Consider the following 57671-nt stretch of genomic DNA (forward strand, 5'->3'; position numbering starts at 1 on the left):
TGCAGGCGGCTCTTCAAGTCGGTTATAAAATCTCTTGGCTTAACTAAGAGGGACTGACCGATACTGTTGGGCTGGAGAGTAGCAGAGGGAGATGGAATTCCCGGTGTAGTGGTGATATGCGTAGATATCGGGAGGAACACCAGTGGCGAAGGCGGTCTCCTAGGCTGTTCCTGACGCTGAGGCCTGAAAGCGTGGGGAGCAAACCGGATTAGATACCCGGGTAGTCCACGCCCTAAACGGTGAGCACTAGGTATGGGGGGTATCGACCCTCTCTGTGCCGCAGCTAACGCTTTAAGTGCTCCGCCTGGGGACTACGGTCGCAAGACTAACACTCAAAGGAATTGACGGGGGCCCGCACAAGCGGTGGAGCATGCTGTTCAATTCGACGCGACGCGAAGAACCTTACCTGGGCTAGACAACGGCGGACCGCCTGAGAAATCAGGCTTTCCCTTCGGGGACTGCCGGTTCAGGTGTTGCATGGCTGTCGTCAGCTCGTGTCGTGAGATGTTGGGTTAAGTCCCGCAACGAGCGCAACCCCTGCCCTTAGTTGCCACCAGGTAATGCTGAGCACTCTAGGGGGACTGCACGGGTCAACCGTGAGGAAGGCGGGGACGACGTCAAGTCATCATGGCCCTTATGTCCAGGGCTACAAGCGTGCTACAATGGGCTACACAAAGGGTTGCAAACTCGCGAGAGCCAGCTAATCCCAAAAAGTAGTCCTCAGTTCGGATCGGAGTCTGCAACTCGACTCCGTGAAGTTGGAATCGCTAGTAATCGCGGATCAGAACGCCGCGGTGAATACGTTCTCGGGCCTTGTACACACCGCCCGTCACGCCATGGAAGTCTGCTGTACCGGAAGTCGGTGCACCAACCCGCAAGGGAGGTAGCCGCCTATGGTATGGCCGGTGACTGGGGCGAAGTCGTAACAAGGTAGCCGTAGGGGAACCTGCGGCTGGATCACCTCCTTTCAACGAGTGATGCTGCTGCTCTTCGGAGTGGCGGCCATTCGAGGTCAATCGCCGGGTAACACCGGTCGGTTTCGACCGTGGCAGCAAGTCGCTTCCACCCCCGCTCGCACTACTATTCGGTTTTGAGAGGCCAGCCCTTTGGGGTTGTTCTTTGACAAGATTTCGGATCAATAATCGATACTGGATTTCGAGGCTGCGCATGGCCGGCCGACGCTCACAATTTCAGGGGGCCTATAGCTCAGCTGGCTAGAGCGTGCCCCTGATAAGGGCAAGGTCGGTAGTTCGACTCTACCTAGGCCCACCACTTAGCCACTTGATCAAAGGCGGTGCCGGCTCGAAAGGTTAACAGGGCTTGGGGGCGGTAGCTCAATTGGGAGAGCATCGGCTTTGCAAGCCGGGGGTTGCCGGTTCAATCCCGGTCCGCTCCACCAGTATCAGGATGACCGGACGCGAATGCGCGTCCGAGGCAATTTTTGGCTCCGCGCCGAGTCGCAAGATAGGGCGTGGATGCCGATCCGGTCTTTGACAACTGAATAGTAGGGTATCTTCAAGTGTAGTTAGTAGAGCCTTGTATGTGACTCGAGACCTTAAGTGGTCAAGCTACTAAGGGCACACGGTGGATGCCTTGGCGCAAGCAAGCGAAGAAGGACGTGGCTGGCTGCGAAAAGCTCCGGGGAGCCGCCTAGCAGGCTTTGATCCGGAGATGTCCGAATGGGGCAACCCGGCATCCTTAATCGGATGTCATCGCGCGCTGAATACATAGGCGCGCAGAAGCGAACGCAGGGAAGTGAAACATCTCAGTACCTGCAGGAAGAGAAAACAAATCAGAGATTCCCTCAGTAGCGGCGAGCGAACGGGGAACAGCCCAAACCTCACCTAGTGATAGGTGTGGGGTTGTGGGGCTGCTTCAGGGTTTACCCGGGAAGTTACAAAGGCGATTGATAGTCAAAGGCCCCTGGAAAGGGCAACCATAGAGGGTGATAGTCCCGTAGGCGAAATCGATTGCTCTTCCTGGAAGCAGTTCCCGAGTACCGCGGAACACGTGCAATTCCGTGGGAAGCTGGCAGGACCATCTGCCAAGGCTAAATATGAGCTTGCGACCGATAGCGTACCAGTACCGTGAGGGAAAGGCGAAAAGAACCCCGGTGAGGGGAGTGAAATAGAACCTGAAACCGTGTGCCTACAAGCAGTGGAAGCCAGGTGAGCCCGGAAGCAATTCCGGTCTCCGGGTGACCGCGTGCCTTTTGCTTAATGAGTCTGCGACTTACTAGGCGTGGCAAGGTTAAGCCGTAAAGAGGTGTAGCCGTAGCGAAAGCGAGTTCGAATAGAGCGTCAAGTCGCGTTTAGTAGACCCGAAGCGGGATGATCTACCCATGGTCAGGGTAAAGCGGCAGTAAAATGCCGTGGCGGCCCGAACCGGTGAAGATTGAAAACTTCTCGGATGAACTGTGGGTAGGGGTGAAAGGCTAATCAAATTCCGTGATAGCTGGTTCTCCTCGAAATATATTGAGGTATAGCCTCAGGTGATGGCTGGTGGAGGTAGAGCACTGGATGGGCTAGGGTCCCTACCAGGATACCAAACCTAACCAAACTCCGAATGCCACCAAGCTTAACCTGGGAGTCAGACTACGGGCGATAAGGTCCGTGGTCAAAAGGGAAACAGCCCAGACCGCCGGCTAAGGCCCCAAAGTCGATGCTAAGTGGGAAAGGATGTGGGAGCGCCCAGACAACCAGGAGGTTGGCTTAGAAGCAGCCATCCTTTAAAGAAAGCGTAACAGCTCACTGGTCAAGCGAACCTGCGCCGAAAATGTAACGGGGCTTAAGCATCGCGCCGAAGCCGCGGGCTTCGCCAGTTCGCTGGCGGAGCGGTAGAGGAGCATTCTGGTTGCCAATGAAGTACGACCGGCAAGGACGTATGGAGGTCCCAGAAGTGATTATGCAGACACGAGTAGCGATAAAGAGGGTTAGAAACCCTCTCGCCGTGAGTCCAAGGTTTCCTGGGTAAAGATAATCTTCTCAGGGTTAGTCGGTGCCTAAGCCGAGGCTGAAAAGCGTAGGCGATGGAAAGCAGGTTAATATTCCTGCACCAGCAGTTTGTCGTTTGAGTGATGGGGTGACGGAGGAGGGTAGGTTATCCGGGTGTTGGATGTCCCGGTTCAAGCCCGTAGGCGGAAGCGGTAGGTAAATCCGCTGCTTCATTAACGCCGAGAGGTGATGTCGAGCGATTCCGTCAGGTCTCGCGAAGTAACTGATCCCATGCTCCCGAGAAAAACCTCTAAACGAGACAAACTGGTGACCGTACCACAAACCGACTCAGGTGGACGGGTAGAGCATACCAAGGCGCTTGTGAGAACTGTGGTTAAGGAACTCAGCAAATTGACACCGTAACTTCGGAAGAAGGTGTGCCTGCTGATGTGATGGGCTTCGCGCCCAAGAGCATCGGCGGGTCGCAGAGAGCAGTGGGTAGCGACTGTTTAGCAAAAACACAGGACTATGCTAAGCCGCAAGGCGATGTATATGGTCTGACGCCTGCCCGGTGCCGGAAGGTTAAGGGGACCCGTTAGCCCGCAAGGGCGAGGCGGGGAACCGAAGCCCCGGTAAACGGCGGCCGTAACTATAACGGTCCTAAGGTAGCGAAATTCCTTGTCGGGTAAGTTCCGACCTGCACGAATGGCGTAACGATTTCCCAGCTGTCTCGACCACAGACACAGCGAAACTGCACTCTCGGTGAAGATACCGAGTACCCGCGGCAGGACGGAAAGACCCTGTGCACCTTTACTATAACTTTGCAGTGAATCTAGGGATTTCATGTGTAGGATAGGTGGGAGGCTATGAAGTGAGGGCGCTAGCTCTCATGGAGCCAACCTTGAAATACCACCCTTGTGATTCTTGGCTTCTAACCATCACTCTTACCGGGTGTGGGACACTGCATGGTGGGTAGTTTGACTGGGGCGGTCGCCTCCCAAAAGATAACGGAGGCGCGCGAAGGTTCTCTCAGGCTGAGTGGAAACCAGCCGTTGAGTGTAATGGCATAAGAGAGCTTAACTGCGAGAGCGACGGCTCGAGCAGGTGCGAAAGCAGGTCATAGTGATCCGGTGGTCCCGTATGGAAGGGCCATCGCTAATCGGACAAAAGGTACGCCGGGGATAACAGGCTTATCTCCCCCAATAGTTCACATAGACGGGGAGGTTTGGCACCTCGATGTCGGCTCGTCACATCCTGGGGGTGGAGTAGCTCCCAAGGGTTCGGCTGTTCGCCGATTAAAGTGGCACGCGAGCTGGGTTCAGAACGTCGTGAGACAGTTCGGTCCCTATCCGCCGTGGGCGAAGGATACTTGAGAGGAGCTGTCCTTAGTACGAGAGGACCGGGACGGACGTACCTCTGGTGTACCGGTTGTGGCGCCAGCCGCATCGCCGGGTAGCCATGTACGGACGGGATAACCGCTGAAAGCATATAAGCGGGAAGCCCACCTCAAGATTAGGTATCCCGATCGTAAGATCCTAAAGGCCCCTTCTAGACCAGGAGGTTGATAGGCCAGAGGTGGAAGCGCTGTAAGGCGTGGAGCTGACTGGTACTAATCGGCCGTGAGGCTTGACCACTAACTATCTGCTTGCTTGCAAGCCGGTAGTCGCCGGAACCTATCCGAGTTCCAATCGCTAATCGGATAGGACGGCAAAGGTCGAGTCACAAACAGGACTTGAAAGCGCATTTGAAGACCCTACATTCAGTTAGTCGGAGCTTGAGCACCGACGCCAGCGACCTAACACGTCGCGGCGCAGGTTCGACAGGTTTCCGGTCGCCATGGCGAAGGGGAAACACCCGTTCCCATCCCGAACACGGCAGTTAAGCCCTTCAGCGCCGATGGTACTGTGACCGTAGGCGTCACGGGAGAGTAGGACGCGGCCGGGGAATCACGAGGGCGGAATCGAAAGGTTCCGCCCTTTTTTATAGTCTACGATGCCCGCTTCACGATGACGCTCATCCGACCAGATTCACTTCACGATCACGCTTAGCGTGAAAATCTTCGCGGGCGGCTTGTCCGTTTCCCATGGACGCGAGTAGCCAAGCTCAAGCGCACCGGTTCCAGCGGATTTCGCAGTGAAGCGCGTGATTTCGTTCCACGTCGCACGGGGCATCGCGCTGCCAGTTTGTTCATAGGTCGGATCACCGGCCTGCTCGATGATGCTGCTATCGATTTTCGACACCTTCCAGGTGTAGCCGGTGCCCGAAGTAGCCTTGAGCGATACGGCGAGGTCGTCGCCGTGCGCGAGCACCACTCCGCCGCCGTTGTCCTGCTCGGTCACTGTGACGGTTCGAGCTAGTGCCGTGGACCCGACCATCAAAATCACGCCGAGCATCGCGAACAGTAGCACCGATGCTCGATGCGACTGAGGTTATGGTGCTTGGGACGCGCAAGATGGCCAGCGCGTAGCTAGTCCTTTTCGTAGTGCCTGATTTCGATCAGGTGCTTGTTCGGATCGAACAGATAGAGCGCCTTGCCCATCCCTTCGGCGCCGCCCTCCTCGCCCGGTCCACGCATGTTGTTCGCCGCGTGAAACGAGTCGCCGTACTCGAGGCCGGCCGCGCGGATTCGCTCGAATGCGCTCTCGAACTCGGACCGCGTCATCGAAAACGCGAGATGTTCGTTGCCTTTGGTTCCCCACGGCGCCAATTGCAGCACCAAGCTTGGCGTGACGCGAATCACCGAGAACGGTTCGCGCTCGCCGTCGTAGGTGAGTCCGATGATTCGCGTGTAAAAATCGATGCTCTTCTCGCGATCGTTGATCGCGAGTATCAGATGGTCGAGCTGCGGCGGCATAGCGCGATACCTCCTGTTGCCAGGATTTCTTGTACGCGCCGTTCACGATACGTGCAATCGAAGAGGTATCGGCGGTAGTGCTTCCAGTCCGGACGGCGCTCGCTCAAATCTCGCCGCGGACCCCCTGGGTAGCCGAGAGCACGCGCACTTTCACGTGATGCTCCGATTGCGCGAGCGATCCCCAGTGCATCGCGAAATTCTCGAGCTGTACGTCGGGCTGGAATCGCTCCGAGACGCCCATCACGACCTCGTCGGCGCCCAGCAGATACGCGATTCGCGCGATCGCGTGAATCTGATCGTTCGAGACCGCGACCAGTTGCGAAACCGCGCGCCCGTGGTCCTCGCAAGTTTTGACCACTCGGCTGAAGAGTTTCTGTTCGGTATCGGTGAAGAGCTGGACGCCGTCGCTCGAGGCGAGACCTTTTTCCATGCGCACGGTCAGCGCAATCAATTCCGCATGGTCCGGTTCAGATAGATAGCGATGCAGATGCGACAGATTGCCCGGGTCGCGAATCGCAATGATTTTCTTCACCTGTCCGTCGAAGCCGAGCAGCTTCGGATGCAGCCCCGACTCGTCGATAAATTCGAGGTTGAATTTCTCGGGCTCCTCGCCGTACGCGTGCTCGACGTGGCCGTTGACCTTCTGGGAAATTTCGAAAATTAGGAACGGCGCCGCGGTGAAGCCGATTCCTGCGACCGTCGCGACCTGCTTGGTCAGCAGATTGATCAACGCCGTGGCGAACAGGACGAGGAACGTCAGAATCAATCCGAGCGGAAAATCCTGGCCGCCGGGCCGGAACCATTTCAGATTCAGCGGCACCTGCCAGATGCGCGGCGCAGTCTGCCGATAGCGCAGTACCACGACCGACAAGGTCTTGAAGACGAAGCTCCAGATGACGCCGAAGGCATACGCCTCGCCGAGCAAGAACATATCGCCGCGCGACAGCACGATCGTTCCGATCTGCATTAGCGCGACCAGATTGACGATTCGATGATTGGTGCCGTAGCGCCGGTGCGGATGGCGAAACCAGTCGAGCAAGACGCCGTCTTCGGCGACGCGCGTCAGCACGCCGGTCGAACCGACGATCGAGGTATTCACCGCGCCGGCAAGGATGAGAAAGCCGACGAACACCACGAAAGCGCGGAGCGCGATCCGAATCCACAGTGGGCCGACGACGAACATCGCGAGGCCGCCGATCAGGTTGTCGCCGTACTTCGACATCCGCACGGCGTCGGGGACGATCATCACGGCGAAAAACGAAATCAGCGAGGTCAGCAACATGCTGTAGAGAAAAATGATCAGGCCGGTGCGCAGCAGATTTTTCAGCTTGGGCGCTTCGATTTCGCGATTGATTTGCGCGAGCGATTCCTCGCCCGACATCGCGAGAATCGAGTGCCCGAACGCGATCATGATGCCGAGCGCGCCGATCGTGCGCGCCGCCGGCAGATGCTTCAGCCAACCGAGCGATTCGCTGGTGAACTTCAACTCGAGCGGTGGCAGATGCGCGCCGCGTACATACAGCGTGATTCCGCACCAGACGATCATCATGACGGCCATCACCGTGGTGACCTGCATGATGCGCATCGCTTTGCCGCTCGACTCCTCGATCCCGAGGATGTTCTGCCACCAGAAATAAACCGTGACGCCGATCGCGAACACGGCCGCGCTTAGATTTTGCGGCAAGACCAAATGCACGCCGCCCAGCTTGAACAATTCGTTCATCAAGCCGGTGAGATACTGGCCCGCCGAGACGCCGCTGATCGGTCCGGTCAGGATGTAATCGAACATCAACGCGGAGACGGAGATCTTCGCGAGCGTGGAACCCATCGCTTCTTTCACGACGCGGTAAACTCCGCCGCGTGTGAACATCGAACACGATTCGACATACACGGCGCGCACCGCGTACGAGAAGAGCATCACGGCCAGGATGAAATATGGAGAGGAGCGGCCGACCGCGGTCTCGACGATGCCGCCGATGTAATACACGGTCGACGCGAGATCGCATAGCACGACCGCCGACGCGCGCCAGAACGAGATGAACGCGAGCATCCCGGTGGTGACGACGATGGTGCGGGTGTTTCTGCCGAACAGCGGCGGGGAATTTGTTTGTTCCGGTAGTGTGACTCTGGGCGAAGCTGCCAAGTTGAGGTACCCCGTGATGAAGAGACCGCATTCACCAACGGAGCAATTACCGGTCCGAAAAATCTTTCAGCATTGGCGCAGGATGCAGGGATTGCATCGCGCAACGGCCACGCGCAAATCGCATCCTGCATTTTGCACTGCCGCCGATAGCAGCCTCGCGTGTCGCGGGATATGACTTTGGCGATGGCAACTAAGCCGATTCGCAAAGCGATACGCGAACCGATGCGCACGTCGTCGCGGCCGCGCGCACGGGCGCTCGGTATTCCATTCGACGGCGAACCGGGGCCGCTCAACGCGATCACCGACGTCGCGGGCGTCGAGGTCGGCCACGCAACGATCATTCGCGGCAACGGCAAGCTGATCGTCGGACGCGGACCCGTGCGCACCGGAGTAACCGCGATTCTGCCCCGCGGAAAACGCAACTTCGCGCCGGCCTTCGCCGGATATTTTGCACTGAACGGCAACGGTGAGATGACTGGAACCGCATGGGTCGAAGAGTCGGGCTTGCTCACCACTCCAATCATGATCACCAACACCCATAGCGTCGGCGTGGTGCGCGACGCCGTCATCCAGTGGCAGGTGAAGCGCCGGCAAATGCCACAGCCGTGGTCGTTGCCGGTGGTGGCCGAGACCTGGGACGGACGCCTCAACGACACCGACGGATTCCACGTGAAGCCGCGTCATGCATGGGAGGCGCTCGATACGGCACGCACCGGGCGCGTCGCCGAAGGTTGCGTTGGCGGCGGCACCGGAATGATCGGCTACGGATGGAAGGGTGGAATCGGCACCGCGTCGCGGCGGCTCGAACGCAAAGCCGGCGGCTATACGCTCGGCGTGCTGGTCCAGTTGAATTGCGGGCGTGGGAAGGAACTAACGATTGCCGGGATACCGGTTGGCCGGAAGTTGCGAGCCGAGTCAGAAACCGCCGCGCAGCCCGACTTGGGATCGATCATAATCGTCGCGGCGACCGACGCACCGCTGCTGCCTCATCAACTGAAGCGAATCGCGCGGCGCCTCACGATGGGACTCGCGCGCACCGGCAGTGTCTCCGGCAACGGCTCGGGCGATTTGTTCCTCGCGTTTTCGACCGCGGCTGCCGGCGAATCGAGCGACGATGTTGCGAGCGTGAAGATGCTTGCAAACTCGCGAATGGATCCGCTGTTCACCGCCGCGGTGCAGGCGACGGAAGAAGCGATCGTCAATGCCCTGGTCGCGGCGGAAACGATGACTGGAATCAACGGCGAGCGCGTCGAGGCGATCCCGCACGATCGATTGATCGAGCTGATGCGTCGTTACGCGCGCCGATCAGAAAGTGCTTCCTGAAAAAAGAGAAAGGCGGCTATCGTAAGCCGCCTCGCGAAATCGTTTCTTCACCCAGAATCAGTGCTTGGTCTCGATCCGTCGTCCGTAGGTCACTTCGCCCTTGTCAACCCGCAGGCTGAAGCCACAATCCGGATTGGTGCAGACCCACGCCTTGAACATGACTGACGCACCTTCCTGACCGTAATCCGATAGGGGAATCAAGGTGCCATTATTGCACTTCTGGCACTTCGGCCACTCCATCACCCAGCGCCTCCTTGCAGCCGACCCAAACCGCGTCGTCCTGTGGAGAAATTATCCGACCCTCAAATCTAAAGCAACGAGCAAGGTCAGCAGTCGGGCTTGCGGAGTCGAGGTGATCGCCGGGGATCCGAGAGTCGGCGGACGGTTCGAGATTGTCCGCGCCCCGACGGCCCGCCTTGCGACCGCCTACTTCAGCGAGCGCACCGAGAAGCCGCGATCGTTGCTGCAGAGCAGCGAGCGCTTGCCTTCGAGCACGGTCTCGAGCACGACTTCGCGGCCCCACAGGCGCTGCAAGTAGGCGAGGCTCTTCTCCGCGTACTCGAGATGCAAGTCGCGGCCGTCGTGATAATGCTTCACGTAGAGCGTGCGATTCTGACCGAAGTCCGCGTCCTCGATCTTCAGCACCGGAATCGAGTTGGTGCCGACGTTCTTGATCAGCGTTTCCTTGACCTCGCGCCATCCCGCGTCGTCCGCGACCTTGCTGACGACCAGTTCCTCGCCGCGCGCTTCATACTCAAAGATATCCATCTCGCGCATCAAATCTTCGGTCAGGAAGCGCCGCAGGAACGACGAATCGCGCTCGACCTCGCGCACCTCGAACAGTTTTTCGAGTCCAGATTTAGCCGGCGGACCGTCGCGCTTGATCTCCTCGGCCGTAGGATTCGTGTAGCGCCGATAGATGTCTTCCCAGACCTTCAGCCCGAGATGGTACGGATTGATCTGCCCGGGAATCGGCCGCACCACCTGGTTGTGGCGCACGATGAATTCGAGATACAGCCCCTGCTCGAGGCCCAGCGATTCGAGAATCCGCTTGTGCCAGTAGCTCGCCCATCCCTCGTTCATGATCTTGGTTTCCATGAGCGAGATGAAGTACTTGGCTTCATGGGCCACGATCGTCAGCAGATCTTTTTCCCAGTCGGCGAGGAACGGATTGTGGTCGCGGATGAACAGCAGCAGGTCTTCATCGGGCTCGATTGGCACCTTGTGCAAATCGGGCTCTTCAACCACGCGGCGCGCATGAATTTTCTGGAACGGATCGGGATGGCCCTGGGTCGTCTGGATTGCGCGATCGATCTGTTCCTGCGGCGTCAGCTTCTTGATCGCGAAATTGCGGCGGCACTGCCAGTTCAGCGCGTGCGCCGCGTCGAGTACGCGCTCGACCTTCTCGATCCCGATCGATGGATCCTCGACGTAACGCCGCACGCGCATCGCGGCGGCCTTGTAATTTTCGATCGTCAGTTCGGCGCGCGTCGCCGACGTGAAGGTGAAATTGTTCCTGAAGAAATCGTTGTGGCCGTACACGTGCGCCATCGTGAGGATCTGCAGCAGCAGCGAGTTGTCGCGCATCAGGTACGCGATCGCCGGATTCGAGTTGATCACCATCTCGTACGGCAATCCGCTGACGCCGTGATCGTAAAGCGTCTTCAGCTTTTCGTACGATTTGCCGTAGGACCAGTGCGGATAATGCGACGGCATCCCGTTGTAGGCCATGTAGCCCAGCATCCCGGTGTGATCGCACAGTTCAAATTCCTGCGGGTAGTAGCTGAGTCCGAACTCGTCGATCTTCGCGCGGATCCGCTCGTCCCATCTGACCAGGTCGTCGAGGCTCCACGTGGTGTCGCGAGCATTGGCCCCCGCGCTGACGCTCGATGCGCTCATTCCTTTACCCGGTCCTTGGCCAGGAACGCCTTGAACGATGGCCAGATGTCTTCCTTGCGCTCGATCAGCACGGTGTGAAAATTCGGCGCCTGGATGCGGCGGAATACGTTCAGCATCGACGACTCGTAGTAGCGCGAACCGAGCGGCTTGATCTCGCCGTAGCCGAACAGATTGCAGATGCTCGCCAGCTCCTCGGCGGACTTCAGCGCCGCCGGATTGTCGGAATCGAAATTGTCGCCGTCCGAGCAGTGAAACGCGTACAAGTTCCACAACGACGGATGATAGCGCGCGGCGACGATCTCAAGCGCCTTGTTGTAGCCCGACGAAATAAACGTGCCGCCCGATTCGCCCTTGTGAAAAAACTCTTCCTCGGTGACCTCGGTCGCTTCCGTGTGATGCCCGATAAAAACGATCTCGACGTTGCGATAACGCGTCGAAATAAACTGGTAGAGCAGAAAGAAGAAGCTGCGCGCGAGATACTTCTTCATCGTGTCCATCGAGCCCGACGTATCCATGATGCAGATCACCGCGGCGTTCGACTCCTCCTTGGTGTCCACCTCGACATGCTTGTAGCGAAGATCGTCGGTGTGAAACGGGAAGCGGCGCTTGACGCGTTGCAGCGTTGCGATCGAACCGGGGGCGAACGATTCTTCCTCGGCGGCCAGCGATCCGTCGGACTCGGCGTCGTCGATCGTCAAGTCGGCGGCGGCTTCCAAATCCGAGTTTGGATCGTCCAGCGACGCATCCGCGGCTGCCTTCGTCGCAGCGATGGCCTCTGCCCGCGCGTCAGCATCGTGGCGTTTTTCGGAGGCCAGCATGCGCATCACGCGCCGCTTCGCGGTGCGGCGCTTGTCCAGGCGAATCCGGATGCCGACCTTGCGATAGCCTTTTCGCTGCGAGGAAAACTCGGACAGGATTTCGCGCAATGCTCGACGCTCGAGGTTGGGTAATTCGAGGTCCTCGAACATGATCTCGATCAATTCCTCGAGCGTGACGTCGGTCTCGTAGTAGTCGACGCCGGGACGATCGCCGGCTTGGTCGCCCTTGCCGGGTCCTTCCTTGCCGGTCTTGCCGACGACCTGGCCGGGGCGCGAATCGCCGTCGCCCTGCGATGCGCCGCCCGAGTTATCGCCGTAAACGAAGCGGTATTCCTTGATTCCGCGCAGCGGAACCTTGATTATGCGATCCTTGTCTTTGCCGATGATCGATTCTTCGGCGATGATGTCGGCGATATTCTCGCGGATCGACTCACGCACTTTCTGCCGATGCCGCAAGCGGTCGCCGGCCGAGCGATCCGAGCGCTCAGCGTCCGACACGCGGTATTCGCGAAAGATCGTATCGCCAGCCATAGTCACCTCAGCCCCGCGTCGCTGCCTTCACATTCGCAATAACAGCGCCGCAAGCGTCCGCGCTCACTGTTCTGATCTTAAGCCTGTGAGTTCTTTTTGTCATTCTGAGCGAAGCGAAGAATTCGGCTCTACTTTTTCGATTTATCATCTTTTCGCTTCGATCAGATCCACGATCCTTTGACCCGAGATTCTTCGCTCCGCAGACTCCGCTCTGAATGACAAAAGGACCGATTCCAGCATTTGCCAGGCGACGCTCCCCATTTGTCATTCTGAGCGAAGCGAAGAATCCCGGATCTTTCTTCCTCCGATGTCCAATCGCCTCCTGTCGCGCTCAATCCTTCCAGAGATTGTTGGCCGCGTATTTCAGCACGACGTCCACGCACGACTCGCAGTAGCCGTTTTCGAGCAGGTTCTTTACCATCGAGCCGTACTTCTCGCCTTGCTCCTCGTCGCGGGTGCGCGCCTTGGTGATGATGCGCGAGATGTCGCGCACCGACGTCATCAGCTTTTTCTCGATCGCTTCCTTCAGCGGCTCGTAGCTCTTGTAGCTGATCTTTTCGCCGCGCCGCGAAGTCGCCCACAGGTACGCGATCACTTCCTGGCGGAAGCCGTCCGCCGCCGATCCAATGATCGCGATCTGCTCCTCGATCGACTTGAGGAAGCCCTCATCCGGCGCCAGCTCTTCTTTGGTATTGCGATCGCGCACGCGCGTCTTGTTCACGTACGCCTCGGCGTGATCGAGATAATTCTGGAACAGCGATTCCGCCTGCTCCTGGTACGAATACACGAACGCGCGCGTGATCTCTTTCTCCAGCAGGTCGAGATATTCCTTGTGTAGCGTGTCCTGCAGGAACTCCAAGTACTGCTTCCGCGTATCGTCGGGCAGGTCGCCTTCCTTGGTCATCGCGATCAGCGACTCGCGCACGTTGATCGGATTGATGCAGTTGCCGGTGACGTTGTCCGACAGCGCGTTGTCCAGCGCCTTCATGATGAACCGCGTCGAAATCCCCGACATCCCTTCGCGCTTGGTGTCTTCCTTCAGTTCCTGCACGTCGATCTTCTTGGTGCGGCCCTTCTCGACCACTTCCTCGCCGTTGTAGAGGCGCAGCTTGGTCATCAGGTCGCACTTCGAGGTCGGCTCGAGCCGCGAGAGAATCGCGTACATCGAGGCCAGCTCGAGCGTATGAGGCGCGACATGCGCGCGGAAATCGGAGTTGCGGATGATCTTCTGGTAGATCTTCACTTCCTCCGACAGGCGCAGGTTGTACGGCACCTTCACCACCACGATTCGATCGAGGATCGCTTCGTTGGTGTGATCGGCCTTGAACTTCTGCCATTCGGCTTCGTTCGAGTGCGCAACGATACACGTATCGACGTACACCATCCCGTGGCGGCCGGGCGCCGGGATCACCTTCTCCTGCGTCGCCGTGATCATCGCGTGCAGGTACTCGGTTTCGTTCTTGAATACCTCGATGAACTCGACGATTCCGCGATTGCCGACGTTCAGCGCGCCGTTCAGTTCCAGCACGCGCGGGTCGCCCTCGGAATACTGGTCGAGCTTCGAGATGTCTTCCGATCCAATCAGCACCGACGTGTCCTGGTTGTTCGGATCGACTGGCGGCACCACGCCGACGCCGACACGGTTGCGCTTCGAGAAGTTTCGCGCCGCGACCGGGAATTCCTCGTACCGATTGCCGAACTCGCTCTTCAACCGGTAACGGCAGACGGGGCACAGGTCGCCCTCGATATGAACGCCGAGCATCTTCTCGAACTCGCGCCGCAGATGGCGCGGGATCAGATGCAGTGGCTCTTCATTCATCGGGCATCCTTCGATCGCGTAGATCAGCCCGACCTGCTCGAGCCCGCGCTGAATCCGCTCGACCAGCGAACTTTTGCCCGAGCCGACCGGACCCATCAGGTAGAGCACCTGGCGGCTTTCCTCGCCCTTCAGCGACGCGGAATGGAAATAGCGCACGATCTGCGAGATCGTCCGCTCGATCCCGAAGAATTCCTCGGCGAAGAAGTTGTAAACCTTGAGCGGTTCGTCCTTGTAGAGCCGCTTGGTGCGCGAGTCGTCGGTGTCGTGCAGGGCGCGAGTGCCGAGCGAAATGATCAGGTCATAGATCCGCGCGTGCGCGAGCTTGGTGATTGTCGGATCGGACTTGAGGACTTCCAGGTATTCGAGGAGGTTGCCCCGCCATGCCTTCGATTCGCGCGCGGCGCGGTCTTCTTTAATCACTCGCTCGAAGTGGTTGAGATCCGCCATCGGCTATCTCCTTCGGTTAAGAGTATGTGGGGCCAGTAAGCTTACAGGGAAAGCTGCAGTGGAAGTTACAAACGGTCGGGCCGTGCTATTTGGATAGCCCATCCTGATTGTCAGTATAACGGAGCAAATCACCTCCAACAAGCAAGAAGGTGTGCCAACGGACACATCCATGCACCCCAGTCACGCCGTGGCGCACCGGGATGACGAATCACGCCCGACGGACTGACTTCGCGACAAACAGCCTAAGCTTCTGCCGCGTAAGAGACGGGCACTCGATCGGTAATTTCGAAACGACCGTGTTCCTTTCTCACGCGAGCGGCAAAAATCGAGTCATCATGCGCAAAAGATAGCCAGCACTTGCTGCCCGATGCCTGTTCCAGATACCGCGCCTTTTCTTCCATCGACCGCAACGCATCGAGGTCGTATGCCTGGTTCCACGGCCCGCGCATATGCGATCGCGTCGGCACGATATCCGCCAGATGCACGAAACTGTCGGCCCCGTCCTGAACCGCGGCGATCTGATGGTCCGCGGTATGCCCGCCGGTGCGGACGGCCATCACGCCCGGCACGATCTCGGTATCGCCGTCGATTGCCTCGAATTGCCGCTCCGCGATCGCCACGATCTCGCCGGCGGCCTTGTATGCGGCGCGGAGCCGTTCGTTTCGCGGATTCTTCGCGATCGCAAGTTCGCCCTTCTGCACGAAGATGCGCGCGTTGGGAAATGACGATTCTAGCACGCCCGACTCGCGCCTCCTGACGATTCCGCCGCAGTGATCGAAATGCAGATGCGACACGATTAGATGCGTCACGTCGCCCGCTTCCATCCCGAGCGCGCGCAGATGGTCCAGCAGCCACCCCTCGCCATGATCGAAAATCTTACCTTCGACCGCGCCGAGCCGATTGCCGATTCCAGTATCAACCAGCACCGCATCTCTGCCCTTGATGATCAGCGGGCAAGTGAGATTCAGCCGGATGCGATTCTGCTCGTCGGGCGGATGTTCCCGCTTCCACAGCTCCCGCGGCACCACGCCGAACATGCATCCGCCGTCGTTGCGCCAGAGGCCATCGGTGAGGAACGCAACGGTGAACGATCCGATCGCGATTTTGGGCGGCGTATGATGCATCGTAATGTCCTAGCTCCCAACCAACCACAATCCGAGAATCATCGCGATACCGCCCATCGAGAGAATTGCGATATGCACGCGCAGCATGGTGCGCATCGCACGCGGCGCCGCGCCTTCGATTCCGCGTCCCAATTCAAAACGCATCGCGGGGATTGCGCGCATCGCGACGCCGAGCGTCATCAGCATCGCGATGTACAGCACGATCTTTACGCCGAGCACGTAGAGAAACGCATGCGAGAGCGATCCCGCGCGCAGTTGGAATACGCGGCCCAGGTTCAGCATCCCGGTGATCACCAGCAGCACCGCCGCGAGCATCGCGCACGCGTTGATTCGCCCCGCGCCTCGCTCGACGAAACTGCGCTGCTCCTCGCTGCCGGCTACGAGTGCGAGGCCCGCGATCGTAAAACTTGCCGACGCCCCCAGCCAGAGCGCGCCCGCGATCGCATGGGTCCATAAAATCGCCGTTCCGAACAATCGCCAGTCCCATTCCTGTCCAGTTCAGTGCGAAATTTTACCGTTCGATGAATCTCATTTCGCGAGTCTCGATTTACACCGCTCGATTGTTTGGTGCCACCGCCACTTTTGGGTTAAGTAACCAATTCGGCGAAGCACTGAATCGAATCTGTTAATCGCTTAATCGCAGAGCGCGGTTTCATCAGCACGCGAGCCGCGGAGGTACCGACGATGCTCAATCCATATATCGAAGCCCACGAATTGCGCGAGATGGTCATGAAAAAAGACCTCCGCCCGCGCGAGGTGGCGCAGTTTTTCATCGAACGCGCGCAGAAGCTCAATCCTAAGCTCGGCGCATTCATGACGCTCACGCCCGAGCGCGCGCTCGCCGACGCCGATCGAATCGAAAAAATGACCGAAGCCGAGCAGCGCCGCGCACTCATGTTCGGCGTGCCGTACTCGATCAAGGATCTCAACTGGACCAAGGACATCCGCACTTCGATGGGCTCGAAGAACTACGAGAACTTCATGCCGCCCACCGACGACGAAGTCGTGACGCGCATGCGCAACGCCGGCGGAATCCTGCTCGGCAAGACCACGACGCCCGAATTTGGCGGACGCCCGACCACCGAAGGCGGACTCTGCCCGCCGGCGCGCAATCCGTGGAACCTCGAGCATACAGCCGGCGGTTCGAGCGGAGGCGCGGGCAGCGCGCTCGCGGCAGGACTCGGCTCGCTCGCGCAGGGCAGCGATGGCGGCGGCTCGATTCGCATCCCGGCCGCATGCTGCGGCGTCGTCGGCATCAAGCCGTCGCGCGGACGCATCTCGATGTCGCCGGTCGCCGGCGAAGCGTGGGCGGGCTTCGCGACCTTCGGCCCGATGGCGCGATCGGTGCGCGACGTCGCCACGATGCTCGACGTTTTGCACGGCCCCGTCGTCGGCGATCCATACTGGGCGCCCGAGCCAATAACGTCGTTTCGAGCCGCGTGCGACATTTCTCCGCGCCATCTGAAAATCGGGATGATCTCAACGACCTCGCTGTCGGCGGTCGATCCGGAAACGATCGCGGCGCTCGAATCCGCCGCCAAAGCTCTCGAGGACATGGGCCATCACGTCGAGCCAATCACCTGCGATCCCGGTGGCCGGATGGCCGATATCGTGATGCCACTGATTTGCGCGGGCATCGGCTCGGTGCCGGTTAATGACATCACCCTGGTCGATCCGGTGGTTCGCGAATTGTGGGAAGCCGGCCAGAAGATGACCGCCTCGCAGTACATCCTGAACGTCACCCAGATGCACAACATGGCGCGCGAGGTGGTGCAGGAACTGGCGCCCTACGATTGCGTGATCTCGCCGGTGACCAGCAGTCCCGCGGTTAGGCTCGGCACCTTGCCATCGCATCCGGGCAAATACCTGATGGAGCTGACCGCGTGGATTCCATTCACGTTTGCATTCAACGCAACCGGCCAGCCCGCGTTTTCGGTGCCCAACGGATTCAGCAAAGCGGGCCTGCCGCTCGCGATGCAAATCGTTGGGCGTCCCGCGGACGAGGTGACGATTATCGGGCTCGCCGCTCAGTTCGAAAAGGCGCGTCCGTGGAACAACAAACATCCGCAACTCGACTGACGAGCCGCGTCGGCGCCGCAAATTAAGCGAGGATCAACGATGCTCGATCCATTCATTGAAGCGACCGTGCTCCGCGCGATGGTGCTGAAGAAGGAAGTTCGCCCGCGCGAAGTTGCCGAATTTTTCCTCGAACGCGTCGCGCACCTGAACCCGCGCCTCGGCGCGTTCATCACCGTCACCGCCGAGCGCGCGCTCGCCGACGCGGACCGCCTCGAGAAAATCAGCGCCACCGACGCGTCGAAGCTGCCGCTCTTTGGCGTCCCTTACTCGCTGAAGGATTTGCTCTGGACCAAGGATATCCGCACCACGTTCGGTTCGAAGAATTTTGAGAATTGGCACGCGCCCGTCGATGCGGAATTGGCCGTCCGACTTGCGCACTCCGGCGGAATCCTGCTCGGCAAAACGACCACGCCCGAGTTCGGTCTCCGCCCGACGACGGAGGGCGGGCTCTGTCCCGCGGCGCGCAATCCCTGGAATCTCGAGCATACCGCCGGAGGTTCCAGCGGCGGTTCGGCGGCGGCGGTCGCCGGCGGATTGCATCCAATTGCGCAGGGCAGCGACGGCGGCGGATCGATCCGGATTCCGGCGGCGTGCTGCGGCCTCGTCGGCATCAAGCCGTCGCGCGGTCGCGTCACGATGGCGCCGCAGGCCGGCGAAGGATGGGGCGGGCTTTCGACCACCGGCCCGATCGCGCGCACCGTCCGCGACGCCGCCCTGATGCTCGACGCGATGGCCGGCCAGGTCCCCGGCGATCCCTACGCCGCGTGGCCGCCTGCGCGACCGTTCTTCGAATCGGCGTCGATCCGCCCGAAGAAACTTGGCCTCGCGCTGATCACCGAGTCCTCGCTCGGCACAGTCGATCCCGAAACGCTCGCCGGCCTCGATTCCGCCTGCGCGATTTTTCGCCAACTCGGCCACACCGTCGAGCCAATCGCGATCGACCCGGGCGCGCGCCTCAACAAATTTGCGCGCGTGATCGTCGGCTCGTCGGTCGCCGCGCTCGACATCCCGAATCCCGACCTGCTCGATCCGGTCGTGCGCGGCAGCTACGACTGGGGCAGCCGGATCTCCGCCGCCGACTATGTTCGCGCGATCGCCGGGATGCACAATACCTCGCGCGAGATCGTGCAGGCACTGATGCCCTACGACGCGCTGCTCGCGCCGACGCTGACGCAGCCCGCAGTGCGAATCGGTTCGATGCCTGCCAAACTCGAAACCGGCGCAGACGAGATCTACGCCTGGATCGCATTCACGTTCCCGTTCAATTCGACCGGCCAGCCGGCGATCTCGATGCCGAACGGCTTCTCTCAGGCGGGACTACCGCTCGCGATCCAGATCATCGGCCGTCCCGGCGACGAAGGAGGGATCATCGCGCTCGCCGCGCAGTTCGAGGAAGCGCGCCCGTGGCACGGTCGGCGTCCGACGCTCTGACCGGCTGACTGCCGATCAAAAATCTGCTTCGTCAAATTTGACTCGCGACTATCACAATTGCGCGGCGTCGTGATCGACGTTGACTGCCTTGGAAGAGCGTTCGTACCATTTTGACACTGGCTGACCGGCATCATCGCGCGATTCGCGCCTGGATGCTCGCGCTGGTTCAGCGAGCGGAACGAAAGGGGGATCGCCATGAGAATATTATCATGGCTCACGCGCACGATTGCGGCAGGTCTGCTCGTGCTCGAGCTGTCAGCGACGCTGGCATACGGACAAGCGGTCTGCGATCAGCAGGCAAGATTCAACCGCCCCATTCTGCTCGGCACGTCAGGCGGTAACATTAAGTCGTTCCAGCGCAACAAGAAAAAAATCTACTGCTTCGGCGGGACGCTCGGCTCGCTCGTGCAGGATTCGGCGGGGCAATACATCCTCAGCAACAATCACGTGCTCGCGCGCACCAACCGGGCCAAGGCGGGCGAATCCATCGTGCAACCCGGCCTGATTGAGACTCAATGCAAGGCTGTCGGCGGCAATCGCGTGGCCACCCTCAGCCGCACCGTCAAGCTGACCTTCAGCCGAGTCCGGCAAAATACCGTTGACGCGGCGATCGCCCGGATCAGCGCAGGCGACGTGGATGCCGACATCAGGAACATCGGCGCGATCGCGAATTCGACCGCAGCCGCCGCGCCCGGCCTCGAAGTGCAGAAGATGGGCCGCACCACTTGCCTGACGCTCGGCATGGTTAGCGCTGTCGCGGTCAATGCAACCGTCGGCTACGACGATTTTCATCCCGAGCGCAAGCACGCAAATTTCGTGAATCAAATTCTGATCACCGGCATGAACTTCTCTGCCGCCGGCGATTCGGGCTCGCTGATCGTGACGCAGGATCCGTGTCCGCAAGCGGTCGGTCTGCTCTTCGCGGGCTCCGCTGACGGCTCCTCGACGCTCGCCAATCCGATCGGCAACGTGCTCCGCGCCTTCTCCGTCAAGATGGTGGGATCGTGTGTCGCTCCCGCCGCCTCGGCCTCCGCCGCCACCGAACTTGCTCAATCCGGAAACGTTGGCGTAACCAGCGAAGCCGTCGCATCGGCGGCGGCTATCCGCACCAATCGCAATGCCGAGTTGATGCGAATCCCCGGCGCGGTCGGCACCGGCATCGCTATCGGCGATCGCGCCGGCCAGGCCGCGATCGAAGTGTACGTCACCAAGCTTACGCCGGAGATCCAGGCCGCGGCGCCAACCAGCCTCGACGGCGTGACAGTCCGCCTGATCGAGACGCACGGCTTCGTCGCGTACTGATAGCTCGGTCGCGCCGCTGCCGATTCCTACAGCTTCGCCGCAGGCTCGATCCAATCCTGCGCGATTTTCTCGAGATCCTTCACCAGTTCTTCTTCGGCGCGCGGCGGTCTCAGATTCACCAGCACGACTTCCTCGACGCCCGCGTCGCGATAGCGCTTCAGGTCATCCTTGGTGATCTGCTTGGTGTAGGGCGATACCGCGAGCTCGACGTCCGAGAGCTTGCGGCCGTTGGCTTTGAGCAACTGCTCGAGCCGTTTGATCTTCGCCGCCGCCTCGGCCGGCGTGAGATTGAAGCCGACCCACCCGTTGCCGTATTCCGCGACACGCCGCAGCGCCGGACCGCTCTCGCCACCAAAAAATATCGGCAGCTTCTCCCCTTGCACCGGTTTCGGATTCGAACGCACGCCTTCAAAATTGACGAACTCGCCGCGATAGCTGCTCAGATCGTCGCCCCACAGCCGGCGCATCGCGTCGATACATTCGCGGGTCCGATGCGCGCGCCGTTCCCACGGAATTCCGATCGCCTGGAACTCCTCTTCGAGCCATCCGATTCCGACGCCGAGAATCGCGCGGCCGCCGCTCAGAAAATCCAGCGTCGCGATCACCTTCGCCAGCACCACCGGATTGTGCTCCGGCACGAGGCAGATTCCCGTCGCGAGCCGAATCTTCTTCGTCGCCGCCGCCATCCACGTCAGCGACAGAAAAGGATCGAAAATCGGCGCGTTGGTCGGCGCCGGCAGAACTCCATCCTGCGAGTACGGATATTTCGACGAGTACTTGTCGATCAGCACCACGTGCTCCGGCACCCACAACGTCGATGCGCCCAGGCGCTCCGCGTTCGACGCAAGGCAGCTTAGCAGCGCGCCGCCGATCATCTTGCCGGTGCTCATCGCGAATATTCCGATTTTCATTTTTTCAGCTCCTGAAGAGAATCGCGTGGCCGATTGATTAGGGCCGTGCTTCGAGGATCAAATTAAACGGTGTCGCCGTCGCAAGTCTGACGCGCGAAAAGCCGCCCGCGTTCAGCACTTCGCGGATGCGCGCTTCGCCCGCCTGCGCCCCAAGACCGAGTCCGACTTCCTGCGATAGCGATCCGGGCACACAAATCGTGGTCGAAGCGGCATAGAAGATCCGCCCGATCGGATTGAAATTATCTTCAGTTCGATCGCCCGCGAATGGCTCGACCACCATCCAGGTCCCGCCAGGCTTGAGCGCCTGTTTGACGTGAGCGCCGGCCCCGACCGGATCGCCCATATCGTGCAAACAATCAAAGAAGGCGACCAGATCGTAGCTGCCCGGAAAGTCCTTAGCCGATGCGCGTTCGAATTTGACCCGATCGGCGACCTCTGCCTCGCGCGCACGTTCTCGTGCAGCCAGGATCGACGGCTCGTGATAGTCGAAGCCACAGAACTGCGATTTCGGAAAGGCCTGCGCCATCAAAATCAGAGAAGCGCCGTGACCGCATCCGACGTCTGCGACGGTCGCGCCGCGTTCCAGTTTTTCCTTGACTCCTTCGAGCGCGGGGATCCATTCGGAGACGAGATGCGCCGCGTAGCTGGGACGAAAAAATCTCTCGGTGCCGCGAAACAGGCAAGCGTCATGCTCGTGCCATCCGACCCCGCCGCCACTACGGAACGCGTCGGCGACTTTGGGTTCATCGCGCACGGCGGCAGCCGCGATTTCATACATGGCGGGAAAAAACGCCGGGCCGTTTTCGTCGGCCAGCAACAGCGCCTGTTCCGGCGACATCGAGTAGCGCGCGGACGCCGGATCGTAATTGATGTAGCCGGCGGCGGCTTGCCCGGCGGCCCATTCGCGCACATAGCGTTCGGCGGTGCCCGTGCGCGACGCAAGCTCCGCCGAGGAGAGCGGTCCCGCCGATGCGAGCGTTTTGTACAGCCCGAGTTTGTCGCCCAGCAATACCAGCGCGGCGCCCATCGCAGCGCCAACGTCGCCGAGCATCTTGCCGATCATTTCCTGGAGTTTTTTTTCGTCGACCTGCATGATGATTTCTCCTGCGCAAGCCTGCGTCGCGCTCTGAGAAGGAAAGCGTAAGTGATGTATCGAGCGTTCGTCAAATGAACGCGTGGCTGCGAGTTTTGCTACTTTAACGAATCCAGAAAATCGACAATCTGTGCGATCGCATGCTCGAGGTTCTGCTTTTCGGTGCGGCCGGATCGCGCGCGCGGCTTGAACGAATGATCGCCGTCCTCGATCCATTCAACCCGGATCGTGCGCGACAGTTTGTACCCTTCGACTTCTTCCGGACTGCCGAACGAATCGCGCGTGCCCTGCAGTATTAAAGCGCGCGTGCGCAGCTTTTGCAGATGCGCGATGCGCGGCACATCAGGTCTCCCGGGCGCATGAAACGGATAGCCGAGACAGACGAGTCCGCGCACTCCCGCGTCGTCCGCAATCATGCTCGCCATCCGTCCGCCCATCGATTTGCCGCCGATCACCATCGTGTCGGCGTTTCCCAGTTCCGCGATCACCGCGCGCCACGATTCGAGGAGCACCGGCGCGAGATCTGGCGCCGAGCGCCGGCCCGTCGCGCGTGTCTTTTGCATATAGGGAAATTCGAAGCGCGCGACTCGCGTATCCGCGCGCGAATCCGCGACGCCTTCCGCGACGATGTTCATGAATCTGGAATCCATCGGCGCACCAGCCCCGTGCGCGAGCACCAAGGTCAGCGCCGCTTTTTTCGGCCCGTTGATCAGCAGCGATGGCGCGTCGTGCGATTCACTCATTTTCGATTCCCGCCGATTTTTTTTGCGCTCGGCCTACTTGACCGGCGGAATCGGCGTGCCGCCTTCCGCGCTCGATTCGTAACACGCCTCGACGATTGCCATCGTCTTGAGCGCATCATCGACGCCCGAAATCAGCGTCGCATCTTCGCCCGCCGCGTAGCGCTGCAGATTCGACATCGGTCCTTCGAACGCCTCGAGAAACCACGAACCCCGCAGCGGAACCGCCGACCAATCTGAATCGGTTGCCGCGATCTCGAGCGTATCTGACTCGCCGGCCGGGTAATTGAGATTCACTCCCATCTGCGCGATCGCCGCCGCGCGCGTGCCTTCGATCTTAAGCTGCGACATCGCGTATCGGCCGCCAAATCGATGCGCATGATTCATCGTGAGGCTGCATCGAATCGTGTCGCCATAATCAAGAATGATGCTGGTGCGAGTGTCGGCGTATTCGCGCATCTCCGGATGCCGCACGCCGCGGCAATAAACGCCGCGCGGTTGACCGAGAATCGATCGAATCAGATCGATGTAGTGAATCGAGTGCATCAGCACTTCGAGCCGCGGAACATTTTTTAGAAACGCCCAATAGTTCCACGGCGTGTGCAGATTGATGCGCACTTCGACGTCGAGAATATCGCCGAACAGTCCGCGCGCGAGCGCGTCCCTGATCGCGAGCATGTTCGGCGCGAAGCGCAACTGAAAATTGACCTTTGCAACCAGGCGGCGCTCGCGGCAAATTTTCGCGATCCGCCGCGCATCGGCAAGGTCGCGGCCCATCGGCTTTTGAATCAGCACCGCCGCTCCGACCGGCAGATGTTCGAGCACGCCCGCGACGTTTGCCGGCGGAATCGCGATGTCGAATACCGCTTCCGATACCGCAGCGGCCTCCGCGAGATTCGTGAATACGCGCGGCAGCGAAAATTCCTTGGCGCGTTCGCGCGCGATGTCCGCATTCAGATCGAAAATGCCGGCGACCGGAAATTCAAGGCGCCCATAGATCGGCAGGTGAGCGTCGCGCACGATACTGCCCGCGCCGATCACGACGATCGGTTTGGGCGCGGTCGGCCGCGGCCATGACTGCGTCAGCTTCGTGAATTGCTCTGCGATTTCAGTCGTCATCGCGGCTCGCCTTCGGCGCAGTAATCATCCGCGACGACGCGCACGATAGCGGCGGATCAATGTATTGGTCGAACTGTCGTGCGTCAGCGCAGGCTCGGCGCTCGCTTCCAACTCCGGAATAATTTTTTGCGCGAGCACCTTGCCCAACTCGACACCCCACTGATCGAATGAATCGATGCCCCAGATCGCGCCCTGCGTGAACACGCTGTGCTCGTAGAGCGCGACCAGTTTGCCCAGCGTCGCCGGCGTCAGTTCATCGGCGAGAATCGTCGTCGTCGGACGATTGCCCTCGAACACTCGATGCGGCACTAGCCAGTCCGGCGTGCCCTCGGCCTTCACTTGTTCGGGTGTCTTGCCGAATGCGAGCGCTTCCGCCTGTGCGAACACGTTCGACAGCAACAAATCGTGATGTCGCCCGACCACATTCAGCGGCCGGCAAAATCCGATGAAGTCGCACGGAATCAATTTCGTCCCTTGATGAATCAACTGGTAGAACGAATGCTGTCCGTTGGTGCCCGGCTCGCCCCAGAAAATCGGTCCCGTCTGATAATCCACCGCCGCGCCGTCGAGCGTGACGTGTTTGCCGTTCGATTCCATCGTGAGTTGCTGCAGATAGGCGGGAAACCGCTTCAGGTATTGTTCGTACGGCAGCACCGCGACGGTTTGCGCGTCGAAAAAGTCGTTGTACCAGAGACTAAGCAATCCCATCAGGACCGGCAGGTTGCGCTCGAACGGCGCGCTGCGAAAATGCTCGTCCATCGCGTGAAACCCGGCGAGCATCGCGCGAAAATTGTCCGCCCCGATCGCGATCATCGTCGAGAGACCGATCGCCGAGTCCATCGAATACCGGCCGCCGACCCAATCCCAGAAGCCGAACATGTTCTTCGTGTCGATGCCGAATTTCGTCACCTCGGCCGCGTTGGTCGAGACCGCGACGAACTGTTTCGCCACCGCCGCTTCATCGCCGAGCTTGCCTATCGACCACTGCCGCGCCGTATGCGCATTGGTCATCGTCTCGAGCGTCGTGAAAGTTTTCGACGAAATGATGAAGAGCGTTTCCGCGGCGTCGAGATCGCGCGTCGCCTCGGCGAAATCAGTGCCGTCGACGTTCGACACGAATCGCATCGTGAGTTTGCGATCGCTGTAATGCCGCAGCGCCTCGTATGCCATCACCGGCCCGAGGTCCGACCCGCCGATTCCGATATTGATGATGTTGCGAATCGGCTTGCCGGTGTGGCCCTTCCACGATCCGTCGCGAATCCGCGCCGCAAAATCCGCCATCCGATCGAGCACCGCGTGCACTTCCGGCACCACGTCCTTGCCATCGACCATGATCGATTCGTCGCGCGGTGCCCGCAGCGCGACGTGCAGCACTGCGCGCTGCTCGGTGACATTGATCTTGTCGCCGCGGAACATCGCGTCGATGCGCGCGCGCAGTCCGCCCTCCTCGGCCAGCGCGATCAGCAATCGGATCGTCTCGTCGGTCACGCGATGCTTCGAGTAGTCGAAGTAAAGCTCGACTGCCTCGACGTTCATGCGCTCGCCGCGCTTTGGATCGTCGGCGAACAAGGTCCGCAGATGGCGGTCGCAAATTTGATTGTAGTGCGCCTGCAACGCCTGCCATGAGGAACGATCGCGGAGCTTTGTCGTCGAAGCCATCTTGTTGCCTCCTGTTTGAAAATCAGCCGGCGATCGAATTCGCCGCGGTCACGCCGTCTTTTGCGTTCCCGATGCGTGAACGCGCCATCGACATTCCTTGCGGCTGAAGTAGCTGGAGCAAAATTAGCGCCGCGGGTATCACAAAAAACATCGAGCCCGGCACCCACATGATCGCGCCCGCCACTACCTGGTCCTCGAGCGGAGAAATTCCGCCGACGCGGGGCGCGTTCGCATATAAAGGATAGAGCAGATGATTCGAGAAGGTGAACAACGCCGCCAGCGCTGAGTTTTGCGCGTCGGCGAGCAGCAGGTACGGAATCATCGTCCAGCGCGGGCCTCGCCGCAGCGCTGGCCACGGTTGAACTACTGGCCACCAAAACATCAGCGCCGTCGCGAAAAAGCATCCGTGCTCGACCGCGTGCCACGCCTCCGATCTGAGCGCGAGTTGGAAAAAAACCGGCGCATGCCAAATCCACGTCGCGGCCGCGAATGCAATCCACGCGACCGGCGGCGACGTCAGCCAAATGAAAAGCGCGCGCACTCGGCGCGATCGAAGTATCGGGCCGAGCACCGCTTTGCCGAGCCTCGGCGGCAGTCCGCGCAGCATCGGAATCGCCGGCCAGCCAGCGAGAATCAGCACCGGCGCCGCCAGCATCAGCATCAGATGCTGAATCATGTGAACCTGCAGCAACAAGTCGTCGAGCGCCGCCATCGGCGACGCGATCGCGATCAGCAGTATCGCGATACCGCCCAGGAACGCGGCCAGCCGCGCCAGCGTAAATCGCGTCGGCATCTGCGCATGCAACTTGCCGAAACCGCGCGCGTAAATCACGGCGATGATCAGCAGCGTCGCGACGGTGCCGCGCGGGATAGTCCATGAATCCAGCGCCGATTTCAGGATTGGGTTCACGCGCTACTCATGACGATCGGTCACGATCGATCGACGGCAATCGATTACCGCGACGATAAAGGCGCCGCGGGTTGCGCCGAATCGCGCGCCGGAATCTCATGCGCCGGATGCATCGTCGCGAGAAACGCCACGATCGCATTGACTTCGGCCGGACTCAAATTTTTTCCATAAGCCGGCATGTTGCCGCCGCCCTGCACGATCTGCCGGATAATTTCGTCGCGCGTGAGCCGCGACGCGGTGTCGTCCAGCGCCGGTCCGCGCAGTCCGCCCTGGCCGCCGAGCGAATGACAGTTGCGGCACTGCTTGTATTGAATCAGCAGCGCACCCTGAAGTTCGAGTGGCGTGCGCCCTTTGACGTAGTCAGTTGGAACCGGCGCTTGCGTCCACGCTTCCATCAGCGGCGACCATGGCGAGTAAGTGCCGAGCCACGTCAGCGTGCCGATCGCCAGGAAGATCAACGTTACGATGACGATCGCGAAGGGGCGGCGCCGCCAGCTTTTCTCTCCGGTGCCCGAAATGAAGGGAACGGCGAACAGCAAACCGATCGCGATCGGCGGTCCCACCAGCATCAGGAAGGTTTCCGTCCATGGCGGCAACAGCGCGAAAACTGAGAATAGCCACAAGAAGAAAAAATCGGGGCGCGGCACAGTCTGGATTATAGTCGGATCGGGCTGGCCGTTTGGTCCAATCGGTCCCATCACCGCCGCCACCACCAATAAACTTAAAATAATCAGTCCCGCAAAAACCAAATCCTTTTGCGCGGCGAACGGAAAGAACGGTTCTCCATCCTTGTGTAATAACTCCGCATACTGCTCGCGATACTTGTCTCGAGTGACTATTCGACCAGGCATCGGCCATTCGTTGATTCCGAGCCTCAGCACCAAAAACAGATGCAGTCCCACGAAGCCGAACAACAGCCCCGGAATCACGAATACGTGCAGTGCGAAAAATCGCGACAACGTCTCGCCCGCGATGATCGGGCCGCCGAGGATCAAATCGACGAGTTTAGGCCCAATTATCGGCGATCGGCCCGCGATCGATGCGCCGATTCCGAGTCCCCAGTATGCGTCCTGATCGAAGCGCAGCACCTGCCCGGTGAACGCCATGCCGAGCGTGCATAGCATCAGCACGATGCCGGCGATCCACGTCAGCTCGCGTGGATACTTGTGCGCGCCGAACAAAAATACCTGCACCATATGTATCAGCATCAGCGCGACCATGAAGTTCGAGCCCCAGCCGTGCAGCGCGCGAATATACCATCCGAGCGGTTGATGGTAGTTCAAATATATTAAACTTTCCCATGCACCGTTCGCCGCGGGTGTATACACAGTCGCTAAACATATTCCCGTGACGATCTGCATAATGAGTACTACTAATGTCGCGCTGCCGAATATGTACCACCAGCTCGCGGAACTGCGCGGCACCGGATGCTCAGCGACTTCGGCAATAGTAGATCCGAGGCCGAGCCGCTCGTCGAGCCAGGCGCCGACTGACTTGATTCGATGCATCAGCGGCATCTGAGGTTTCCCGCCCTGCAATTCATGCGGTGGGTTGGCCGAGCGTGGGCATCTCGCCCGCGCGCACCCATAACTGGCCGGCTTCGATTTTGTGCTGATACTGATAGAGCGGACGCGGCGGCGGCCCCGACGCGTGCCGGCCGTCGGAATAAAATGCGCCGCCGTGACATGGACACATGAACAGTTCCGATTCGGCGAACCATCGCACGGGGCATCCGAGATGCGTGCAGTTGATCGCAAACACCTGGAAATCGTCGCCGGAGGTGCGCCGCACCCAGCACGGGATGTTCGACGTTTCGCCGTCCCACGGCTTTCGAAACGGGTTCACATATTCGGCGAGTCGCGTTTGATTCTCGGGAAAGTTCGTCAGCGGCCCCAGCGAGATCCATTTGAGCCAGATGAATTTGCGCGCCGGTGAAAGTACGTAGCCCAGAATCGGAATCGCGAACAGCGCCACTGCGATCGCGTTGATCGCGACTCCGAGCCGCAGTAGAAACGTCCGCCGCGAAGTCAGTTCGGTCGAATCCGCAGAATTCTTTTCGTCGTTTTCCGCCATCTGATGCGATTCGTTCCTCTTTAATGGATTGCCGCGTTCGAGGCGCTGAGCTGCGACGCCGGCCGTTTCGACGCCATCCACGCCACCACGTCCGACACCTGCTGCGAGTTGAGCGCTTGCCCCGCTGGATAGCCCTTCCAATCCGGATGCCCCAAGTCGGGCCTCCCCGCGATTATCGTTGCGCGCAAATTCTGATCGCTGACCAATGCGAGGAACGACGCATCGATAATCGATCCGGCCGCCGCGCCTTTGCCGTCGGGCCCGTGGCACGATTGACAATTCGCCGCGTACACACGCGCTCCGCGATTTGGATCGCCGGCCGCATTGCTCGCGTAGGGCGGGGTGCCCGCTCCGGCATTGCTGTCGCCGCTCCATTTTTTGCGTATTCCCGCGACCAGCAAATCTATTTGCTGATCGGTGAGCGTACCGCCCTGCGCGCGCAGAAACGGCGGCATCGCAGTGCCCGCAGTTCCATTGGCGATCACACGACGCATCGACGCGTCATCCACGATCGCCAAATAAACAGGATTGTTGAGCGCGATCGCCGGCCCGAGTTTGCCGTCCGCGCCATGACATCCCACGCAATTCTCGCCGTACAGTTGTCCGAAGTCGGTAATCGCTGACGGCCTGAGCGGCATCTCAGCCTCGGTCGGACGTCCCGGCATCCAATCGCATCCCGCCAGCAACGCGATCGTCATCGACACGCACGCGATCGCGCCGCGACGAATGCGACCCCGCGCGATCACTTCTCCGGCTCCCGCTCAATTCGCTCGCGCATGATTCCCGGCGATTCGATTCCGCTTCGCACCGCGAACGGCAGATGCTGCAGCGTGCGCACCTTCTCCGTTCGATCGACCACGTAGCCGGCGACCGCGCCGAATGCGATCTGGCACAGGATAAACCAGCGCCATTCGATGCGCGCGTCGAGCACCGGATTGATCACCGAGAGCGACGCCCACAAAAGGCCGGTCCATAGCAGCGGCGCAACGATCGCGGCGAAGAATGCCGGATAGCGCGGCGCCATCGGCAGCAGCACGCCATACAGCAGTCCAATCAGGATGGACGCGACTCCATGAATCACCAGCGCGACGATGAAGGCCGATGGAATGAACGACGAAAGTGTCGCGGCGTTCGCGTTCGCGAGGTCCGCCATTCCCGTCGCGGCGAGAATGTTAATCGTGTACCAGGGACTTCCGTGCAGAATCATTCCGTGCACGACGGCCAGCGCCGCCATCACGACTCCGCCCGCGATTCCGCCCTTGATTCCGGCGCGGTACGGATAGATCTCGAGCGGCAGAACCGCGCGATGGCCCATCTCGCCGACTTCGAGATACGCGACTGCGACTTTCGCGCGCGGGACCTCGAGCGCCGGCGTCACGGCGATCGATTCGGTATGCTCGACCGGCAGCACCTCGCCGAACCACCCGACGATTCCCACGATTGTGAACACGATTCCGACAATCGTGACCGCGACGCTGGTGACGAGTCCGGCGAAGCTCAGTGTCAGACCCACCGCCATGAGCATCGGCCACGCCGTCGGCGCCGGCATTTCGATTACAGTCTGCTCGTGCCCGCGATTTCTCTCGTCATCCATTTGTCTAATGCGACTGGCTATTCGATATAGCCACTTCTGCTCATCTTCCGACTACATACACAGTAATGAATACGACTACCCACACCGCATCCACGAAATGCCAGTACCATGACAGGACGTCAGTTCGCTCGGCGTGCCGGCGATTCATATAGCCCATCATCGTGAAAATCATCACCAGCAGAATGAGTATCAGTCCAATAGTCACATGCAATGCATGTAAACCTACCAGTGTGTAGTAAGTCGTGCCGAACAGATTAGTTCGAATAGTCAGATGGTCAATATATATCAGCCGGCGCCACTCCATTGCCGTACCGATCATGAATTCGATACCCAAGGCGAGCGTCGCGAGCCACCAGATCCCGAACGCGCGAATCGATCCTGCTTGCAGCGCCCGCATCGCGAGCACGATCGTGATGCTGCTCGAGAGCAGGCAGATCGTGTTCACGATCGGCGGCGCGAGCACGTCCTTCGGCAGCGGCCCACTCAGATTTTTACCGATGTAAAAGACGTAGGCGGCGACGAAAATCGAAAAGAACACCGACTCGGTCAGAATCAGCACCAGGATGCCGACGCGGCCGCGCGATGGCAGTGTCGTCGTCTCGACCGGGCCCGCGCTATACGCTGAGGCGCCGCTGATTGCTGCTCCTGCGCTCATTCGTACTTCCAGTCCGGATCCTCAGGATGCTTCAAGTCCCACAGCGGCCGGCGGCTTCGCACCACCGGCAACTCAGCAAAGTTGTACTCGGGTGGCGGCGAACTGGTGGACCACTCGAGCGTCCACGCATCCCACGGGTCGTCGCCGGCCGGTTTTCCCGAGCGCAATGATCGAATCACATTGATCAGGAACATCAGGATGCCCGCCGCCTGGAAGATCACTCCGATCGAGGCAATCAAATTGATCGTGTCGAGGCCGCGCCCCGGCTGGTACGTATAGATGCGCCGCGGCATCCCGCGCAGACCCGCGAAATGTAGCGTGTCGAAGGTCATGTGGAAGCCGATCAGGAATAGCCAGAAATGCCATTTGCCGAGCCGCTCGCCCAGCATCTTTCCGGTGGCCTTGGGAAACCAATAGTAAATCGCCGCGAAGATCATGAATACTATCGCGCCGATCAATACATAGTGGAAATGTGCGACTACGAAGTAGGTATCGGTGAGTTGCCAATCGAAGGGCGCGACCGCCAGCATGATGCCCGTCAATCCCGCGATCAGAAACTGCGCCAGGAAACCGACGCTGAACATCATCGGTATTCTGAAACGGATCTTGCCGCCCCACATCGTGCCGATCCAGTTGAAGATCTTGATTCCAGTAGGAATCGATACCAGCATCGTTGACGCCGCGAAAAACGCGTTGCCCGCCGGCGCCATCCCGACCGAGAACATGTGATGAGCCCATACGCCGAGACTGATGAACGCGAGCGCGCACGACGCCGCGACCATCACCGAGTAGCCGAAAATAACCTTGCGCGAGAACACCGGGATGATCTCGTTGGCGAACGCGAAGGCCGGCAGCACCAGCACGTAAACCTCGGGATGCCCGAAGATCCAGAAGAAGTGCTGCCATAGAATCGCGGAACCGCCCGCCTGGGTATCGAAAAAATGAGCGCCGAGAAAGCGATCGAGCAACAGCATCGCTTGCGCGGCGGAGAGCGGCGGCAGCACGACGCACATCAGAAAAGACACTACCGCGGCGAGCCACACCAGCACCGGCATCTTGCGCAGCGTCATCCCTTCGCATCGCATGCAGAATATCGAAGTTAGTAAATTGATCGCGGTCGCAGTCGAACCGACACTAGTCAGTAGAATACTCAGTATCCAATAGTCAGTACTGTTGCCGCGCGAGAACGCCCGCTCCGTCAAGGGCGCGTACGCGAACCATCCGACGTCGGGCGCGCTGCCGGCGCCGTAGAGTCCATCGCCACCGATGTAGCTGAAGTAGAGCAGCAGGCTGCCGAATAGCCAGAGCCAGAAGCCGAATGCATTGAGGCGCGGAAACGCGAGGTCGCGCGCGCCGATCATCAACGGCACCAGGTAGTTCAGGAATCCCGTCAGGATCGGCATCCCGACCAGGAACACCATCGCGGTGCCGTGAACCGTCAGCAGGCGATTGAATACCTGCGGCGCGATGATTCCCGCGTTGGGAATCGCAAGCTGCAAGCGCATCGTGGCGGCCTGCAATCCCGCGATCAGAAAAAATACCAGTCCGCCTCCGATATACATCAGCCCGAGGCGTTTGTGATCGACCGTGACTACCCATTCATGCGCCCTGCCCAGGATCGGCAACGACGCGTGATCGGATTCCGCACTGAGCGCGATCCGATGTTCGATACTGCCTGCCATGCCGTTTCAGCTCGCCTTGCTCATCGAAGCGTCGCCAGGTACGCCACCAGTCCGTCGAGATCCTTCGGTTCGAGATTCATCGCCGGCATCAGCGCGCCCGGCTTCATCTCCGCAGGATCGTGCACCCAGATTTTCAGATGCTCCGGCGTATTGATCGCCACGCCCGCGCCGAGCGTCTCGCGGCTCATCAGATGCGTGAGATCGGGCCCGAATGTCCCGTTGGCCGCGGTGCCGCGAATCGCGTGACAGTTCACGCACGCGGTCGATTCGAACACCGCGCGGCCGCGCGCCACCGACGCATCCTGCACCGGCGCCTGCTTCTCCGCCTCGGCCCAGCGCTGAAAATCGCCGCGCGGCTCGACGATCACTCTGAGCAGCATCATCGCGTGCTCGGTACCGCAGAATTCAGCGCATTGCCCGAGAAACGTCCCCACTTCATGCGGATCGATCCACATCGTGTTGCGATGATTCGGGATCGCGTCGGTCTTGCCCGCCAGACGCGGCACCCAGAAGCTATGCGCGACGTCGGCCGACTCGAGCACGATGAAAGTCGGCGTCGGATTCGCCGGATCGCTCTGCGGCACGTGCAGTTCGTTGGCCGTCACGATTCCCAGATCCGGATACTGGAACTCCCACCACCACTGATGCCCGATCACGCGCACGTTGATCGCACCCGGTGGCCGCGGCGCCGCCTGCACCGTATAGATCGTCCGCGCCGTGATCAGAATCAGCACGAACACGATGATCGCGGGCACTGTCGTCCACGCGAACTCGATCGGATTGCTGCCGTAAACTTGCGGCGGCTCGCGGCCGTCATCGTCGCTGCGCGCGCGGAATCGGACCACACTGTAAACGATCAGGCTGCCGACGATCAGAAAGATCGTGCCGGTGATCGCAAGCGTGAAGAACGCCAGTGTGTTGATATCGCTAGCCGGCGTCGATACTGGACTGAAAATGCTGCTCGGCGGGATTTTGGAGTTCGCGTCCCCCATCCCCCAATCGTTCGCAAATGCCCGCGAGGCTGCGGCGAGCATCGCAGCAATCCCCAGCAACCAGCGCTTCATCATCATCGACGAGCTTCTTTTCAGGGCCGCACGACCTCGGGTCATTCAGCGGCATTCGAGCGCGCGACTCACGCTCGGCCCCGAGCATCACTATCACAAAAGAATTTTGATTCCTAAAGGAACCGTTGCGGGAAGGTTGCGGGATCGAAGCTAATTGGCGCTGCTGATCAGATTTTGCTGATCGCCGTGCGGCAGAATCATCACCTCGGACATTCGCGTCTCGGTGTCGAGCCGCACGATATAAGCCGGCAGGCCCGACTGCGTCACGCTGACGTCGGTATGCGCATCGCAGCCGCATCGCGCCGCAAACGCGTCGTTGATGATCGCGAGCTTGTCGAGATTGAGCGCCGCCAGCTTGAGGCCCGCGCTATCGATCGATAATTTCAGCCGCGACTTCTTGAGCTCGAGATTCGACGCGAGCGGTGTCCCCGAACCCTTCGCCGTCCGCTCGATCCAATTGCGAAACTCCGCGTCGTTCATGTGCCGGACGTCGGGATAGGTCTTGCGAAGTTCCGAAATCGCCGCGTTGAGATTGCGCTTGCTCGGATGCGAATCGCTGAGCGTCTGCTCGTCCGCCAGATCCCAGATGTCCTTCGACCACTCCGCGAGCACCGCCGGATCGGCGCCGGGCACGCTGCGATAGTCCATCGCCGCGCGCTCCGCTCCGGCGAGATCGCGATCGGCCAGCGCCGCCTGCACCTGCTGCGTATCGATTTGCCTGCTCTGTTCATTCAACTGCGCCATGATCGCGCCGCTCTGACTCCCCGCCTCGCTCATCGCGGCGGCGCACGTTCGTCGCTGCTCCGCCAGCGAGACCGTCGGACGGCCAACCATGAAATCCGCGAGACAGAGGTCGTCGTTGGTTTCGCGGCGCTCGCTGGGAGTGAGGTCCTTGCGCGAGGACAGCGCGATTAATTCCTGCCGCGCCGCCATAAAATTGCCAGCCGATATATGGCTTCGAGCCGAGCTTAGCAACGACGGCGCGCACCCCGGCAACGCCGCGAGTACGGCCAGCAGGATCGGCAATGCGAGCGCAGTTCGGCGCCTCAGAACCCGGCTGCCGATTACGTCGCACCTGCAGAACATAAGTCAATTATGCGACATCCAGATGCACTTTGAATAGGGTTGCGACGTATCTTTCGACGCCATCCTGGAGGCTCCCTGAACCGTCGCGCCGACGCGGTTCGCGATTGTGTCGCAGCTTCTGACGGCGCCATCTTGCTAGCTGAGATACCCGCGGAACTGTCGATGGCACGAGTGGTGCTTTTCAACGTCCGCGACTCCTCGGCTAACTCCGAGGCCAGTGCCAAACCACTCGAGGTTTACGCCCATTAACGCCCACCAATCGAAAAGACGGTCGCCGACGCCGCCGACCGCGAGCATCGCGGCGCGACGCGAACACGGCCAGACCATCCTGATGTTCGCCATATTGCTGCCGATCCTGCTCGGCGTGCTGGCCTTCGGCGTCGATCTCTCGGTGTTCTACTTCACCTGGTCAAGAATGCAGTCCGCCGCTGACGCCGCGGTGCTCGCCGCGGCCTCTGCGCTGCCGGCTGACGCCGCAAAGGCCAAAACCGTCGCCACGAGTTACGCCGTCACCAACGGAGCGCTCGTGAGCGAAATCGCAACCCCGGTCGTCGCCGCCGACGGCCTCTGGGTATCGATCACTTTGACGCGGCAGGCGCCGTTATATCTGGCTCGGGTGCTCGGGCTGAATACCGCGCCGATTACCGTCAGCGCCAAGGCCGCGCTGCAGAATACCGGCTCGGCGACGGGTGCTTTGCCGCTCGGCTTATCCAGCCAGACCACCTACGCACTCGGACAAACCATCGCAATTCACAAGTCCAATGATGTCGGTCCCGGCAACTGGGATTCCTTGGCCCTCGGATGCACTGGCGCGTCGTGCCTCGCCAATAACCTGGCCAACGGATACTCGGGAACTCTCACCGTCGGACAAGTGGTGAGCAGCGAACCGGGCGGTGCCGTAGGGCCTTACAATTCGGCTATCAACGCGCGCATCGCAGCCGGCGCCAGCAGCGATCCCGGCGGCACCTGGAGCTCTCACACTCTCGACGACCAACGCTTGGCGATCGTGCCCGTGATGGATTGGACCGGATGCGAAGGTCGATGTCCTCTTACCGTGCAAGGATTCGCCGCAGTCTGGCTGGTCAGCCCGACCAGCCTCATCTTCATCGGCTCGGTCGTCCCTGGCTCGACTCCCAGCACCACCGCTGCCGCTTATGGATCCTATCGAGCGGTGCTCGTCCAGTAACTGTTGAACAACCACACGATACACAACGCTCGGTCTCAATCGATCTGGTGACCATTAGTGAACCACGCGATGTCCCGCGGAGATACGGCGATTGATGCAATTTGGGTCACTGCGCCGAATCGTCTTCACGTATTCACGGCCGTTCCAGTCCGTCCGCGTCTGGTACGGCAGGTGCACGAATGGTCCTCAGGAACGAGCCACGCAAAACGCTCGAAAGAGCCAGAGGGAACGAAAGAATGAACTACCTGACCAAACTGTTTGTCGCTGTCCGCGCGCAGCGAAACGGCCAGACGATGACCGAGTATGTGCTCATCCTCGCCGCCGTCGCCGTCGCCGGAATGACCGCTTACACGCTGCTCGGCGGCAAGATCACCAGCGAGATCGCGACCGTAACCGCAGCATTCTAGCCAACCGCGCAGTGCGGCGGGGATTCGACGACCCCCGTCGTCACTTGCGCCTGCGGCGCGCGCACAAGGTCATCCGATGCTCACGCGATCGAAAGACAGGAGCCCCGCACCGCGGCCGACTCGAGCGGCGAGCCGGCCCGCGCGCGGCGAACGCGGCCAGGCGATGGCCGAGTTTGCACTGATGGCGCCGCTGTTTCTTTTCATCGTTTTCCTCGGGATCACCTTCGCCGTGATCGGCCAGTCGGCGCTCGCGGTCAGCCAGCTCGCTTTCAACGGCGCACGTTATGCCGCGGTCAATCCCAATCTCACGTCGGCGGAAGTCCAGACTTACATCACGTCGGGCGCGATCGGCTCGCCTTCGATCACCAGCGGCGGCCATCTTACGGTCACGGTCGTGCAGGCGACTTTTGGCAACCCGGTGACGGTCACCGTCAGCTACGACATCTCGAGCAACCCGCTGGTTTCGTCGATGGCAACTTTGTTCAGCGGCCTGGGCTTTGGCCAAACCTTACCGACGACCCTTAGCGCCACGGAAGTCGTGATGAGTGAATGACGCCGCCGGCGAGTTGACTGTCCTGAATCGATCGGCAAGCGGCGAGGCGTGGAAACAGGGGAATCCGAATGCGACGAACTATGGCATTCATGTCGCTGGCCGCATTGGGCGCATTGCTGGCGGCCGCGGTGGTCTTCTCCGCGCTCAAGAAGCGCGAAGCCGAGGTCCAGCGGGCGCTGGCGCATACCGCGCAAGTAGTCGTCGCCGCCCATTCGATTCCGCTTGGCGCCAAGCTTCATCCCGCCGATCTCAAGCTCGCGCGATGGGCCCGCGACAGCCTGCCCGAGGGCTACTTCACCGACCCGCAGGCCGCGGTCGGCGCGTTTGCCCGCAGCCAGTTCTCCGCCAATGAACCGATCGTGAACGCGCGGCTGCTGATCGGCGACAAGGTCGGCGGCGTGATGCCGTTTCTGATCCCGCCCGGGATGCGCGCGATCTCCGTCGCCGTGGACGAAGTCGCCGATATCTCCGGCTTCGTGCAACCGCACACCCGGGTGGACGTCCTGCTCGCGGTCTCCGGCAACGGCCCGGGCGAATCGTCCTTCGCCCGCGTGATCGCGCAGAACATCGAGGTCCTCGCCGTCGCGCAGGAGATCGAGCGGGTCAAGGACGAACCCGAGGTCGTCAAGGAGGTCACCCTCCTCGTAACGCCCGTCGAAGCCGAAAAACTTACGCTCGCCACCCGCGAAGGAACCATCCGGCTCGCGATGCGCAGTTACGCCGACAACAAGATCGTCGCGACCAGCGGAATCGCGATCGACGATCTGATGCGTCACGCGCGCACCGACGTTCCCCTGATGGAAAAACAGCCCGTCGCACCGCCCGGACCGCGACCCGTCGCGCGGCGAGCTCACGGCCCGGCGCCGCTCCATATCGAAATCCTGCGCGACGGCAAATCTTCCGAAGCATTTTCCTTTATCAATTCAGCCGTGGTCGGACATTCGGGCGGCGCCGATCGCGATTCGCCGCCGGCTTATGCGCCGCCTCCGCCAGCCCTCTCGCCCGACGACGCGCCATCCGCCGCGCCCGCCGCAATGCGCTCCGCGACGTTTACCGGCGCGCCGAATCCGGCGCTCGCCGCGATGCTCGATCCCGCTCGCGCGGACTCGCCGCCGAAGCCCGCGCCCGCGCTCCGTCCCGGCGACACCGGCTACGTCCCGGCGCCCAAAACTCTCGCCATCGGTGCCGAATGAGAATCATGAAATTTCACCAAATCGCACGGCTCGCTCTCGCGAATCGCCTTCCACTGCTCATCTGCGGAGTGCTCATTGCCATTGCACCCGCTCCAGCGCTCGGACAACCCGCGCCGATCGCCGTCTCGATCAACGCCGGCGAATCTTTCTCGATCGATCACATCAAGGCGGGCGCCACTCCTGCCATCAGGGTTCTGCAGAATCCCTATGCCCTGGTCGTCAACGCCGTCAGCCCGCACAAGCTGGTTCTGATCGGCGCCGAAGCGGGCCGATGGGCGATCGACGTCACTGAAGATTCGGGCCGCGTCGCCACCTACGATGTTCGGGTCGCCGCCATCGCGAAGCCGGGAGCGCCGCTGTCGCCGGGGTACGCGCCGCCCGCGAGTACCGACGCGAACCTGGCCCCCCGTCCCGGCGCCGGACTTGCCTCCTCGGGCGGTGACGCAGCGCCGCCCGCCAGCACCGACATGAACCTCACGCCGCGCGCCGGCGCCGGCTTGATCGCTCCGGGAACCGAGACCGCGCCGCCAGAGGTGGTCACAATTCCCGGCGCCGGGTCATCTGCGCGCCCCGACGATCGAGCGCCGACCCAGGACGCCTCGTGGAGTTTGCCGGCGCTGCCGTCGCGCTCGACGATCCCCGCGGTCGGCAATCAGTCCATCGGCAAGCTCGAAACGCGCGAAGGACAGTATCGCACCGATCCGTCGATCCTCGGCCCCGACTCCGGCTACACCACGGTTTCTGTCTCCGGCGGCAAGCATTACCTGCCCGACGACGCGGTCTCGGTGGTCGCTGGCAGTTCCGAGATTATCGACTTCAAGCGCCGCCTCACCCGGATTTCGATCGCAGATTCCAAAATCGCCGACGTCCAGGTGATCAATCCCTACCAGATCAACCTGATCGGCCATGCCCCCGGCTTCACCACCATCGCGCTGTGGGACGCCGACGGCAGTTACAACGAGCGCCAGGTGCGCGTCGATCCCAACGGCAGCCAGCAGGTCCTGCTCAACACCATCGTCGCCGAACTCGACCGCACCGGTATCGAGAATCAGGGCGTCAACGTATCGGTCGCCTTCCTGAATTCCGGCATCTCGTTCGTCAGCCTGCCCGGTAACGTCGGCACGCCGTACAGCGGTACGTCTTCGTCCCCCGGCTCGATCACCACGCTTCCGCCGGCCGGCAGGATCATCCCCATGCTGCTATCGCAGAACCTGACCTATGGCCTCGCGACGCAAGGCTCGGGCGTGGCGACGCAGAGCTTTTTCCAGTTCCTCGAGCAGCACGATCTCGCCCGCATCCTGGCCGAGCCGCATCTGCTGGCCAATTCGGGCGAGAAAGCAAAATTTCTCTCCGGCGGCGAAATTCCGATCGTGATCGCGCAGGCGCTCAACTCGACGATCGTCTTCAAGCAGTTCGGCACTTCGGTCGAGTTCATCCCGACCGTCGTCGGCCGCAACGATATCGAGTTGCTCGTCAAGCCCGAAGTATCGCAGCCCGATTACGCCCACGGCGTACAGTTGTTCGGCTTCACCGTGCCCGCCTTCGTGACCCGCCGGGCCGAAACGCTGGTGCGCCTCAAGGATCGGCAGACGCTGATCATTGCCGGCCTCATTCTCCACGAAAAACTATCGACCGTGCAGAAGGTGCCCTACCTCGGCGATATCCCCTATCTGGGCGCGGCCTTCCGCAGCACCTACTGGGAGAGCAAGGAAACCGACCTCGTGATGAGCGTGACGCCGGAAATCGTGCGGCCCTTGCCCGCCGCCGCGGAAGTCTTTTTGCCCGGCGCGCGCGGCCCGATGACCGAAGGCGAAGTCAAGACCAGGCAAATCAACCCGCCGGATCCGTCCCGGCCGCGCTTTTGACCCAAGCGGACGAAGGAAGCATCGGGCCCTATGGCAGGATTTGAAAGAAAAGATGAGCTGCGCCGCGTCATGAAGATCGTCCTGGTGGGCGACCCCGGCGAGCAGCGATCCAAATTGAAAGCCGTGCTCGGCACGATCGTCGATCCTCCTCTCCAGATTGTTGAAGGCGACCCTGCCGCCGCGCAGGAACTTATCCACAAGGGCGCGCCGCCGCCCGATGTCGTCGTGGTTGTTATCGACGGCAACGAAGATTCGTCGCTCAAATTTATCCAGGCGCAAGCGGCCATCTCGCCGCATCCGATGCTCTTCGCCGCGCTTTCCGCGCACTCGGCCGGCGTGATGAAGCGCGCGCTCCGCTCCGGCGCCGACGAAATCCTCCTCCTGCCCCTCGATCCCGGCGAGGCGACCCGCACCCTGCTCAAGATTACCGAGGCTCGATGGCGCAAGGAGCGCCGCGAAGGCGCCGTCGTCTGTTCCCTCGTCAGCCTGATCGGCGGCGTCGGCGTCACCTCTCTTGCCGCCAATCTGGCGCTGGCGCTGCAAGCGATGCATCAGCGGGCGGCGCTGGTCGATCTCGATCTGCAGTCCGGCGGCCTGGCCGTGTTCCTCAATCTGGATCCCGAGTTGACTATCATCCCGCTCGCGCGGCTCGACCGTAAGCTCGATTCGATTCAGCTCGAGTCGGCGCTGACCAAGCATTCGTCGGGATGCCACCTGCTGGCCGCGCCGAAACGGATCGAGGAAGGCGAGCTGGTGTCGGATATCACCGTCAACACCGTGCTCGACCTGATGCGCGAGCTGTTTGATTACGTCATCGTCGATTGCGGCGACCACGTGGACGAAAACTCGGTCTCCGCCTGGGAACATTCCGATCATCTGTTTTACGTGCTCAACCAGTCGATCGCGGCTACGCGATGCGCCTGGCGATTCATGGACTTATTCGAGCGCCTGCGGCTCACTTCGCTCGAGCCGCGCTTCGTCATCAATCGGTACAAGCAGGCGCATCCGCTCGGCCAGAAGGAAATCGAAACCGCGCTCACCAAATCGATCTACGCCACAATTCCAAGCGACGATCAGACCTTCGGACGAATCGAGATGACTGCGCGCGATCTGTTCCAGGTCGCCCCCGGCTCTCCCGTCGCGAAAGCCACGATGGCGCTCGCGAGCCGACTGATACCGCATGCCGAAGCGGCGGAAGCCGTGGCCGGCGGATTCGTCGCGCGCCTCGTCACCGCGCTTACGCCTTCGTTCGCTCGCTAGCAGGAAAAAGGCCGCATCACGAACGTGGAACGCACTCGCAACTCCGCACGCAGGTAACCGCAAATGGGACTCTCCGATCGATTGAACATCTCGAAAACCGGCGTCGCTCCCGATACAGGCTCCGCCTCCGGCTCGCTTATCGGCGTGACCGTACGGCGCCGCAAGGATGCCCTCGCGGACAGCTCGCGCCGCCTCAAAGTCAAAATCCACAACAAGCTCTTCGAAACTATTGACGTCTCCAAGCTCGAAGCACTCGAGCCCGCGATGGTCTCCGCCAAAGTCTCTGCCGCCATCAATGACATCCTGACCGAAAACGGCACTCTGCTGACCGACGCCGACCGCGGCCGCCTGGTCGAGGAACTCAAAAACGAGCTGCTCGGCCTCGGACCGCTCGAGCCCCTGCTGCAGGACGACGACATCACCGACATCCTGATCAATGGCCACAATCAGGTGTACGTCGAAAAACGCGGCAAGCTCTCCCGCAGCGACATCTCGTTCCAGGACGATCAGCACCTGATGCTCATTATCGATCGAATCGTCTCGCGCGTCGGCCGCCGCGTCGATGAATCATCGCCGATGGTCGATGCGCGCCTGCCCGACGGCTCGCGTATCAACGCGATCATCCCGCCGCTTGCGATCGACGGCCCCGCGCTTTCCATCCGGCGCTTCGGCAAGCATCGCTACGATATCGAATCGCTGGTCGAGAAGGGCGCGCTGACTCGCGACCTGGTCGATTTTCTGCAGGCGGTCGTCCGCGCACGCCTCAACGTGATCGTCTGCGGCGGCACCGGCTCCGGCAAAACCACGATGCTCAATTGTCTGTCCGCCTTTGTCCCCGAGAACGAACGAATCATCACCATCGAGGATTCCGCCGAACTATCGTTGCAACAACCGCACGTGGTCCGGCTCGAGACCCGCCCGCCCAATCTCGAAGGCCGCGGCGAGGTCACGCAGCGCGACCTGGTCAAGAACTGCCTGCGGATGCGCCCTGATCGAATCGTCCTCGGCGAGGTCCGCGGCGCCGAGGTCTTCGACATGCTGCAAGCCATGTCCACCGGCCACGACGGCTCCATCGCCACCATCCACGCCAACAGCCCGCGCGAATGCCTCGGCCGCCTCGAGATGATGATGCTCCTCTCCGGCTTCCTGATTCCGCAGCGCGCGATGCGCCAGCAGATCGCCTCGGCGCTGAACATAGTCGTTCACGTCAGCCGCCTGTCCGACGGCTCGCGCAAAATCCTCAAGATCTCCGAAATCAGTGGCATGGAAGGCGAAATGATCATGATGCAGGACCTGTTCGAGTTCGTCCGTACCGACACCAGCCCGGCGGGCGCGATCATGGGAAACTTCCAGCCCACCGGCATCCGCTCGACCTACACTCAGCGCCTCGACATCGCCGGTTACCACACCGGTCCAAAAGTGCTCTCTGACTTTGCACCCGGTGCGGGCCCCGCTCAGAGCGCGAGAATCCGATGACCACGCATGACCTGCTGATCGTCGGCGGCGCATTCGGCCTTACCCTGGTGGTCATGGCTTTTGTCTGGCTGCGCCGCACCGGCCCCGGCTCGGTCTCGACCGCCGTCATCGCGCGGATGTCACGGCCTGGCGGAGCCGTCGCCGGCGATATCAGACGCACCGATCGCCTGCGCAGCACCGGCAAGGAATTTCTGGCGAAGCTGTATCAACTCAACATGCTCCGGACGCTCGAGGAAAATATGTGGCAGGCCGGCATCTACATCCGCGTCGCCGATATCCTGCTGATAATCCTCCTGCTGTTCGGCGCGGGACTCTTCGCCGGCCGCCTGCTGCTCGACGACGCCTGGTTGTCGCTCGCTACCGCCTGCGGCGCTGGATTCCTGCCCCTGCTCTACATCCGCGTCCGCAAGAAACGGCGCCTCAAGGCGTTCGTTCAGCAACTCCCCTACGCGCTCGACATGATCAAGTCATCGCTCGAAGCCGGCCATACTCTGCTCCGCGCGCTCCAGGTGATCGTCACCGAATTTCCCGATCCTCTCGGCAGCGAATTTCGCTCCGCGATCGAGCAGAGCCGCCTCGGATTGCCGATGCCGCGCGCGATCGAGGAGATGCTCAAGCGCGTGCCCGAGGACGACCTCCGGCTGTTCGTCGTCGCCGTCCGGGTCCAGGCCGATGTCGGCAGTTCGCTCGCGGTGATCGTCGGACGGCTCTCCGAGATCGTCCGCACCCGCCAACGCCTCCAACAGCAAATCAAGGCGCTGACCGCGCAATCCCGCATGAGCGGCCTGGTCGTCGGGCTGCTCCCAATCCTGATGCTCGCTGCGTTCAGCGTGATCCAGCCGAGCTACACGCACACCCTTTTCTCCGATCCCAACGGAATCAGGATTATCAAGATCGCCGCGGTGCTCGATGTCCTCGGGTTCCTCTCGATCCGCCGGATGCTGCAGGTGAAGTACTGATGACAGCGATCTACGCGAGTCTCACCATCTTCTTTCTGGTCGGGGCGATCTCGCTCGCGCTCTACAACGCCCTCTACGGCAGCCATCGCGGACTCGAAGATCGCATCACCGAGATGGCGGTTACGATGCGCGTCTCCTACGGCAACGCCAGCGCCATTGATATTGAATCTCCCGGCTTTGCCCGCTCGCTCTTTTTGTGGGTGACCCGCAAAATTCCCGAACCCGCTTACAACACCCCCGAAGACCTGAAGCTCACGCAGACCCTCGTGCAGGCGGGCTTCGCCAGTCCCGAAGCGCTGCGCACCTTCCACTTCGTGCGAATCTCCGCGATCGTGCTGCTCGCCTTGGCAGCTCTGCTCTTATCCCGCTTACTCGGCCTCGACGGCGTCAGGAGTTTCATGCTGATGTTCGTCGGCGCCGGCGCCGGCGTCGCCATCCCCAACTACTACCTGAGCCACCGGGTAAAAAAGCGACGCCAGAGAATTGCCGCGCAACTCTCCGACGTGCTCGACCTGCTCGTCGTATGCGTCGAGGCCGGACTCGGCGTCGGCGAAGCGATCAAAATCGTCGGCGCCGAGACCCAGCGCCAGGGCCAGGAGATCGGCGTCGAACTATCCACCGTATCCGCCGAACTCGGCGCCGGCAGCACCCTTGCCGAGGCGATGAAGGGTTTCGCCGCGCGCACCGGCGTCGACGATATCAAGCCGCTCGCTTCCACCCTGGTCCAAAGCGAAAAACTCGGCGCGCAGATCGGTCCCGCGCTCCACTCCCTGTCCGACTCGATACGCAATACGCGGCGCACGCGCGCCGAAGAAGCCGCGGCGAAAACTACCGTCAAGATGCTCTTTCCGCTGGTTTTCTTCATTCTCCCCGCCATGATGGCCGTCATCCTCGGGCCCGCCATGATTCAAATCATGCACACCTTCTCCCATTAGCTTTTCACCGTGCTCTTGACGCGCGCCGTCCGGCTCAATATCGGTTCGATCATGGATGATCCCGCTCCGAAAAAGCGCGCGCTCGATCTCTGGAACGAAGCCACCCGATTCCATCTCAACAACGAACTTCAGCGCGCTATCGAGCTCTACACCAAATCGATCGAGATCTATCCCACCGCCGAGGCCTACACGTTTCGCGGATGGGCTTACGAACGGATGGGCCGCCTCGATGAAGCTATCGCCGAATGCCGCATCGCAATCGAAATCGACCCCGGCTTCGGCAATCCCTACAACGACATCGGCGCTTATCTGATCGCCAAGGGCAATTTAGACGACGCTATCCCGTGGCTCGAAAAAGCCAAGCTCGCGCCGCGCTACGAGCCGCGTCATTTTCCCTTCATGAATCTCGGCCGCCTCTATGCCGCAAAAGGGATGGTCATGCGCGCGATCGAGGAATTTGAAGGCGCGCTCGCCCGCGCGCCCGGCGAACCGTTTTGCGAAGCGGCTCTCGCGCAGTTGCGCGCGATGCTCAATTGAATGGAGCAACCGTCCGAAATCGTCGGCACGCCAGCCCCTCCGTCATCCCGAGCGGAGTCTGCCCTTCTTTCCCTCGCCCGCTTGGTTGCGGGAGAGGTCGCCGACACCGAGCGAAGTGAGGCGTCGGCGGGTGAGGGTGCAGTCGGCGCGAAGAAAGGACCCGAGATCCTTCGACTCCGGCAACCTTCGGATGACGGAAGGGGCACAATGAGGATGATGAAATGAAAAATCCCGGCTCCGGAATTCTTAAAACGGTGGCTGCGCCTTGATTAAAGCCGGCCAATGATCAAAGCAGGGCAATGATCAAAGCCGACCAATGATCAAAGTAGGCCAATGATCAAAGTAGGACAGCCAGCTCCCGATTTCGTCCTGCCCACTCAAGACGGCGCCGACCTTTCGCTTGGCGGTCTCCGCGGCCACAAAGTCCTGCTCTGGTTCTATCCCGATGCCGGCTCTCCCGGATGCACCCTCGAGGGCCGCGGCTTTCGCGATCATCAATCGTACTTCGACGAGAACAACATCCGCGTCGTCGGAATCAGCTTTAATACGCCCGACGAAAATGCCGCGTTCGCACAGCAGCACAACTTCGCCTTCCCGCTGCTGAGCGATGCGAATCGAACCTGTGGCCTCGCCTACGGCGCGTGCGCCAGCCTCAATGCAACTCAGCCCGACCGCGTGAGTTTCCTGATCGATGAGCACGGCCTTATCGAGCGCGTCTATGATCAGGTCGATCCGCGCGATCATCCCGCCCGCGTCCTCGCCGACATCCTCGGCGTCTAGGCGTACCTAGGCCAAGAGCGCCAATAAGCTCCGTGTTTACGCGGCTAGTATGGGGCACAGAGGCTGTCGAATCCTTGTGCCTCGGCTTTGGTCAGATTGTGCGAGGTGACTATTCAGCCGTTGCGTTCAAGGCGAGGGCGAAGGGCCTGGCTTTCCTTTCTTGCGAAGTCCCAATGCGACCATTAGTCCTTGATAGAGCGCGTCGGACTCTTGCTTGAGATCAATGCAGGATGGAAATTCTATCGACACGATTTTGAACAGCGTAGCAATGGAAGCATTCAAACAGAACAGAAGGCCCTCCAGTGAAGAAGACCAATGATCTTCACGCATTCTATTGACATCTGGTTCCGAAATTGAACGGGGCCTACTGCTCGTCACGCCGACAGACCACATGACGCCGAAAAGCGTGCCATGTGCGATCTCGGACGCATGGCGATACAGCATCATCATCGACAGTCCCAGAGTCGCAGCAACGTTCTCTCCATACTTCGATCCAATTGTTTCAAGTTGCTGAACTGGTGACTCGGGGGTCCACTGCGTAATTTCGCGACCCTTTGGCCAAGTGAACTCGTCAATTGCAGCTTTCAGGCGCGGGTCGGAATCGGCTTTCGGCTTAGAGCTAGCTCGAATCACAATTTTCTGATCATTCAACTTTAACTCTCGGTCTAGGTCGCGATAAGCCTTCTGACTCGCATGGCGCAGCGCTCGCTCGGCGGACTTGGGTCCCAGCGCGCAAATGAAGCAGGCATTGAGGATCGTCAGGTAAACGGTCCTGCCAGTAACGAATGCATCTCGGAATCGGTTAGGAACAAGAAACGATAAAGAACCGCAAGAATCCGCAATTGCGGGCATCAGGAATCCAAGCACAGCACGTGTTACAGGAGCGTCTTTATCAACAAGCTCATTTCCGAGCCGGACTAAAAGATGCCCCTGTTTTTGCAAGTACGACAGAGCGACGCTAACCGACTCAGCGGGCGTCAATTTTTTCTCTTCAGTATTCAATCCACGGTCACCCAGATTCACACTCTTGGCGTCTGCTATCGCTGCATCATGACTCCCAGAACCGTCGCGAACAACGTCACGAGAGCGACGGCAAACGTCGAAACGATCCAAGAGTGAGTGTTATGAATCGCGTTCCAGCCTGAGTCAGTAAGGCGATAGACTGGGTTGATCGATATAGGGTTGGTCGGTAGATCACCTTCGTCCGAAACTTCCATGTTCGGAATCGCACGATGGTCTATCGGCTCCGCCCATCCGCGCAGATGGCATGTGCGCAAGGCGGTCTGTGCGCTCTCATCGCTCATTACGGCGCGCTCTACAAACCAAGCGTTGCCGGGTTGAAGAATCATTCTGACGCGCTGTCGGGACAGCCGCCGCAACACTTTCTTGATCTCTCGCTCGTCTCGCCAATAGGTCATCATGCGTGATCCCCCTTCCCGCATATCAGATCATGGCTGTGGAAATGAGTCGAATCGGTCCGGCCGGGTCGTGATCCCAATTTGATCCCAAGTGGGGTGGAAGCGACCGTGCCCCAGCTTACAGCTTGCAAATAGTCGCGTAAACGTGCGGAGAATATCGGAAGCCCCCTTAGTCTCAGATGGATAGAGCACAGGGTTCCAAATCCTTGGGCCGTGCGTTCGACGCAAGCCCATTCGCAGCGCCGCTGATATCAACCAACAATGAAAATTCGCGGCGTCCTGTTCGACCTCGACGAAACCTTGATCGAAGAGCAGGCCTCCAACGACGCCGCCGCGATGATCGCATGTGCCATCGCCGCCGAGCGCGTGGGCATCGATCGCGACGCCTTGCTTCGCGCGATGCGCGAGCGATCGCTCGAGCTATGGCTCGGCGGCCCGATGATCGACTACTGCCGCAACATCGGAATCAGTCCGGGCGAGGGACTTTGGGGCTCGTTCTCGAGCGCTGATCCGGGCGCGGCGCGGCTGGGCCAATGGATCCCGGAATATCGGATGCTCACGTGGCTCGGCGCGTTGCAGCGCGTTGGAATCGACGATCGATCGCTGGCGGCGGAATTGGCCGCGACCTTCATCACCGAACGGCGCGCGCGCCACCTCGTCTTTCCCGAAATCCTTCCGATGCTGCTCGACCTTCGCCGCAACTATCGCCTCGCGCTCATCACCAACGGCGCCACCGACCTCCAGCGCGAAAAAATCGACGGCGCCGGCCTCGGCGCATTCTTCCCGGCGACACTGATCTCCGGCACGCTAGGGATCGGCAAGCCGCGCCCGGAAATCTTTCTAGCCGCGCTTTCGCAACTCGGCCTCGCCGCCGCCGAAGCGGTGATGATCGGTGACAGCCTGAGCCGTGATATCGGCGGCGCCGGCGCGCTCGGAATCAGAACGATCTGGATTAATCGGCTCCGCAGGCCCCGTGACCAGCGTTATCGCTCGCCGGATTTCGAGCTAACCGACCTGCGCGGATTGCCGGCTATCATCCCGCCCTCTTAATACCTCGCCCGCTTCGTTGCGGGAGAGGTCGCTGAAACCGAACGAAGTGAGGGATCAGCGGGTGAGGGTGCAGTCGCGTCCTCTCGACGCCCGCCACTTCCGCAGCGCGCCAATATCTTGCCGCTCTACCTGCGGATGCCATCGATCTGCCATTCCTCGACCTATGCGCCTCGCCGGATGCCTATCTGTGGACACTTAAGATCATTGTAGTGCCGATGGTCTCCGGCGACTTAGCGTGGCTCATCCCTTGCTCCAGCTTGGGACAGTACAACCAGGGGACTTCGCGGAAGAATGGAAACTGTTGCTATCGCAGAGAGTCAAATTGGCGAGTGGCCCGCGCGCATGGAATACAAGGAACGGGATTTGATTAAGCTCGATCAGCTGGCCGAAGGCTCGGAGCGGGTGCAGGGGATGGTCGTGCGCTCGGTGCAATTGCGCAATGTGCTCAAGACCGTCGCGAGGTTGAGTCCTTACAAATCGACAGTGCTTATCTCCGGGGAATCCGGCACCGGCAAGGAACATATCGCCCGCGCTCTGCATTCGTTAAGCGGGATTTCAACTCCGTTCGTCATCTTCAATTGCTCCAACCTGCTCGAATCGCTCGCCGAGTCGCAACTGTTCGGACACGTGAAGGGCGCCTTCACCGACGCGCGCGAGGATTCGCAGGGCTTCTTCCGCGCCGCCCACGGCGGCACGCTCTTTCTCGACGAAATCGGAGACCTGCCGCTGAAGCTGCAACCCAAGTTGCTGCGCGCGGTCGAAATGCACGAAGTGCAGCCGGTCGGCTCGTCGCACTCCTACCACGTCGATATCCGGCTGGTTGCGGCGACCAATCGCGATCTGCGCTCGATGGTCAAGGCGGGCCAGTTCCGCGATGACCTCTTCTATCGCCTCAACAACGCCACCATCTTCATCCCGCCGTTGCGCCGGCGCCGCGAGGCGATTCCAGCCTTCGTCGGGTATTTCATCCAGCATTTCAACAAGATCTTCGGCACCAACGTCGAGGAAATCTCCCGCGGCGCGCTCGAACTGCTGTGCAACTATCAGTGGCCCGGCAATGTCCGCGAGCTTGCGCACGCGGTCGAAAGCGCAGTCCTCCTGAGCGACTCCAACGGTATCGGAGTCGCCGACCTGCCGCCGGAAATCGTCAATGGCTCCGGGGCCGAAATGCTCGAAGCGAAAAATGCCGAAGCGCTCGATAGCCCGGACTCCGAAGGCGTCGTGCGCCGCCTCACGCCGATGAACTTTGCGCCCGAAACACCCGCGCTGCTGCTTGACGAAGTCATCCGGCAAACTCTGGTCCGTTCGCTCGAAGAAACAGAGGGCAATCGCCGCCGCGCCGCTGCGATGCTTGGTGTTTCCCGCTCGACCTTATACCGGATGCTCACGCGCTACGGCCTCGAAGATCCGCGCCGCTCGCCCTGATAGCGCGCCGCAAGTTTCTTGGGGTGGGTCGCGCCGCGCAAGGGGGGACGCGGCCCGCCCACTTCCGAGGCCGCAATCCAGACCAAATCCGCCTTCGCTTCCTGTTCTCCTGAACTGCCAACGTTTCACGTGAAACATCGCCAGCGAATCAAGCGCTCAGTTCGAGGCCGGCGACGCGGCCGCCGCGGATGCGCGAGTCGCCTCCCAGATCGCGTACAGCGGATCCTCAGGATGCGCCTTGGCCAACGCGATGATCTGCTCGATCGTCGCGCGCAGGTCGCCATGATTGATTCGCTGCAGCGCCGCGAAATTGTCCAGGTCGCGAAAATAAATCAGGTAGTTCACCAGCACCGCGTTGTTGAGCGGCTGCTTGTCGAGGTCGTAGTGCTCGAGGCCCGAGAGTGTCGGCTCGAGCGCCGCGTAATCGGCTTTGATCGCCCCAAACGCGACCTCGCGCTGCTTCAGAATTTCGTGTTCGGGAAGATCGCTCGTGTAGATTTTCAGCAGCCGCGCTTGCTCCTGCAGCAAGAACCGCGAGAAGCGAAGTTCGCTGTCCAGAATCGCGCGCGCCGCGATCGTGTCCGCCGCCGACTCGCCTTCGGTCGCCGCGAAGAACGCGATCGCGCCGGCGCTGCCGACGTAGGTCGCCGCCGATTCGTCGAACATCGCGTCGCTTGGCAGGTAATAGGTGCGATGAAACAGTTCGTGGATCAGCACGCCCGCCAATTCCACCCGATCTAGTTTGAGCAGATTCGATAAAACCGGATCGTCGAAAAAGCCGAGGCTCGAAAATGCCACCGCCGGCCGCACCATCGTGTCGAGGCCCTCGCTCTCGAGCGAGGCCGCCATCGCGTTGGCGTCTGCCGGGTCGAAATAGCCGCGATACGGCACGCTGCCCACGATCGGGAACCACCATGTATAGGGCCTCAGCGAATCGCGCGGAGCCGCCATCACGACGTGCACGACCGCGCCGTTATCGACCGGCGCGATGGTTTGATAAGCGCCGCCGACTTCCAGTCCGAGGTTTTCTTCGGCGAATTTCCGCACGGCGAGAACGGTTTCGAGCTTCTCGCGAATTTCCGGCGAGAGGTCCCGCTGCGCGAGCTCGACGGAAATCGGTTTTCGGTTCCACAGGATGCGCCCGCCTTCATAGGCCGCGCGCGCGAGATAACCGGCGTAGCATCCGGCGAGCAGCGCCGACGCCGTGATCAACGCCGCGGCGCGAACGACTGCGCTCCGCCTGACGAATCCACGCACGGCGCGAAGGTCAGCCCGCGACCAGGCGATCGTTGTTCGCCATCGCGGCGTATTGCAGTTCGAACAGCCGAAAATATAGGCCGCGCTGCGCGAGCAATTCCGCGTGCGTGCCGCTCTCACGCAGCACGCCGCCGCCCAGCACCATGATTCGATCAGCGCGCTCGATGGTGGAAAGCCGATGCGCGATCACGACCGCAGTGCGATCGGCGAGCAACTCGTCGAGCGCGAGCTGAATCAGGCGCTCGGTCTCGCTGTCCACGCTCGAGGTCGCCTCATCCATCACCAGGATGCGCGGGTTGTAGGCGAGTGCGCGCGCGAAAGAGAGCAGTTGGCGCTGGCCCGCCGAAAGATTTGCGCCGCGCTCGCGGATTTCCTCGGCCAGTCCGCGCGGCAGGCGTTCGACGAAGCGCAATGCCTGCGCTCGCTTCAGCGCGATGCTGACTTCGCGTTCGCTGAGTTCCGTGCGCGAGAGCCGGATATTTTCCATCACGTCGCCGGCGAACAAAAACACGTCCTGCTGCACGTATCCGATTTCGCGCCGCAGCGCCGGCAGGTCCCACTCGCGCACGTCGATTCCATCGACCAGGATGCGCCCGCCAGTCACGTCATACGCGCGATTGAGCAGTTTGATGATCGTCGTTTTGCCCGAACCGGTCGGGCCGACGATTGCAATCTTCTGACCCGGCTCGACGCTGAAGCTTAGGTCGCGCAGCACCGGTTCGCCGCGCCGGTACTCGAACGTCACGTGATCGAAAACGATCGCGCCGCGCGACGATGCCGGGATTTTCGGTCGCGCGGGCATCGGCAGCGTCTGCTCGGTCTGCATCAAGTGGAAAATCTTTTCGACTGACGCGAGCGCGGATTGCAGCGCGCTGTACTTGGTCGAGATGTCGCGCAGCGGCATGAAGAATTGCTGCGCATACTGGATGAAGGCGATCAGCGTGCCGAGCGTCACCAGATGCCGAATCACGCTGCCGCCGCCAATCCACAAAATCACCGCGACGGTAATCGTGCTGATCGTCTCGACCGCGGAGAACTGGCCGGCCTCGTACACGTTGGCCATCATCTGGACTTCGCGCGAGCGGACATTCAACGCGTCGAACTCACGGCGGCTCTCGCGCTCGCGGGTGAAAAGTTGCACGACGGTCATGCCGGCCAGCGACTCGGAGAGGTAGGCGTTCAGCGCGGCGAGGCGATCGCGAATCTGGCCGTACACGATGCGCGAGCGCGAGCTCAAGAAGTAAATGATGATGGTGAGCGGCGGAATCGAGCACAGCGACCACAGCGCGAGCCGCGGATGCAAGCTGAACATGATCGTCACGATGCCGCCGAGGGTGAGTGCGTCGATAAACAGCGTGAGCGAGCCCGCGCCAAACATGTCGTTGATCGCATCGACGTCGGTGGTCATGCGGCTGACGAGGCGGCCGACCGGGGTGCGATCGAAGAACGACATCGGCAATCGCTCGATTCGGCGGAACAGCGCGAGGCGCAAATCGGAAAGGCTGTATTGCGCGACCATCATCATCAAGTAGAACTGGCCGTAGAAGGCTGCGAACTCGAGGATCACCAGCAGCAGATAGAGCATGCCCATCACGAACAGGCCGTGGCCGCCGGAAATGCGGAACAGCACGGCGAGCCATGCGGGCGGCGTCGCGCCGTGATGGCCGGAGAGAAATTCATCGACGGTGAGCTTGATGATGTAGGGCTGCGCGAGCAGGAACGCGGAATCGAGCGGCATCAGCGCGGTCGCGGCCCAGAAGAGTCGCTGGTACGGACGGATGAATCCCCACACCCATCGCAGCAGCGCGAGGTCGTAAACGCGGACCGGAGATTCTTCAGCAACCTGCATCAGTAGCGGCTCAATTCTTCCTCGAGCAACTGGCGGCGGAACAACTCGGCGTAGATTCCGCGCCGTCCCATCAATTCTTCGTGCGTGCCGCGCTCGGCGATCTCGCCGTCGTCGAGCACGATGATCTGATCGGAGTCGCGGACGGTCGAGGCGCGATGCGCGACGACGATCGTGGTGCGGCCGGCGACGCTTTGCTCGAGACTATCGAGCACCGCCTTTTCGGTTTCGGTATCGACGCTCGAAAGCGCGTCGTCGAGCACCACGACGTTGGGATTGTAGGTCAGCAGGCGCGCGATCGTGACGCGCTGCTTCTGGCCGCCCGAGAGCGCCATGCCGCGCTCGCCGACGATCGTGTCGAAGCCGTGGCCGAGCGTCGCGATATCCGGTTCGAGGCCGGCGATTTGCGCCGCACGCTCAATCTCATTTTGAGATGCATCCTTGTTGCCGAAGGCGATGTTGCGCGCGAGCGTGTCCGTGAACAGCACCGGTTCCTGCGGCACCATCCCGATTGTGCGGCGGAGCGCGCCGAGCGGAAGTTCGTGCACGTCGCGGCCATCGAGCATCACGCGTCCTTCGGTGGGTTGCAGCATCCGCACCAGCAGCTTGACCATCGTCGATTTGCCGGCGCCGGTGCGGCCGACGATCGCGAGCTTTTCGCCCGCCGCGACTTTCACATTGATGTCTTTCAGCGCGTAAGTGATTTTGCCGCCGGCGCCGTTGGCGCGATTGCTGTCGTTCGCGAAATAGCTGAACCACACGTGGTTCCATTCGATAGCGCCGTTGATCTCCAGTTTGAGATCGCTCCCCTCGACCGTGTCGGCGCCTCGCGCATTGAAAATCTCATCGAGGCGCTTCATCGAAGCTTTGCCGCGCTGATAGATCGATAGCATCCAACCGAGCGAAATCGTTGGCCACGCGAGTTGGCCCAGGTAGCTCAGAAACGCGACCAGCGAGCCCAGCGACATCTGGCCCGCGATCACAAGCGAGCCGCCGTAAATCAGCACGATCATCGTGGAGGTGGCGGCGGCGCCGCGAATCATCGGCATCATCGCGCCGCGGGTGCGCGCGAGCGCGAGTCCCTGCTCGTTGTAGGAAGCGTTGATTTTGCGGAACAGGCCGGCCTCGTGATCCTCGAGCGTGTAAGCCTTCACGACGTGGATGCCGGCGAGGCTCTCCTGGACCTTGGAGCCGATCGACGCGAGGCCCTCCTGCACCCTGAGGCTGCGCATCATCATCGCGCGCATCAGCCATCGGATCGCAACGAACAGAATGAAGTATGGCACGATCGCGACGAAGGTCAGGCGCGCGTTCAGCGAACTCATGAAGACCAGCGCGAGGCCGTAAATCAGCGGCGTGTTCGCGATCGTCAAAACGAACATCCCAACCATCATGCGGACCGCGGTCAGGTCGTTGATCATGCGCGACATCAGGTCGCCGGTTTTGTAGGTCTGGTAGAAGTCGGTGCTGAGCGTGGTCAAATGCGCGAAGAGATCGTTGCGCAGGTCGTATTCGATATCGCGGCCGACGTTGAAGATGACGAAGCGCGAGAACCAGCGCACGACGCCGAGCACGATCGCAAATGCGATCATCAGTTCGGCGTACCACGCGATCTGCTCGAAGCTATGCGCCTTGGTGGCGTCGATCGCGTCGCGCATGAAGAGCGGGATCATCATCGCGAGGGTGGCGGTCGCAAAAGTGCAGACGATGCCGAACAGGTAGCGCCGCCAGTAACGGCGCATATAAAGGAGCAAGCGTTTCATGAGCGATGCTTAAATTATCAGGTCTCAGACGCGATAGAAGTGGCGGGCGCGGGAAGTTCCGGCGGTCGCGGCGATAGGAATCAAAGCGAGGTGCGGGATTTGATGCGGCGCTCGTATAATTTCGCGTACTTCAGAAATACGTAAAAGGCCGCCGTCATCGCAGCGTAGAGGCCGCGGCCGCCGTCACGGAAGCCGCCTCGGATCACGTAGAAATTGAAAAACCGCCACGCCGGATTCGCGATCATCCTGAATGGCGTGAACGCGTTCGGCTCCTGCTCCAGCGCGGCGCGCGAACTGAAGCGATTGATCGTGGCGACATGATCGGCGATATCGCGATAGCTGAAATGCAGAATCGGATTCTGGAGGCGCTCGACGCGGCCCTCGACGATCACCTTGTCGTGCGGATCGCGGCCGCCGATATGACCGCGATCGCGCCTGAAGAGGCGCACCGGCGTGTCGGGATAAATCGCATGCGAATAATAATGACTGAGGTGATAGAGAATCCGCCGGATGCGATAGCCGTCGGCAGCGCCAGGCGAAGCGACGGTGCGCAAAATCTCTTCGCCGAGATCGTGCGTCGCCTGCTCGTCGGCGTCCATCAGCAGCACCCAATCGCCGGTCGCGCGATCGAGCGCCATCTGCTTCTGCATCACGTAGTTGGTGAACTCATGCTGCACGACATTGGCGCCGGCATCGCGCGCGATCGCGACCGTGTTGTCGGTCGAGCAGGAATCGATGACGATTTTTTCGTCGCAGAACCACGCGCTCCGCAGACATTGCGCGATCAGCGCCTCTTCGTCGCGCGTGATCGTGATCAGCGAGATGCGTGGACGTTCGGCCATGCGGCGTTCAGTGCTTTGGATGATCGAGTTCGTCGATCACTTTGGTTGCGATCGATTTGAAAGCCGCGCTCACGGGATGCGACGGATTGGCGGCCACGATCGGCTGAGCGCGATCGCCGCCTTCGCGCAGTTCGCGCACCAGCGGAATCTCGCCGAGGAACGGCACGCCCAGTGACTCGGCGAGCCGGCTGCCGCCACCATGCGAAAAAATATCGTGGCGATGATTGCACTTGCGGCACAGGTAATAGCTCATGTTCTCGACCACGCCGAGCACGGGCACGTGCACCTCGTCGAACATCGCGACGCCGCGCTTGACGTCGAGCAGTGCGATCTCCTGCGGCGTCGTCACGATCACGCCGCCTGCGAGTTCAACGCGCTGCGTAATCGTCAGTTGCGCATCGCCGGTGCCGGGCGGCAAATCGAGCACCAGGCAATCGAGTTCGCCCCATTCGACGTTGAACAGAAATTCCGTCTCGAGCTTGGTGACCATCGGACCGCGCCAGATGACGGCGGTTTCATCATTGATGAAGAGCGCCATCGAAATGTAGCGGATGCCGAAGCGCTCGAGCGGAATCATGCGGCGCTCGGGCGTGAGCGCGACTGCTTTCTCGACGCCGACCATCATAGCGATGCTGGGACCGTAAACGTCGGCGTCCATCAGGCCGACGCGCCAGCCGAGCGCGCGCATCGCGAGTGCGAGATTCACGGCGACCGTCGATTTGCCGACGCCGCCTTTGCCGCTCGCGACGGCGACGATGTGCCTGACGCCGGGAATCGCGCGGCGCTGCGCGGTGGGCGAGGGCGCGCGCGGTGCGGATTGCGGCGGAGCTTCGACGCTGACGTTCACCGCAGGCACGCCAGGCATCGCGGCAACCGTCGCTTTCACGTCGGCGACGATCTTGTCGATGACTTCAGGCTTGGCGGAAATCGCGGTGAGCGAAACGGTCACGCCAAGAGACGCGACTTCGATATCCTTGATGACGCCGAACGAGACGATGTCGCGGGTGAAGCCGGGATATTTTACTTTCTTGAGTTCGGCGAGAATTTCGTTGGGACTGGGCATGTGCGGGCGGAACCTGGGCGATGCTCTGGTTGCGAAGTCGTTATTAAGGTCTGCGCGTCATGTTATCATTCCGCGACCGCAGGAAAAACGACGGGCATCGGAGATTAAATCCCAAGTGAGCAAAGTTGGCGGCGACGGCGCGCGCGATTATCCGCGGATTCGATTCGGCGCCGGCGATACGGCGGCGCTTGCGGCACGAGAACTTGCCGATGGGCTCGCTGCGATGCTCGGCGAGACTATCGACGCATCTGGTGACGCATCGACGGCGGGATCGGAGTTGCGGGTCGAGCTTGGCGATACGGACAAATCGAGCGCGAAGGCGGTACAACTCGACGGCGACAATATCGAAGTATCGCGCGAGGGCGGCGCTGTGGTGATGCGCGCAGGCAGCGATCGCGCACTGATTCACGCAGCGGCGGACCTGCTCGAGAAGCTCGGCGCGCGATTCCCGGTCGGCGCTGCGCCGTCGTATCCGCGAATCGAAGCGGTGCAAATCGGCGCGATCGAGCCGTATCGCGTCACGCCTGCGTTCACGCGGCGCGCCTTCGTGTCGGACATCATGACGTG

General features: G+C 61.0%; 48 protein-coding genes, 2 tRNA genes and 3 rRNA genes (1 of these 53 running past the window's edge). 23 read left to right on the plus strand and 30 right to left on the minus strand.

Annotation, left to right across the window (positions count from 1 at the left end; all coding sequences use genetic code 11):
• The 5 genes from Q7S58_RS08150 to rrf all read left to right on the plus strand — a co-directional run.
• Nucleotides 1-968 (plus strand): 16S ribosomal RNA (locus tag Q7S58_RS08150); the annotation flags it as partial.
• Nucleotides 969-1195: 227 nt separating this feature from the next.
• A tRNA-Ile gene (locus Q7S58_RS08155) sits at nucleotides 1196-1272 on the plus strand.
• A gap of 51 nt (nucleotides 1273-1323) precedes the next feature.
• A tRNA-Ala gene (locus tag Q7S58_RS08160) sits at nucleotides 1324-1399 on the plus strand.
• A gap of 162 nt (nucleotides 1400-1561) precedes the next feature.
• A 23S ribosomal RNA gene (locus Q7S58_RS08165) occupies nucleotides 1562-4567 on the plus strand.
• Nucleotides 4568-4759: 192 nt separating this feature from the next.
• Nucleotides 4760-4877 (plus strand): 5S ribosomal RNA (gene rrf, locus Q7S58_RS08170).
• An 83-nt stretch (nucleotides 4878-4960) separates the two neighbouring features.
• On the opposite strand, the gene Q7S58_RS08175 is transcribed toward rrf, so the two are convergent.
• From Q7S58_RS08175 to Q7S58_RS08185, 3 genes are all read right to left on the minus strand, one after another.
• Entirely contained in the window at nucleotides 4961-5341 is a 381-nt protein-coding gene (locus Q7S58_RS08175; RefSeq protein ID WP_304823266.1) for a protease inhibitor I42 family protein, read from the minus strand.
• A 59-nt stretch (nucleotides 5342-5400) separates the two neighbouring features.
• Nucleotides 5401-5787 carry a VOC family protein gene (locus Q7S58_RS08180; protein WP_304823268.1) on the minus strand — a complete coding sequence of 129 codons (387 nt, stop codon included), beginning with the start codon at nucleotides 5785-5787 and terminating at the stop codon, nucleotides 5401-5403.
• Nucleotides 5788-5890: 103 nt separating this feature from the next.
• Nucleotides 5891-7930, minus strand: a complete 2040-nt coding sequence (locus Q7S58_RS08185) for an APC family permease (protein WP_304823271.1) — start codon at nucleotides 7928-7930, stop codon at nucleotides 5891-5893.
• 183 nt (nucleotides 7931-8113) lie between these two features.
• On the opposite strand from Q7S58_RS08185, the gene Q7S58_RS08190 reads away from it, so the two are divergent.
• A complete protein-coding gene (locus Q7S58_RS08190; protein WP_304823275.1) occupies nucleotides 8114-9253 on the plus strand; it encodes a P1 family peptidase in 1140 nt (379 codons plus the stop codon).
• Nucleotides 9254-9310: 57 nt separating this feature from the next.
• Here the strand turns inward: Q7S58_RS08190 and Q7S58_RS08195 are convergent, their stop codons facing one another.
• The 6 genes from Q7S58_RS08195 to Q7S58_RS08220 all read right to left on the minus strand — a co-directional run bounded on the left by Q7S58_RS08195 (nucleotide 9311) and on the right by Q7S58_RS08220 (nucleotide 16365).
• Entirely contained in the window at nucleotides 9311-9493 is a 183-nt protein-coding gene (locus Q7S58_RS08195) for a hypothetical protein (protein ID WP_304823277.1), read from the minus strand.
• Between the two features lie 186 nt (nucleotides 9494-9679).
• Nucleotides 9680-11152, minus strand: a complete 1473-nt coding sequence (locus Q7S58_RS08200; protein ID WP_304823280.1) for a SpoVR family protein — start codon at nucleotides 11150-11152, stop codon at nucleotides 9680-9682.
• On the minus strand, nucleotides 11149-12501 hold the full coding sequence (locus Q7S58_RS08205) for a DUF444 family protein (protein WP_304823283.1): 1353 nt from the start codon (nucleotides 12499-12501) through the stop codon (nucleotides 11149-11151). Before Q7S58_RS08205 ends, Q7S58_RS08200 begins: the two co-directional genes overlap by 4 nt.
• A gap of 331 nt (nucleotides 12502-12832) precedes the next feature.
• The gene (locus tag Q7S58_RS08210; protein ID WP_304823286.1) at nucleotides 12833-14767 is read right to left on the minus strand and encodes a hypothetical protein; all 1935 of its coding nucleotides are present in this window, start codon (nucleotides 14765-14767) and stop codon (nucleotides 12833-12835) included.
• A gap of 242 nt (nucleotides 14768-15009) precedes the next feature.
• Nucleotides 15010-15891: an MBL fold metallo-hydrolase gene (locus tag Q7S58_RS08215; protein ID WP_304823289.1), complete on the minus strand. Its 882-nt coding sequence runs from the start codon at nucleotides 15889-15891 to the stop codon at nucleotides 15010-15012.
• A 9-nt stretch (nucleotides 15892-15900) separates the two neighbouring features.
• Entirely contained in the window at nucleotides 15901-16365 is a 465-nt protein-coding gene (locus Q7S58_RS08220) for a hypothetical protein (protein ID WP_304823292.1), read from the minus strand.
• A gap of 210 nt (nucleotides 16366-16575) precedes the next feature.
• Between Q7S58_RS08220 and Q7S58_RS08225 the strand changes: the two genes are divergently transcribed.
• The 3 genes from Q7S58_RS08225 to Q7S58_RS08235 all read left to right on the plus strand — a co-directional run bounded on the left by Q7S58_RS08225 (nucleotide 16576) and on the right by Q7S58_RS08235 (nucleotide 20703).
• Entirely contained in the window at nucleotides 16576-17970 is a 1395-nt protein-coding gene (locus tag Q7S58_RS08225) for an amidase (RefSeq protein WP_304823296.1), read from the plus strand.
• Nucleotides 17971-18009: 39 nt separating this feature from the next.
• A complete protein-coding gene (locus Q7S58_RS08230; protein WP_304823299.1) occupies nucleotides 18010-19401 on the plus strand; it encodes an amidase in 1392 nt (463 codons plus the stop codon).
• A gap of 195 nt (nucleotides 19402-19596) precedes the next feature.
• Nucleotides 19597-20703, plus strand: a complete 1107-nt coding sequence (locus tag Q7S58_RS08235; RefSeq protein ID WP_304823302.1) for a hypothetical protein — start codon at nucleotides 19597-19599, stop codon at nucleotides 20701-20703.
• A gap of 26 nt (nucleotides 20704-20729) precedes the next feature.
• On the opposite strand, the gene Q7S58_RS08240 is transcribed toward Q7S58_RS08235, so the two are convergent.
• From Q7S58_RS08240 to Q7S58_RS08305, 14 genes are all read right to left on the minus strand, one after another.
• Entirely contained in the window at nucleotides 20730-21614 is an 885-nt protein-coding gene (locus tag Q7S58_RS08240; RefSeq protein WP_304823305.1) for an LLM class F420-dependent oxidoreductase, read from the minus strand.
• A 37-nt stretch (nucleotides 21615-21651) separates the two neighbouring features.
• Nucleotides 21652-22710, minus strand: coding sequence for a class I SAM-dependent methyltransferase (locus Q7S58_RS08245; protein ID WP_370655485.1), 1059 nt, complete (start codon nucleotides 22708-22710; stop codon nucleotides 21652-21654).
• 95 nt (nucleotides 22711-22805) lie between these two features.
• Complete coding sequence (locus Q7S58_RS08250) at nucleotides 22806-23450, minus strand: alpha/beta fold hydrolase (RefSeq protein WP_304823311.1); 645 nt, start codon at nucleotides 23448-23450, stop codon at nucleotides 22806-22808.
• A gap of 33 nt (nucleotides 23451-23483) precedes the next feature.
• Complete coding sequence (locus Q7S58_RS08255) at nucleotides 23484-24566, minus strand: Gfo/Idh/MocA family protein (protein WP_304823315.1); 1083 nt, start codon at nucleotides 24564-24566, stop codon at nucleotides 23484-23486.
• 24 nt (nucleotides 24567-24590) lie between these two features.
• On the minus strand, nucleotides 24591-26225 hold the full coding sequence (gene pgi, locus Q7S58_RS08260; RefSeq protein ID WP_304823318.1) for a glucose-6-phosphate isomerase: 1635 nt from the start codon (nucleotides 26223-26225) through the stop codon (nucleotides 24591-24593).
• Between the two features lie 22 nt (nucleotides 26226-26247).
• Entirely contained in the window at nucleotides 26248-27135 is an 888-nt protein-coding gene (locus tag Q7S58_RS08265) for a cytochrome c oxidase assembly protein (RefSeq protein WP_304823321.1), read from the minus strand.
• Between the two features lie 44 nt (nucleotides 27136-27179).
• The gene (locus Q7S58_RS08270; protein WP_304823322.1) at nucleotides 27180-28652 is read right to left on the minus strand and encodes a cytochrome b N-terminal domain-containing protein; all 1473 of its coding nucleotides are present in this window, start codon (nucleotides 28650-28652) and stop codon (nucleotides 27180-27182) included.
• 22 nt (nucleotides 28653-28674) lie between these two features.
• Nucleotides 28675-29208: a ubiquinol-cytochrome c reductase iron-sulfur subunit gene (locus Q7S58_RS08275; protein WP_304823325.1), complete on the minus strand. Its 534-nt coding sequence runs from the start codon at nucleotides 29206-29208 to the stop codon at nucleotides 28675-28677.
• Nucleotides 29209-29228: 20 nt separating this feature from the next.
• Nucleotides 29229-29954 (minus strand): cytochrome c, encoded by a 726-nt coding sequence (locus tag Q7S58_RS08280; protein WP_304823328.1) that lies wholly within the window; start codon nucleotides 29952-29954, stop codon nucleotides 29229-29231.
• The gene (locus Q7S58_RS08285; protein ID WP_304823331.1) at nucleotides 29951-30802 is read right to left on the minus strand and encodes a hypothetical protein; all 852 of its coding nucleotides are present in this window, start codon (nucleotides 30800-30802) and stop codon (nucleotides 29951-29953) included. The genes Q7S58_RS08280 and Q7S58_RS08285 overlap by 4 nt, the downstream gene beginning before the upstream one ends.
• Nucleotides 30803-30842: 40 nt before the next feature.
• On the minus strand, nucleotides 30843-31457 hold the full coding sequence (locus tag Q7S58_RS08290; protein ID WP_304823334.1) for a heme-copper oxidase subunit III: 615 nt from the start codon (nucleotides 31455-31457) through the stop codon (nucleotides 30843-30845).
• Nucleotides 31454-33139 carry a cytochrome c oxidase subunit I gene (ctaD, locus tag Q7S58_RS08295; protein ID WP_304823337.1) on the minus strand — a complete coding sequence of 562 codons (1686 nt, stop codon included), beginning with the start codon at nucleotides 33137-33139 and terminating at the stop codon, nucleotides 31454-31456. The genes Q7S58_RS08290 and ctaD overlap by 4 nt, the downstream gene beginning before the upstream one ends.
• 20 nt (nucleotides 33140-33159) lie before the next feature.
• Complete coding sequence (gene coxB / locus Q7S58_RS08300) at nucleotides 33160-34209, minus strand: cytochrome c oxidase subunit II (protein WP_304823340.1); 1050 nt, start codon at nucleotides 34207-34209, stop codon at nucleotides 33160-33162.
• Nucleotides 34210-34353: 144 nt separating this feature from the next.
• A complete protein-coding gene (locus Q7S58_RS08305) occupies nucleotides 34354-35136 on the minus strand; it encodes a hypothetical protein (protein ID WP_304823343.1) in 783 nt (260 codons plus the stop codon).
• 370 nt (nucleotides 35137-35506) lie between these two features.
• Between Q7S58_RS08305 and Q7S58_RS08310 the strand changes: the two genes are divergently transcribed.
• The 11 genes from Q7S58_RS08310 to Q7S58_RS08360 all read left to right on the plus strand — a co-directional run bounded on the left by Q7S58_RS08310 (nucleotide 35507) and on the right by Q7S58_RS08360 (nucleotide 46440).
• Nucleotides 35507-36475 (plus strand): pilus assembly protein TadG-related protein, encoded by a 969-nt coding sequence (locus Q7S58_RS08310; RefSeq protein WP_304823346.1) that lies wholly within the window; start codon nucleotides 35507-35509, stop codon nucleotides 36473-36475.
• 236 nt (nucleotides 36476-36711) lie between these two features.
• Entirely contained in the window at nucleotides 36712-36882 is a 171-nt protein-coding gene (locus Q7S58_RS08315; protein ID WP_304823349.1) for a Flp family type IVb pilin, read from the plus strand.
• Nucleotides 36883-37045: 163 nt separating this feature from the next.
• Nucleotides 37046-37435, plus strand: coding sequence for a TadE/TadG family type IV pilus assembly protein (locus Q7S58_RS08320; protein ID WP_304823352.1), 390 nt, complete (start codon nucleotides 37046-37048; stop codon nucleotides 37433-37435).
• Nucleotides 37436-37503: 68 nt separating this feature from the next.
• Nucleotides 37504-38628: a Flp pilus assembly protein CpaB gene (gene cpaB, locus Q7S58_RS08325; protein WP_304823355.1), complete on the plus strand. Its 1125-nt coding sequence runs from the start codon at nucleotides 37504-37506 to the stop codon at nucleotides 38626-38628.
• A gap of 5 nt (nucleotides 38629-38633) precedes the next feature.
• The gene (locus Q7S58_RS08330) at nucleotides 38634-40493 is read left to right on the plus strand and encodes a type II and III secretion system protein family protein (RefSeq protein ID WP_304823358.1); all 1860 of its coding nucleotides are present in this window, start codon (nucleotides 38634-38636) and stop codon (nucleotides 40491-40493) included.
• Nucleotides 40494-40523: 30 nt separating this feature from the next.
• Nucleotides 40524-41753 carry an AAA family ATPase gene (locus tag Q7S58_RS08335; protein WP_304823361.1) on the plus strand — a complete coding sequence of 410 codons (1230 nt, stop codon included), beginning with the start codon at nucleotides 40524-40526 and terminating at the stop codon, nucleotides 41751-41753.
• Between the two features lie 63 nt (nucleotides 41754-41816).
• A complete protein-coding gene (locus Q7S58_RS08340; RefSeq protein WP_304823364.1) occupies nucleotides 41817-43229 on the plus strand; it encodes a CpaF family protein in 1413 nt (470 codons plus the stop codon).
• Nucleotides 43226-44188, plus strand: coding sequence for a type II secretion system F family protein (locus Q7S58_RS08345; RefSeq protein WP_304823368.1), 963 nt, complete (start codon nucleotides 43226-43228; stop codon nucleotides 44186-44188). The genes Q7S58_RS08340 and Q7S58_RS08345 overlap by 4 nt, the downstream gene beginning before the upstream one ends.
• A complete protein-coding gene (locus Q7S58_RS08350; RefSeq protein WP_304823372.1) occupies nucleotides 44188-45123 on the plus strand; it encodes a type II secretion system F family protein in 936 nt (311 codons plus the stop codon). The genes Q7S58_RS08345 and Q7S58_RS08350 overlap by 1 nt, the downstream gene beginning before the upstream one ends.
• A gap of 51 nt (nucleotides 45124-45174) precedes the next feature.
• The gene (locus Q7S58_RS08355; RefSeq protein ID WP_304823375.1) at nucleotides 45175-45660 is read left to right on the plus strand and encodes a tetratricopeptide repeat protein; all 486 of its coding nucleotides are present in this window, start codon (nucleotides 45175-45177) and stop codon (nucleotides 45658-45660) included.
• Between the two features lie 333 nt (nucleotides 45661-45993).
• Nucleotides 45994-46440: a peroxiredoxin gene (locus Q7S58_RS08360; RefSeq protein WP_304823378.1), complete on the plus strand. Its 447-nt coding sequence runs from the start codon at nucleotides 45994-45996 to the stop codon at nucleotides 46438-46440.
• A 126-nt stretch (nucleotides 46441-46566) separates the two neighbouring features.
• On the opposite strand, the gene Q7S58_RS08365 is transcribed toward Q7S58_RS08360, so the two are convergent.
• Both Q7S58_RS08365 and Q7S58_RS08370 read right to left on the minus strand, forming a co-directional pair.
• On the minus strand, nucleotides 46567-47442 hold the full coding sequence (locus Q7S58_RS08365; RefSeq protein ID WP_304823381.1) for a hypothetical protein: 876 nt from the start codon (nucleotides 47440-47442) through the stop codon (nucleotides 46567-46569).
• A 35-nt stretch (nucleotides 47443-47477) separates the two neighbouring features.
• Entirely contained in the window at nucleotides 47478-47861 is a 384-nt protein-coding gene (locus Q7S58_RS08370; protein ID WP_304823385.1) for a hypothetical protein, read from the minus strand.
• 258 nt (nucleotides 47862-48119) lie between these two features.
• Between Q7S58_RS08370 and Q7S58_RS08375 the strand changes: the two genes are divergently transcribed.
• Both Q7S58_RS08375 and Q7S58_RS08380 read left to right on the plus strand, forming a co-directional pair.
• Entirely contained in the window at nucleotides 48120-48908 is a 789-nt protein-coding gene (locus Q7S58_RS08375; RefSeq protein ID WP_304823388.1) for an HAD family hydrolase, read from the plus strand.
• Between the two features lie 342 nt (nucleotides 48909-49250).
• Nucleotides 49251-50333: a sigma 54-interacting transcriptional regulator gene (locus tag Q7S58_RS08380; protein WP_304823391.1), complete on the plus strand. Its 1083-nt coding sequence runs from the start codon at nucleotides 49251-49253 to the stop codon at nucleotides 50331-50333.
• Between the two features lie 156 nt (nucleotides 50334-50489).
• On the opposite strand, the gene Q7S58_RS08385 is transcribed toward Q7S58_RS08380, so the two are convergent.
• From Q7S58_RS08385 to Q7S58_RS08405, 5 genes are all read right to left on the minus strand, one after another.
• Complete coding sequence (locus Q7S58_RS08385) at nucleotides 50490-51590, minus strand: aminopeptidase (RefSeq protein ID WP_304823394.1); 1101 nt, start codon at nucleotides 51588-51590, stop codon at nucleotides 50490-50492.
• Between the two features lie 10 nt (nucleotides 51591-51600).
• Nucleotides 51601-53439: an ABC transporter ATP-binding protein gene (locus tag Q7S58_RS08390; RefSeq protein ID WP_304823397.1), complete on the minus strand. Its 1839-nt coding sequence runs from the start codon at nucleotides 53437-53439 to the stop codon at nucleotides 51601-51603.
• Nucleotides 53439-55199, minus strand: coding sequence for an ABC transporter ATP-binding protein (locus tag Q7S58_RS08395; RefSeq protein WP_304823401.1), 1761 nt, complete (start codon nucleotides 55197-55199; stop codon nucleotides 53439-53441). The genes Q7S58_RS08390 and Q7S58_RS08395 overlap by 1 nt, the downstream gene beginning before the upstream one ends.
• A gap of 80 nt (nucleotides 55200-55279) precedes the next feature.
• A complete protein-coding gene (locus Q7S58_RS08400; protein ID WP_304823404.1) occupies nucleotides 55280-56041 on the minus strand; it encodes a glycosyltransferase family 2 protein in 762 nt (253 codons plus the stop codon).
• Between the two features lie 7 nt (nucleotides 56042-56048).
• Nucleotides 56049-57104: an Mrp/NBP35 family ATP-binding protein gene (locus Q7S58_RS08405; protein WP_304823407.1), complete on the minus strand. Its 1056-nt coding sequence runs from the start codon at nucleotides 57102-57104 to the stop codon at nucleotides 56049-56051.
• A 115-nt stretch (nucleotides 57105-57219) separates the two neighbouring features.
• On the opposite strand from Q7S58_RS08405, the gene Q7S58_RS08410 reads away from it, so the two are divergent.
• Nucleotides 57220-57671 carry the 5' end (the start) of a DUF4838 domain-containing protein gene (locus Q7S58_RS08410; protein ID WP_304823410.1) on the plus strand. 1423 nt of this gene lie beyond the right edge of the window, so the window shows 452 of its 1875 coding nt (coding positions 1-452); it begins with the start codon at nucleotides 57220-57222; its stop codon lies beyond the right edge, outside the window.

This window comes from Candidatus Binatus sp. (assembly GCF_030646925.1).
Lineage (GTDB): Bacteria > Desulfobacterota > Binatia > Binatales > Binataceae > Binatus.

Bases quoted from the DNA above. Each gene is read 5' to 3' on its own strand.
- Q7S58_RS08210 (WP_304823286.1), bottom strand. From the start codon at position 14,767: ATGGCGGATCTCAACCACTTCGAGCGAGTGATTAAAGAAGACCGCGCC.
- Q7S58_RS08285 (WP_304823331.1), bottom strand. From the start codon at position 30,802: ATGGATGACGAGAGAAATCGCGGGCACGAGCAGACTGTAATCGAAATG.
- Q7S58_RS08335 (WP_304823361.1), top strand. From the start codon at position 40,524: ATGGCAGGATTTGAAAGAAAAGATGAGCTGCGCCGCGTCATGAAGATC.
- Q7S58_RS08320 (WP_304823352.1), top strand. From the start codon at position 37,046: ATGGCCGAGTTTGCACTGATGGCGCCGCTGTTTCTTTTCATCGTTTTC.
- Q7S58_RS08240 (WP_304823305.1), bottom strand. From the start codon at position 21,614: ATGAAAATCGGAATATTCGCGATGAGCACCGGCAAGATGATCGGCGGC.
- Q7S58_RS08195 (WP_304823277.1), bottom strand. From the start codon at position 9,493: ATGGAGTGGCCGAAGTGCCAGAAGTGCAATAATGGCACCTTGATTCCC.
- Q7S58_RS08400 (WP_304823404.1), bottom strand. From the start codon at position 56,041: ATGGCCGAACGTCCACGCATCTCGCTGATCACGATCACGCGCGACGAA.
- cpaB (WP_304823355.1), top strand. From the start codon at position 37,504: ATGCGACGAACTATGGCATTCATGTCGCTGGCCGCATTGGGCGCATTG.
- Q7S58_RS08255 (WP_304823315.1), bottom strand. From the start codon at position 24,566: ATGACGACTGAAATCGCAGAGCAATTCACGAAGCTGACGCAGTCATGG.
- Q7S58_RS08395 (WP_304823401.1), bottom strand. From the start codon at position 55,199: ATGAAACGCTTGCTCCTTTATATGCGCCGTTACTGGCGGCGCTACCTG.
- Q7S58_RS08215 (WP_304823289.1), bottom strand. From the start codon at position 15,891: ATGCATCATACGCCGCCCAAAATCGCGATCGGATCGTTCACCGTTGCG.
- Q7S58_RS08330 (WP_304823358.1), top strand. From the start codon at position 38,634: ATGAAATTTCACCAAATCGCACGGCTCGCTCTCGCGAATCGCCTTCCA.
- Q7S58_RS08205 (WP_304823283.1), bottom strand. From the start codon at position 12,501: ATGGCTGGCGATACGATCTTTCGCGAATACCGCGTGTCGGACGCTGAG.
- Q7S58_RS08305 (WP_304823343.1), bottom strand. From the start codon at position 35,136: ATGGCGGCGCGGCAGGAATTAATCGCGCTGTCCTCGCGCAAGGACCTC.
- Q7S58_RS08315 (WP_304823349.1), top strand. From the start codon at position 36,712: ATGAACTACCTGACCAAACTGTTTGTCGCTGTCCGCGCGCAGCGAAAC.
- ctaD (WP_304823337.1), bottom strand. From the start codon at position 33,139: ATGGCAGGCAGTATCGAACATCGGATCGCGCTCAGTGCGGAATCCGAT.
- Q7S58_RS08360 (WP_304823378.1), top strand. From the start codon at position 45,994: ATGATCAAAGTAGGACAGCCAGCTCCCGATTTCGTCCTGCCCACTCAA.
- Q7S58_RS08350 (WP_304823372.1), top strand. From the start codon at position 44,188: ATGACAGCGATCTACGCGAGTCTCACCATCTTCTTTCTGGTCGGGGCG.
- Q7S58_RS08340 (WP_304823364.1), top strand. From the start codon at position 41,817: ATGGGACTCTCCGATCGATTGAACATCTCGAAAACCGGCGTCGCTCCC.
- Q7S58_RS08225 (WP_304823296.1), top strand. From the start codon at position 16,576: ATGCTCAATCCATATATCGAAGCCCACGAATTGCGCGAGATGGTCATG.
- Q7S58_RS08405 (WP_304823407.1), bottom strand. From the start codon at position 57,104: ATGCCCAGTCCCAACGAAATTCTCGCCGAACTCAAGAAAGTAAAATAT.
- coxB (WP_304823340.1), bottom strand. From the start codon at position 34,209: ATGATGATGAAGCGCTGGTTGCTGGGGATTGCTGCGATGCTCGCCGCA.
- Q7S58_RS08375 (WP_304823388.1), top strand. From the start codon at position 48,120: ATGAAAATTCGCGGCGTCCTGTTCGACCTCGACGAAACCTTGATCGAA.
- Q7S58_RS08370 (WP_304823385.1), bottom strand. From the start codon at position 47,861: ATGATGACCTATTGGCGAGACGAGCGAGAGATCAAGAAAGTGTTGCGG.
- Q7S58_RS08355 (WP_304823375.1), top strand. From the start codon at position 45,175: ATGGATGATCCCGCTCCGAAAAAGCGCGCGCTCGATCTCTGGAACGAA.
- Q7S58_RS08180 (WP_304823268.1), bottom strand. From the start codon at position 5,787: ATGCCGCCGCAGCTCGACCATCTGATACTCGCGATCAACGATCGCGAG.
- Q7S58_RS08390 (WP_304823397.1), bottom strand. From the start codon at position 53,439: ATGCAGGTTGCTGAAGAATCTCCGGTCCGCGTTTACGACCTCGCGCTG.
- Q7S58_RS08230 (WP_304823299.1), top strand. From the start codon at position 18,010: ATGCTCGATCCATTCATTGAAGCGACCGTGCTCCGCGCGATGGTGCTG.
- Q7S58_RS08275 (WP_304823325.1), bottom strand. From the start codon at position 29,208: ATGGCGGAAAACGACGAAAAGAATTCTGCGGATTCGACCGAACTGACT.
- Q7S58_RS08380 (WP_304823391.1), top strand. From the start codon at position 49,251: ATGGAATACAAGGAACGGGATTTGATTAAGCTCGATCAGCTGGCCGAA.
- Q7S58_RS08190 (WP_304823275.1), top strand. From the start codon at position 8,114: ATGGCAACTAAGCCGATTCGCAAAGCGATACGCGAACCGATGCGCACG.
- Q7S58_RS08250 (WP_304823311.1), bottom strand. From the start codon at position 23,450: ATGAGTGAATCGCACGACGCGCCATCGCTGCTGATCAACGGGCCGAAA.
- Q7S58_RS08270 (WP_304823322.1), bottom strand. From the start codon at position 28,652: ATGCCGCTGATGCATCGAATCAAGTCAGTCGGCGCCTGGCTCGACGAG.
- Q7S58_RS08345 (WP_304823368.1), top strand. From the start codon at position 43,226: ATGACCACGCATGACCTGCTGATCGTCGGCGGCGCATTCGGCCTTACC.
- Q7S58_RS08290 (WP_304823334.1), bottom strand. From the start codon at position 31,457: ATGAGCGCAGGAGCAGCAATCAGCGGCGCCTCAGCGTATAGCGCGGGC.
- pgi (WP_304823318.1), bottom strand. From the start codon at position 26,225: ATGGCTTCGACGACAAAGCTCCGCGATCGTTCCTCATGGCAGGCGTTG.
- Q7S58_RS08200 (WP_304823280.1), bottom strand. From the start codon at position 11,152: ATGAGCGCATCGAGCGTCAGCGCGGGGGCCAATGCTCGCGACACCACG.
- Q7S58_RS08235 (WP_304823302.1), top strand. From the start codon at position 19,597: ATGAGAATATTATCATGGCTCACGCGCACGATTGCGGCAGGTCTGCTC.